Origin of the sequence: Methylocystis sp. H62, from assembly GCF_015709515.1 — a bacterium.
GTDB lineage: Bacteria > Pseudomonadota > Alphaproteobacteria > Rhizobiales > Beijerinckiaceae > Methylocystis.
The window spans coordinates 114,555-171,211 of the sequence record NZ_JADNQZ010000053.1 but is presented as its reverse complement, the minus strand read 5'-3'; the positions used below and the strand labels follow the sequence as shown (position 1 = coordinate 171,211).

General features: G+C 62.4%; 52 protein-coding genes, 3 tRNA genes and 2 pseudogenes (2 of these 57 cut by a window edge). 34 read left to right on the top strand and 23 right to left on the bottom strand.

Annotation, left to right across the window (positions count from 1 at the left end):
• Both chrA and IYY11_RS11665 read left to right on the top strand, forming a co-directional pair.
• Positions 1-1,087: pseudogene (gene chrA, locus IYY11_RS11670) on the top strand (chromate efflux transporter) (its annotated part extends 284 nt beyond the left edge of the window); the annotation flags it as partial.
• A gap of 653 nt (positions 1,088-1,740) precedes the next feature.
• Positions 1,741-2,448, top strand: coding sequence for a superoxide dismutase (locus IYY11_RS11665; protein WP_196404005.1), 708 nt, complete (start codon positions 1,741-1,743; stop codon positions 2,446-2,448).
• A gap of 73 nt (positions 2,449-2,521) precedes the next feature.
• Here the strand turns inward: IYY11_RS11665 and IYY11_RS11660 are convergent, their stop codons facing one another.
• From IYY11_RS11660 to IYY11_RS11635, 6 genes are all read right to left on the bottom strand, one after another.
• On the bottom strand, positions 2,522-3,460 hold the full coding sequence (locus tag IYY11_RS11660) for a DUF2493 domain-containing protein (RefSeq protein ID WP_196404004.1): 939 nt from the start codon (positions 3,458-3,460) through the stop codon (positions 2,522-2,524).
• 331 nt (positions 3,461-3,791) lie between these two features.
• Positions 3,792-4,832 (bottom strand): toprim domain-containing protein, encoded by a 1,041-nt coding sequence (locus IYY11_RS11655; RefSeq protein WP_246719876.1) that lies wholly within the window; start codon positions 4,830-4,832, stop codon positions 3,792-3,794.
• Positions 4,833-4,902: 70 nt separating this feature from the next.
• Positions 4,903-7,032: a ParB/RepB/Spo0J family partition protein gene (locus IYY11_RS11650; protein ID WP_196404003.1), complete on the bottom strand. Its 2,130-nt coding sequence runs from the start codon at positions 7,030-7,032 to the stop codon at positions 4,903-4,905.
• A 162-nt stretch (positions 7,033-7,194) separates the two neighbouring features.
• Positions 7,195-8,412, bottom strand: a complete 1,218-nt coding sequence (locus tag IYY11_RS11645; protein ID WP_246719875.1) for a DUF932 domain-containing protein — start codon at positions 8,410-8,412, stop codon at positions 7,195-7,197.
• Positions 8,413-8,892: 480 nt separating this feature from the next.
• Entirely contained in the window at positions 8,893-9,816 is a 924-nt protein-coding gene (locus IYY11_RS11640) for a CBASS cGAMP-activated phospholipase (RefSeq protein ID WP_312029726.1), read from the bottom strand.
• A gap of 30 nt (positions 9,817-9,846) precedes the next feature.
• Positions 9,847-10,137 carry a LysR family transcriptional regulator gene (locus tag IYY11_RS11635; protein WP_246719874.1) on the bottom strand — a complete coding sequence of 97 codons (291 nt, stop codon included), beginning with the start codon at positions 10,135-10,137 and terminating at the stop codon, positions 9,847-9,849.
• A 299-nt stretch (positions 10,138-10,436) separates the two neighbouring features.
• Between IYY11_RS11635 and IYY11_RS11630 the strand changes: the two genes are divergently transcribed.
• From IYY11_RS11630 to IYY11_RS11620, 3 genes are all read left to right on the top strand, one after another.
• Positions 10,437-11,426 carry a hypothetical protein gene (locus IYY11_RS11630; RefSeq protein WP_196404001.1) on the top strand — a complete coding sequence of 330 codons (990 nt, stop codon included), beginning with the start codon at positions 10,437-10,439 and terminating at the stop codon, positions 11,424-11,426.
• Between the two features lie 185 nt (positions 11,427-11,611).
• On the top strand, positions 11,612-13,111 hold the full coding sequence (locus tag IYY11_RS11625; RefSeq protein WP_196404000.1) for an adenylate/guanylate cyclase domain-containing protein: 1,500 nt from the start codon (positions 11,612-11,614) through the stop codon (positions 13,109-13,111).
• Positions 13,112-13,705: 594 nt separating this feature from the next.
• A complete protein-coding gene (locus tag IYY11_RS11620; protein WP_196404051.1) occupies positions 13,706-15,328 on the top strand; it encodes a recombinase family protein in 1,623 nt (540 codons plus the stop codon).
• On the opposite strand, the gene IYY11_RS11615 is transcribed toward IYY11_RS11620, so the two are convergent.
• Positions 15,285-15,361 (bottom strand) — tRNA-Met (locus IYY11_RS11615). The two genes, IYY11_RS11620 and IYY11_RS11615, sit on opposite strands and share 44 nt — an antisense overlap.
• A 338-nt stretch (positions 15,362-15,699) precedes the next feature.
• Here IYY11_RS11615 and IYY11_RS11610 point away from each other — a divergent pair.
• Positions 15,700-15,930 (top strand): hypothetical protein, encoded by a 231-nt coding sequence (locus tag IYY11_RS11610; RefSeq protein ID WP_196403999.1) that lies wholly within the window; start codon positions 15,700-15,702, stop codon positions 15,928-15,930.
• Between the two features lie 257 nt (positions 15,931-16,187).
• On the opposite strand, the pseudogene IYY11_RS23830 reads toward IYY11_RS11610, so the two are convergent.
• Positions 16,188-16,295: pseudogene (locus tag IYY11_RS23830) on the bottom strand (IS5/IS1182 family transposase); the annotation flags it as partial.
• An 852-nt stretch (positions 16,296-17,147) separates the two neighbouring features.
• Between IYY11_RS23830 and IYY11_RS11605 the strand changes: the two are divergent.
• Positions 17,148-18,023 (top strand): phosphoribulokinase, encoded by an 876-nt coding sequence (locus IYY11_RS11605; protein WP_124737180.1) that lies wholly within the window; start codon positions 17,148-17,150, stop codon positions 18,021-18,023.
• Positions 18,020-20,053 (top strand): transketolase, encoded by a 2,034-nt coding sequence (tkt, locus tag IYY11_RS11600; RefSeq protein WP_312029722.1) that lies wholly within the window; start codon positions 18,020-18,022, stop codon positions 20,051-20,053. Before IYY11_RS11605 ends, tkt begins: the two co-directional genes overlap by 4 nt.
• 79 nt (positions 20,054-20,132) lie before the next feature.
• Here tkt and IYY11_RS11595 read toward each other — a convergent pair whose 3' ends face one another.
• Positions 20,133-20,987, bottom strand: a complete 855-nt coding sequence (locus IYY11_RS11595) for an outer membrane protein (protein ID WP_196403998.1) — start codon at positions 20,985-20,987, stop codon at positions 20,133-20,135.
• Between IYY11_RS11595 and IYY11_RS11590 the strand changes: the two genes are divergently transcribed.
• The 4 genes from IYY11_RS11590 (at position 20,986) to IYY11_RS11575 (ending at position 23,333) form a co-directional block, all read left to right on the top strand.
• Entirely contained in the window at positions 20,986-21,213 is a 228-nt protein-coding gene (locus tag IYY11_RS11590; protein ID WP_196403997.1) for a hypothetical protein, read from the top strand. The genes IYY11_RS11595 and IYY11_RS11590 overlap by 2 nt on opposite strands.
• A 66-nt stretch (positions 21,214-21,279) precedes the next feature.
• Complete coding sequence (fba, locus tag IYY11_RS11585; protein WP_196403996.1) at positions 21,280-22,362, top strand: class II fructose-bisphosphate aldolase; 1,083 nt, start codon at positions 21,280-21,282, stop codon at positions 22,360-22,362.
• Between the two features lie 4 nt (positions 22,363-22,366).
• A complete protein-coding gene (gene rpe / locus IYY11_RS11580) occupies positions 22,367-23,047 on the top strand; it encodes a ribulose-phosphate 3-epimerase (RefSeq protein ID WP_196403995.1) in 681 nt (226 codons plus the stop codon).
• A 211-nt stretch (positions 23,048-23,258) separates the two neighbouring features.
• Positions 23,259-23,333, top strand: a tRNA-Gln gene (locus IYY11_RS11575).
• 3 nt (positions 23,334-23,336) lie between these two features.
• Here IYY11_RS11575 and IYY11_RS11570 read toward each other — a convergent pair.
• Positions 23,337-23,987 (bottom strand): heme-binding beta-barrel domain-containing protein, encoded by a 651-nt coding sequence (locus IYY11_RS11570; RefSeq protein ID WP_196403994.1) that lies wholly within the window; start codon positions 23,985-23,987, stop codon positions 23,337-23,339.
• Between the two features lie 451 nt (positions 23,988-24,438).
• Between IYY11_RS11570 and IYY11_RS11565 the strand changes: the two genes are divergently transcribed.
• Together IYY11_RS11565 and IYY11_RS11560 are read left to right on the top strand one after the other, a co-directional pair.
• Positions 24,439-25,149, top strand: coding sequence for an ABC transporter substrate-binding protein (locus tag IYY11_RS11565; protein WP_196403993.1), 711 nt, complete (start codon positions 24,439-24,441; stop codon positions 25,147-25,149).
• Positions 25,134-25,508, top strand: coding sequence for a cupin domain-containing protein (locus IYY11_RS11560; RefSeq protein ID WP_196403992.1), 375 nt, complete (start codon positions 25,134-25,136; stop codon positions 25,506-25,508). Before IYY11_RS11565 ends, IYY11_RS11560 begins: the two co-directional genes overlap by 16 nt.
• A gap of 60 nt (positions 25,509-25,568) precedes the next feature.
• Here the strand turns inward: IYY11_RS11560 and IYY11_RS11555 are convergent, their stop codons facing one another.
• Positions 25,569-26,168 carry an SGNH/GDSL hydrolase family protein gene (locus tag IYY11_RS11555; protein WP_196403991.1) on the bottom strand — a complete coding sequence of 200 codons (600 nt, stop codon included), beginning with the start codon at positions 26,166-26,168 and terminating at the stop codon, positions 25,569-25,571.
• 497 nt (positions 26,169-26,665) lie between these two features.
• On the opposite strand from IYY11_RS11555, the gene IYY11_RS11550 reads away from it, so the two are divergent.
• Positions 26,666-27,775 (top strand): glycerol dehydrogenase, encoded by a 1,110-nt coding sequence (locus tag IYY11_RS11550; RefSeq protein ID WP_196403990.1) that lies wholly within the window; start codon positions 26,666-26,668, stop codon positions 27,773-27,775.
• 21 nt (positions 27,776-27,796) lie between these two features.
• On the opposite strand, the gene IYY11_RS11545 is transcribed toward IYY11_RS11550, so the two are convergent.
• The 4 genes from IYY11_RS11545 to IYY11_RS11530 are packed head-to-tail and all read right to left on the bottom strand — an operon-like array spanning position 27,797 to position 31,343.
• Complete coding sequence (locus IYY11_RS11545; protein WP_196403989.1) at positions 27,797-29,410, bottom strand: GMC oxidoreductase; 1,614 nt, start codon at positions 29,408-29,410, stop codon at positions 27,797-27,799.
• Positions 29,411-29,420: 10 nt separating this feature from the next.
• Positions 29,421-29,855, bottom strand: coding sequence for a hypothetical protein (locus tag IYY11_RS11540; RefSeq protein ID WP_196403988.1), 435 nt, complete (start codon positions 29,853-29,855; stop codon positions 29,421-29,423).
• Positions 29,856-29,892: 37 nt separating this feature from the next.
• Positions 29,893-30,570, bottom strand: coding sequence for a transaldolase family protein (locus IYY11_RS11535; protein ID WP_196403987.1), 678 nt, complete (start codon positions 30,568-30,570; stop codon positions 29,893-29,895).
• Between the two features lie 32 nt (positions 30,571-30,602).
• Positions 30,603-31,343 (bottom strand): bifunctional 2-polyprenyl-6-hydroxyphenol methylase/3-demethylubiquinol 3-O-methyltransferase UbiG, encoded by a 741-nt coding sequence (locus IYY11_RS11530; RefSeq protein ID WP_246719873.1) that lies wholly within the window; start codon positions 31,341-31,343, stop codon positions 30,603-30,605.
• 384 nt (positions 31,344-31,727) lie between these two features.
• Here IYY11_RS11530 and IYY11_RS11525 point away from each other — a divergent pair, with 384 nt between their 5' ends.
• A complete protein-coding gene (locus IYY11_RS11525) occupies positions 31,728-32,885 on the top strand; it encodes a c-type cytochrome (RefSeq protein WP_196403986.1) in 1,158 nt (385 codons plus the stop codon).
• Entirely contained in the window at positions 32,863-33,870 is a 1,008-nt protein-coding gene (locus IYY11_RS11520) for a c-type cytochrome (protein ID WP_409455246.1), read from the top strand. The genes IYY11_RS11525 and IYY11_RS11520 overlap by 23 nt, the downstream gene beginning before the upstream one ends.
• Before the next feature lie 27 nt (positions 33,871-33,897).
• Here the strand turns inward: IYY11_RS11520 and IYY11_RS11515 are convergent, their stop codons facing one another.
• Complete coding sequence (locus IYY11_RS11515) at positions 33,898-34,236, bottom strand: rhodanese-like domain-containing protein (RefSeq protein WP_196403985.1); 339 nt, start codon at positions 34,234-34,236, stop codon at positions 33,898-33,900.
• A 298-nt stretch (positions 34,237-34,534) separates the two neighbouring features.
• On the opposite strand from IYY11_RS11515, the gene IYY11_RS11510 reads away from it, so the two are divergent.
• Entirely contained in the window at positions 34,535-35,500 is a 966-nt protein-coding gene (locus tag IYY11_RS11510; RefSeq protein ID WP_196403984.1) for an alpha/beta fold hydrolase, read from the top strand.
• Positions 35,501-35,550: 50 nt separating this feature from the next.
• Here the strand turns inward: IYY11_RS11510 and ppc are convergent, their stop codons facing one another.
• Both ppc and IYY11_RS11500 read right to left on the bottom strand, forming a co-directional pair.
• A complete protein-coding gene (gene ppc / locus IYY11_RS11505) occupies positions 35,551-38,358 on the bottom strand; it encodes a phosphoenolpyruvate carboxylase (RefSeq protein ID WP_196403983.1) in 2,808 nt (935 codons plus the stop codon).
• Between the two features lie 122 nt (positions 38,359-38,480).
• A complete protein-coding gene (locus tag IYY11_RS11500) occupies positions 38,481-38,768 on the bottom strand; it encodes a hypothetical protein (protein WP_196403982.1) in 288 nt (95 codons plus the stop codon).
• A gap of 185 nt (positions 38,769-38,953) precedes the next feature.
• On the opposite strand from IYY11_RS11500, the gene IYY11_RS11495 reads away from it, so the two are divergent.
• From IYY11_RS11495 to IYY11_RS11485, 3 genes are all read left to right on the top strand, one after another.
• Entirely contained in the window at positions 38,954-39,490 is a 537-nt protein-coding gene (locus IYY11_RS11495; protein WP_196403981.1) for a PTS sugar transporter subunit IIA, read from the top strand.
• Positions 39,487-40,446, top strand: coding sequence for a biotin synthase BioB (gene bioB / locus IYY11_RS11490; protein ID WP_196403980.1), 960 nt, complete (start codon positions 39,487-39,489; stop codon positions 40,444-40,446). Before IYY11_RS11495 ends, bioB begins: the two co-directional genes overlap by 4 nt.
• 89 nt (positions 40,447-40,535) lie before the next feature.
• Positions 40,536-40,826 (top strand): hypothetical protein, encoded by a 291-nt coding sequence (locus IYY11_RS11485; protein WP_196403979.1) that lies wholly within the window; start codon positions 40,536-40,538, stop codon positions 40,824-40,826.
• A gap of 68 nt (positions 40,827-40,894) precedes the next feature.
• Here IYY11_RS11485 and lipB read toward each other — a convergent pair whose 3' ends face one another.
• Entirely contained in the window at positions 40,895-41,629 is a 735-nt protein-coding gene (lipB, locus tag IYY11_RS11480) for a lipoyl(octanoyl) transferase LipB (RefSeq protein WP_196403978.1), read from the bottom strand.
• Positions 41,630-41,695: 66 nt separating this feature from the next.
• Here lipB and IYY11_RS11475 point away from each other — a divergent pair, with 66 nt between their 5' ends.
• The 4 genes from IYY11_RS11475 (at position 41,696) to IYY11_RS11460 (ending at position 43,596) form a co-directional block, all read left to right on the top strand.
• Entirely contained in the window at positions 41,696-41,950 is a 255-nt protein-coding gene (locus IYY11_RS11475) for a type II toxin-antitoxin system VapB family antitoxin (RefSeq protein ID WP_196403977.1), read from the top strand.
• Positions 41,947-42,339: a type II toxin-antitoxin system VapC family toxin gene (locus IYY11_RS11470; protein ID WP_196403976.1), complete on the top strand. Its 393-nt coding sequence runs from the start codon at positions 41,947-41,949 to the stop codon at positions 42,337-42,339. Before IYY11_RS11475 ends, IYY11_RS11470 begins: the two co-directional genes overlap by 4 nt.
• Positions 42,340-42,419: 80 nt before the next feature.
• Positions 42,420-42,504, top strand: a tRNA-Leu gene (locus tag IYY11_RS11465).
• Positions 42,505-42,723: 219 nt separating this feature from the next.
• A complete protein-coding gene (locus IYY11_RS11460) occupies positions 42,724-43,596 on the top strand; it encodes a hypothetical protein (RefSeq protein WP_196403975.1) in 873 nt (290 codons plus the stop codon).
• A gap of 73 nt (positions 43,597-43,669) precedes the next feature.
• On the opposite strand, the gene IYY11_RS11455 is transcribed toward IYY11_RS11460, so the two are convergent.
• A complete protein-coding gene (locus tag IYY11_RS11455) occupies positions 43,670-44,641 on the bottom strand; it encodes a polysaccharide deacetylase family protein (RefSeq protein WP_409455245.1) in 972 nt (323 codons plus the stop codon).
• Positions 44,642-44,712: 71 nt separating this feature from the next.
• On the opposite strand from IYY11_RS11455, the gene mgtE reads away from it, so the two are divergent.
• The 4 genes from mgtE (at position 44,713) to IYY11_RS11435 (ending at position 48,435) form a co-directional block, all read left to right on the top strand.
• Entirely contained in the window at positions 44,713-46,125 is a 1,413-nt protein-coding gene (mgtE, locus tag IYY11_RS11450) for a magnesium transporter (protein WP_196403973.1), read from the top strand.
• Positions 46,126-46,176: 51 nt separating this feature from the next.
• A complete protein-coding gene (locus IYY11_RS11445) occupies positions 46,177-47,181 on the top strand; it encodes a GH25 family lysozyme (RefSeq protein WP_196403972.1) in 1,005 nt (334 codons plus the stop codon).
• Positions 47,182-47,320: 139 nt separating this feature from the next.
• Complete coding sequence (gene rpmF, locus IYY11_RS11440; RefSeq protein WP_196401297.1) at positions 47,321-47,509, top strand: 50S ribosomal protein L32; 189 nt, start codon at positions 47,321-47,323, stop codon at positions 47,507-47,509.
• A 164-nt stretch (positions 47,510-47,673) separates the two neighbouring features.
• The gene (locus IYY11_RS11435) at positions 47,674-48,435 is read left to right on the top strand and encodes a hypothetical protein (RefSeq protein ID WP_312029721.1); all 762 of its coding nucleotides are present in this window, start codon (positions 47,674-47,676) and stop codon (positions 48,433-48,435) included.
• Between the two features lie 95 nt (positions 48,436-48,530).
• Here IYY11_RS11435 and IYY11_RS11430 read toward each other — a convergent pair whose 3' ends face one another.
• Both IYY11_RS11430 and IYY11_RS11425 read right to left on the bottom strand, forming a co-directional pair.
• The gene (locus IYY11_RS11430; RefSeq protein WP_196403971.1) at positions 48,531-49,316 is read right to left on the bottom strand and encodes an SDR family NAD(P)-dependent oxidoreductase; all 786 of its coding nucleotides are present in this window, start codon (positions 49,314-49,316) and stop codon (positions 48,531-48,533) included.
• Positions 49,313-49,810: a TerB family tellurite resistance protein gene (locus IYY11_RS11425; RefSeq protein ID WP_196403970.1), complete on the bottom strand. Its 498-nt coding sequence runs from the start codon at positions 49,808-49,810 to the stop codon at positions 49,313-49,315. Before IYY11_RS11425 ends, IYY11_RS11430 begins: the two co-directional genes overlap by 4 nt.
• A gap of 489 nt (positions 49,811-50,299) precedes the next feature.
• Between IYY11_RS11425 and IYY11_RS11420 the strand changes: the two genes are divergently transcribed.
• Entirely contained in the window at positions 50,300-51,673 is a 1,374-nt protein-coding gene (locus IYY11_RS11420; protein ID WP_196403969.1) for a restriction endonuclease, read from the top strand.
• Positions 51,674-52,151: 478 nt separating this feature from the next.
• Positions 52,152-52,862 (top strand): L,D-transpeptidase, encoded by a 711-nt coding sequence (locus tag IYY11_RS11415; protein ID WP_196403968.1) that lies wholly within the window; start codon positions 52,152-52,154, stop codon positions 52,860-52,862.
• A 36-nt stretch (positions 52,863-52,898) separates the two neighbouring features.
• On the opposite strand, the gene IYY11_RS11410 is transcribed toward IYY11_RS11415, so the two are convergent.
• Positions 52,899-53,696 (bottom strand): N-formylglutamate amidohydrolase, encoded by a 798-nt coding sequence (locus IYY11_RS11410; protein WP_196403967.1) that lies wholly within the window; start codon positions 53,694-53,696, stop codon positions 52,899-52,901.
• A gap of 120 nt (positions 53,697-53,816) precedes the next feature.
• On the opposite strand from IYY11_RS11410, the gene IYY11_RS11405 reads away from it, so the two are divergent.
• The 3 genes from IYY11_RS11405 to ahcY all read left to right on the top strand — a co-directional run.
• Positions 53,817-54,716, top strand: a complete 900-nt coding sequence (locus IYY11_RS11405) for a transglutaminase family protein (protein ID WP_196403966.1) — start codon at positions 53,817-53,819, stop codon at positions 54,714-54,716.
• 51 nt (positions 54,717-54,767) lie between these two features.
• Positions 54,768-55,592: a transglutaminase-like domain-containing protein gene (locus IYY11_RS11400; RefSeq protein WP_196403965.1), complete on the top strand. Its 825-nt coding sequence runs from the start codon at positions 54,768-54,770 to the stop codon at positions 55,590-55,592.
• Between the two features lie 254 nt (positions 55,593-55,846).
• A protein-coding gene (gene ahcY, locus IYY11_RS11395; RefSeq protein WP_196403964.1) for an adenosylhomocysteinase crosses the window boundary here: on the top strand, positions 55,847-56,657 show its 5' portion. It continues 599 nt past the right edge of the window; only the first 811 of its 1,410 coding nucleotides appear in the window; it begins with the start codon at positions 55,847-55,849; its stop codon lies off the right edge, out of view.

The following is a 56,657-nucleotide window of genomic DNA, read 5'->3' as shown; positions in this document are numbered from 1 at the left end:
GTTTGTGCTGCCGGGAGCGGCGGCGATCATGACGCTCTCTGTCGTCTATGCGCTGTTTGGCAAGGTGGGGTTTGTCGTCGCGGCGTTTTTCGGTCTCAAGGCCGCCGTGCTGGCGATTGTCGTCCAGGCGGTGACCCGGATCGGAAAGCGGGCGCTGAAGAACCGCCTGCTGCAAGGGCTGGCGGCCGCCGCCTTCGTCGCGATCTTCTTTTTCGACGCGCCCTTTCCGCTCATCATTCTCGCGGCGGGATTCATCGGCTATTTCAGTGGGCGGGCGCATTTGACGCAATTTTCCAGCGGCGACCGCGGAGCGGCGAAGGATACGGACGGCGACAGCCTGCTCGGCGATACGCTCCCCCGCCATGCGAGGCCATCAACCCCGTATCCATTGAAAATCGCGAGCGTTTGGCTGTTGCTATGGCTCGTCCCCGTCGCGGCCCTCTTGCTGGCGTTCGGTCCCGACAATGTCTTTAGCCAGATCGCCGTCTTTTTCAGCAAGATGGCCATGGTGACCTTCGGCGGCGCCTATGCGGTGCTTGCCTATGTCGCGCAGCAAGCGGTGGACAATTTCCACTGGCTGCGTTCCGGCGAGATGCTCGATGGCCTCGGCATGGCCGAAACCACGCCCGGCCCCTTGGTGATGGTGCTGCAATTCGTAGGGTTTCTTGCCGCCTATCGGCAACCTGGCGTCCTGCCGCCGCTCCTCGCCGGCGCGCTCGGCGGCCTGCTGACGACATGGGTGACATTCGCTCCCTGCTTTTTATGGATTTTTCTCGGCGCGCCCTATGTCGAAAAGCTGCGCGGCGACAAGGCGCTCGCCGGAGCGCTGACGACGATCACGGCGGCCGTCGTCGGCGTCATTCTCAATCTCGCGCTCTGGTTTTCGATCCACGCGCTGTTTCGCGAGGTCGCTCTGGTTCAAGGCCTCGGCTTCTCCTTCGAAGTTCCCACGCCTTCGAGCGTCGATCCTCTGGCGCTTTTGCTGGCGATCGGCGCGGCGCTCGCGCTGTTTCGTTTCGATCTTGGCGTCCCACGCACATTGGCCCTCTGCATGGCGGCAGGCGTGCTGTTGTTCCTGATCGGCGCATCTCCGGCGGCGGCGCAGACGCTGACGGTCGTGAAAGAAAGCACGGCGTCGCAAGTCGCCGTCGATGATTCGCTCGCGCCGAAAATCCTGCTGTCCTTCGCCGCGCTTTGGCACGCTTTCGCCTTCGCCGGCGGCGGCGTTCACGTCGTCGACGCCTATCGGTCCTTGTTCTTCGGCGGCTACGAATCTCGTTGGGCGCGGATCATCCGGTCGGCCGACTGGCAATTGTGGGCGTCTGGCTTCGCGATCATCGGACTTGGAATCGCGCTTTCCGGCCTCAATTATCTCACAAACCCCAAACTGTGGGCCAAAGGGACGCTGATTTGCGTCTGGCTCGCTGCGACGCAAACCATGCGTCGTTTCGCCTTGCCGAAATTCCAGCGAGGCGAAAGAGGACCGATGTTGCTCGCATCCTCAATCAGCGCCGCCTGTTGGAGTTACGGCGCCTGGCTCGGCGTGGCGAAGCCCTTGGCCAATGGCGTCGCGCCCTTTTGGGCGCTGCTCGCGGGATTCGTCGTGACGATCGTCGGGTTCATCTTTCTGACGCTCCTCTTCGAGAAGCGTCGCGACGACTTCGATCGCAAGGCGAGAGAAGGCGCGCGCTCCGTAAAGGCAGGTGCGCGGAATTGATCGACAACTCAAGGAGGCTGAACATGACGCAAGACATCGACCGCAGACATTTCATCGGCGCCGCCGCAACGGCTGGCGCGGCGTTCGCGGCAAACACGGCGAGGGCGGAAGACAAGGCCGCGCCGACGCGCAAGAGCGCGGTTCACGTCGCCGCGCCGATGCCTTTCGATCCTCAGAAAATCAAAGGTCTGTCCGAGAAAATTCTCGTCTCGCATTACGAGAATAACTACGTCGGCGCCGTCAAGCGATTGAACGCCATCGCCGAACAGTTGGCGGGGCTCGATTTCGACAAGGCGCCGGGCTTCCAGATCAACGGCCTCAAGCGCGAGGAACTGATCGCGACCAATTCCATGATCTTGCATGAAGTCTATTTCGCTGGCCTCGGCGAGGCGAACAAGCCGGGCGCGGCGCTCAACGACGCCATCGAACGCGACTTTGGCTCGTTCGATCGCTGGCGCTCCGAATTCGTCGGCATGGGCAAGGCGCTGGGCGGCGGTTCGGGATGGGTCATTCTCGCCTATGACAAGCATGGCAAGCGGCTCGTTAATTCCTGGGCGAACGATCACACGCAAATTATCGCTGGCGGCGATCCGGTGCTCGTCCTCGACATGTTCGAACACGCCTATCAGATGGATTTCGGCGCAAAGGCCGCGGATTACGTTAAGTCCGTCATGGCGGCGATCAACTGGTCCAACGCCGACCGTCTATATGTGCGCTACAGTAAGGCATGACGTGGAAATTCGAATAGAATAAGCGTTCACGTCACGCATCACATCTCTCCACCAGCGATGCAGTTGGCGGCGTTTACGCGCCGCCGTCGGCAAAATTCCACACGGGGATGCCGAGCTTGCGCGCTTTGTCGGCGAGGTTCGCCGAGATCCCGGAGCCCGGGAAAACGATGACGCCGATCGGCAAGGTTTCGAGCATTTGGTCGTTGCGCTTGAACGGCGCCGCCTTGGCGTGACGCGCCCAGTCCGGTTTGAAGGCGATCTGAGCGATCTTGCGATTGTCGGCCCAGCAGGCGGCGATGATCTCGGCGCCTCGGGGGCTGCCGCCATGCAGCAGCACCATGTCGGGGTGCTTGGCCAGCGCTTTGTCGAGCCGATCCCAGATTGCGCGATGATCGTTGAAGTCGAGCCCGCCGGTGAAGGCGACCTTGGGTCCGACAGGGAGCAAAACATCGTTTTCGGACTTTCGTTTGGCGGCGAGAAAATCCCGGCTGTCGATCATCGCCGCGGTCAGCGCGCGATGGTTGACCTTTGACCCCGAGCGCGGACGCCAGTTTGAGCCGGCGTGGCGCTCGAATTGGTCGGCGGCGTGATCGCGGAACAGCTCCATGCTGTCACGCCGCTCGATGAGCGTCTGTCCTTCGGCGATGAGGCGCTCCAGTTCCACCGAGCGGATTTCGGAGCCGTCCTGTTCCTTCTGACCGCGCCGCTGCGCCTGCTCGTTGTCGTCCAGTTCGCGCTCGATGCGAGCAATGGCGCGGTGAAAAAGATTGACGGTAGACCAGAGCAACTCTTCGAGATCGGGTTCGACGCGGGTGTCGCCCAAGGTGGCGACGAGGGCGTCGAAAATATCGGAGACAGCGCCCGCGATTGTTTGGGCTTGCGGCAGCGGCCTCGGGTCTGGTTCGTCCTGTAAGGGGCGATAGCCGTAAAGCTGGAGTTCGGCGAGAACGCGATCGGTCGGGGATGAAGACTGCGGCGGCTCGAAGCTTGGGTTGTCGCGTTCGGTCGTCATTTGCGCTTTCCTTCGTCGGATCGACCGCGACCCTCGCGGCCTTCGTGGCGACGAAAGGTGGCGGGCGGGCCGGGCTTGCACCCGAAGCGCAGCGAAGGGCCGAAACGAAGTGGAGGATGGCGGAGGGCTGGCTATTTTGTTCGCGCTGTAAAGCGCCCCTAGGGCGCGACGGAAAATAGTCAGCCCGCAGCCATTGCGGGCCGGACCGCTTGCCGCAAGGTCGCCCTCTATGAAGGCCTGAGCCGCGGTCCTCTCCGAAGCTTTTGGAAAGCGCGCCGAGCCGGCGCGACAAGTCCGACATGAGTTCGCGCGCTACCTTCCCCGTATCGGCTCACGCCGGAAATCTCATGAAGCGGGCGACGTCTTCCGGAGCAATCTGGCCTCTGATCGCCGCTCGCAGATCGTCGACGCCGAGGCGGCGAAGATCGTCGTTGAAGTCGTCAAAAGCCGGCGACAGGATAATCGCCTCGATCCCGGCTGCCGTTGCACGCTCGACCAGGATCGCCGCCGCATTATCGCCCGCCGCATCGTTTTCGCGAAGAATGTAGAGGCGATGCAGCGATGCAGGAAACAGGATGGCGGCGAGATGCGCGGACGACAGCGCCGCCATCATCGGCATGGCGGGCATGACGCAGCGAAGCGACAGCACGGTTTCGATGCCTTCGCCAGCCGCGATGACGTCGCGCGCCACGCCGAATCTGACGCCGTGGCCAAGGAGAGAGCCCATCGCTCGCCTCGGCGTCTCGATTGGCGCCTTGTCGTGGCCGGACGGGTCGAGCCAGGTGCGATGCGCGCCGGTGAGTTTGCCGTCGAAATCGGTGACGGCGGCGATCATTGCGGGCCAGATCTGAACCGGCGAGTGGTGGCCCGGCCGATAGTAGCAGCGTGGGTGGAAGCGCAGATTTGCGGTTTCGTGCAACGCCGTAATTCCACGATGGCGCAAATACGTCTCTACGATTGTGGCTTCTATTGAGCGCGACATAGCAAACAAGCGTCGCGCCGATTCAGGCGAACCGATGGGCGTGATTGCCTGAATTCGGGGGTGGACCGAACCCGGTGTCGTTTGCGGCAGGCTGAGAAAGCGCCGCGCCTCAATGACCACATCCCGGAAGTCGTCGAGGCGACACGCCTCGCGGATAATATCGAGCAGATCGCCATGTTCGCCCAAGGCGGCGTCAACCCAATTTCCAGCGGCGCCCTTGCCGCTTTCAGGCCCGCTCAAGCGAACGAACAGGCTGCGGCCGGGCGTGTTTCGCGCATCGCCGACAAGCCAATAGTTGCCGTGGCGGCGGCCGTTGGAGAGATAATGGCGGCACACCGCCTCGGCCTCGCGCGCGAGACGGCGCGCCAGTTCTGATGCTGGGCTGGACAAATGTACGCCCTCCAAAGCGAAAGGGACCCGCCATTGCTGGCGAGTCCCTCGTGGTCGGCCTCGGGGAGGTCTATTCGGCGGCAACGTCCTGGGGTTCGTCCACCGACGCATCGCCAGCATCGCTTTCATCGACGATTTCGTCGATAGCCGTTTCGCGCTCTATCGCCGCCGTGTCTTCGACGGTGCTTTCGACATGGTCTGAGACACTCGCCGTCTCCGATCGATGCAGCGCGCGACCCGGCGTGCGCAGCGGTTCGGGCAGCCAGCCAGAACCGGCGAGCATCTGTTCGGCCTCCCGCGCCAGGTCTCCTTTCTTCAACTGCTCGATGCGCTTCGCCTGTTCGGCGCCCTTGGCCTCGCGCACGGCTTCAATGATTCGCGCTTTGGTGACGCGGCCGAAGAAATTATCGACGGTCGGCGTCCAGCCGGTCGCGGCGATGTCGAGCGACAGGACATGTGCGAGACGATCCGCGTGGGCGATGGTCCTTGGCCGGCGGCTCCAGGCTTCATGCACGGCGTTGACGGTAAGCGAGACGCAATGGGCGAAGAGGCATTGCTGCGTCTTGGCGTCGAAGGTCGTCAAAGCGTCCCACAGATCGCCGGGATCGGCGGGAAGCAGCTGCGACCAGTCGTGATGACGCGCGTCGACTTTGGTTGCGAGCGGCATATCGCCAAGTCCCGGAGCTTGAGCGCCGAAGGCAACCGATTTCGGTTCGATCTCCAGACAGGAGTCGGAGCCGTAATGGTAGAACAGTTTCAGGCAGAAAACATGCAGCGCCGCCAGAAAGGCGACGCTGGGATCATTGCCCACCGCTTCGCGCAGCGCCAGCGTGCGATAGGCGGTAAGTTCGGTGAGCAATTTATCGGGCAGAGGCCGCAGACCTTCGTCCTCGTCTTCCGCCGGCTCGGATTGAACCGCGCCACCGTTCGGCGCGACAGCCTTGGAAGCGGCTAATGCTGATGAGGGCGAGGCGCTGGTCTCCTTCTCATTCTCCTGATCGGGAACGTCCGGTTCAATGAGCGACGCTTCGTCCTCGGGGCGGCCATAGCCGCGCTCGACGCGCAGCCGGCCCGAACCATCGATGCTGACGAACGCGCCCGCCCGGGCGATCTCGACGGGATCGTAGCTGACCGGCCTTTCCTCGATCGCGGCGATCGCGGTCTCGATCTCGCCGAGGCGCCGATCGACTTCCTCGGGAATCTCGTCCGCATCGGCGTGGGCTTCTTCAAGCTGTTCGGCCTCGGTGCGCAAAGCGTCGAGCGTCGCGGTTTCTTCGTCCGTCAGAGGTTGGCGCTCTCCCGAGATGTGCCGCAGGCCGTATGTATGGCCGTAAGGAAAATCGGTCGCGACCTCGACCCATTTCCAGCCCTCGGCGCGGATGGCTTGCGCGTCGCGTTCGAGTTTTTCCGCGACCAGCCGGTCCAGCAGCCCAACGTCCTGCAGCCAGCCGCCGTCGTCGTTCTGGAACAAATCGCGCATGACGGCGCCGCCGGCCGCGATGTAATCTTCGCCGACATATTGCGCCCGCTTGTCGCTGGCGCGCACGGCGCCCTCGGTCAGAAGCCGGCGGATTTGATAGGCTTCCTTGTTGTAGGAGCGCTGGATCGCCTCCCAGACCTGCTCCTGGCGTTCGTGGTCCGAACTGACGGTGAAACCCATGAGTTGGTCGAGCGTCATGCCATCTTCGGCGTAAATGTCGAGCAGTTTTGGCGAGACAGACGCGAGCCGGAGACGCTGCTTGACGACGGCAACGCTGACGAAAAACGCCGCCGCGATCTCTTCTTCGCTTTGGCCTTTTTCGCGCAGCGCCAGAAAGGCCCGGAACTGGTCCAGCGGATGCAAAGGTGCGCGCTGGATATTCTCGGCGAGACTGTCCTCCTCCGGCGTTCCCTCGGTGCGCACGACGCAGGGGATCGGCGCATTGCGAGCCAGGCGCTTTTGCTTCACGAGCAGTTCGAGCGCGCGGTAGCGGCGGCCGCCGGCGGGGATTTCGAACATGCCGGTCTCGGCGCCGTTCTCATCGAGCACCGGCCGCACGGTGATGCTCTGCAACAACGTGCGGCGGGCGATGTCCTCCGCGAGTTCCTCGATCGAAACGCCGGCCTTGATGCGCCGCACATTGGATTGCGACAGCACCAGCTTGTTGAAGGGGATATCGCGCGAGGCGCTCAACTGGATTTTCTGAGCCGTCTTGGCCATGGAAGTAAACTCCGCGACAGGCGGCCGAAAGCCTTTCTCTCGACCTGAAACCCGTCACGAAGCGCAGCGCCGCCCTCTTACTCTGAGGGCGACGCCGAAAAATAAAAGGAGGAAGGCACAGCGCCAGAGAACCGTGGTCTCGGCGTCATTGCGTCACGATGATCAGGCGGCGCGCTCCAACAACGCTTTGGCCTTGCCCTCGATCTCGAGGCGCGCATCCTGATGCGGCTTGGCGCGGGCGATCGCGGTGATGCCCTGCACGAAGTCGAAGATGCTCTCCGGCGGGTGGCCTTCTTCATTCAGAACCGTCGCGATCACTTTGGCCGTTTCGGCTTTGCTGAACCCGCGCTTACGCAGAAACGCCTCCCGTTCCTCGTCCTTGCGGGCGACGATGCGTTCGCGCGCCGCTCTGATGCCTGCGATGAAAGGCGCCGGCGAGGACCGCGCGAAATTCTCGAGAGCCGGCGCCGCCTCATGGGCGAAGCGCTGCGCCGCGAATTTGCTGTGCCGGATGCTGATTTCCTCGAAACCTTCGACACCCCAGAGGTTGCGGTTCATGCACACGGCGCGAAGATAGAAGGAGGCGATGCCGAGCGTTTTCGAGCCGACCTCGCTGTTCCAGCAATAAAAGCCGCGAAAGAACACATCTGGATCGCCGTTCGGTAGACGGCCGGCCTCGATCGGGTGCGTATCGTCGACGAGAAAAAGAAAGACGTCGCGATCGCTGGCGTAAAGCGTTGTCGTCTCCTTGGAGACGTCGACATAGGGATTGTGGGTCATGTTCGCCCAGTCGAGGACGCCAGGAACTTTCCAACGCGTGTCGCCTGTTCCGTTTCCCGCGATCTTCATCACGGCGGCGACGAGTTCATGGTCCCAGATACGACCATAATCGGGACCGGTGACGGCGCGCAGCTCCGCCCTGTCGTCCTCGGCTTCGAGCGTTTTGATCAACTCGGCGCGATGCGACAGCAGGCCATGCTGGAGGTTGACGGCGGCGAGAGGGGCTGGCAGGTCGCGCAAGTAACTCGCCGGCGCGCCGACGAGGCTACAGAGCTGACCGAAGCTCCAGTGCGTCGGCGCGACCGGAACGTCCGAACCCGGCAAGGCCAGCGTCAGGTGCTCGGCGTTGGCGCCGCGCGCCTCCACCTGGATCTCGGCGCTCTCCACCGTCCGCGTGCGGCTGCGCTCCGAGCGGCCGCGAACGGCGACGAACAGTTCCGACAGGGACAAAAACCGCTCGTCATCGGGACGGGAAAACCATTCCGACGACACGCGGCCGATACGCTGACCGCGTGACAGATCCACCTTGAAACCGCTCTCGTCGGCAAACCCGGCCGAACCCGCGCCCGCAGCCGCGGCGCTCGCAACATCGATGTTCATAACCAAAACTCCACGACGGGCAACGCGAGCCTCTCTCGCACCTGCATCCCGTCACGGAAAACCGGCCGAACTCTCACTCTATCGATGAAGAACAAACGCACGCGGATATCACGCCACTACCGTACGATCGAAGACACGAGAAGTTGTTTCTCGTTTAGTTTCCGCGGACGCGCCGTGAGCACCTTAACATTCGCAGCCGTCGCCTTGGCGGAAGCGACGCCTATTGGGAGCTTCCGAAATCGTGGTGCAACGACTTCGTCGATCGCGCACTGCTGCGATACGGTAGGGTCTATATCATCCGGCCCAATCGCGAGCAGGAAGTCTGCGTGAGGGAGTGCCAGGAAGCGCGGGGCCACGAATGCCAGTGTTCCTGCATGGGGGCCAATCATGGCATGGGCAATGATGGCAATTGGTTCGAGGTCTCTGACACCTTCTCGTCGTCTGCTGACGGCCCTGTAGGGACAAATACCCGATCAGAAGCTATGTCATCGGGCAACGGATGAATTTTTCGACCGCGCCATCGAGAAAGACCCGCTCGATGTGATGCCCGGCGCCTTCGATGAGACTGCGCGCCACCATGGGCAATTCACGCACCGAGCGCTGCACGTCGTCCATTGCGATCGGCGCGTCGCTTTCCGGTACGTCGATACGGACGACGTTGTTCTTGCCAACCAGTAAATAGGACTGGCCGAGGGCATTGCGCGACTGCGCGCGTGCGGCCGCATTGAAGGAGCGCATGAACGCCCAGTCTTTGATGCCGCCGTTGCGCGCCCGCTCATCGACAGTGAAGGTGGCTTCGCCCGTGCCCAAGCTCAGGATGCGCACATTCTCGCGCGCAAGGTCGAAGCAGGCGAGGCCATAGACCAGGGCGTTCATCACCGGATTGTTGGCCCAGACGCCGCCATCGATCATGACGTAACCGTCATCCTCGACACCGGGGTAATAGGACGGGGCCGCCGTTGTGTGGAGCGCTACATGCGCAAACTTCTTGTGCCGGTCCTTCTGATAGTCCGGGTGGTGCGGCGTCTTGTAGAGGAAGGGCTCACCGTGGCGCCCTTCGAAGCTCGGGATAACAAGCCGGGTGACGGCGTCGTCGAGCACTTTGTCGCCGAAGATTCGCAGCAGTTCTTCCTTGAGGGCAGCTTGGTCGTGCTTCGGCTTGAACACCCAGCGCAGCATCCTCGACACCTTGCTGAGCGCGGCCGCTGGCGGAAAGATGCGCTCGCCGCGCTCGAGGTAGATGTTCAAAGCCTGTCGGGCCGTCATTCCGTGGGCAAGGGCAAGCGCGATGATGCCGCCCGTTGAGGTGCCCGCGATCATGTCGAAGTGATTCGCGATGGATGCGCCACCCAGGAAGCGGCTTTCGAGTTCGGCCAGGAAGGCTGCAGGAAAGACGCCGCGAATGCCGCCGCCGTGTCCGCGAGGCGGTCAACGTCAATGGCCCGAGATCACGCCACCCTCGCCTATCGCTTCCTTCTCCGCGTCTTCGAGATCCAAGAGCAGCGCACGCACCCTCCTGATCAAGCGCAGCCCGGGTTCGGTCAGATCAACGATGCGGGTCGTGCGATTGAAAAGTTGCACGCCAAGCCGCGCTTCGAGCGACGCAATCAAACGCGTCACCGCCGGCGGTGAACTGCCGAGCTGCACGGCAGCCTTGGCGAAGCCGCCGTTTTCGGCGCCCGCCACGAAGGTCTTGAGTTCCTCAAAGCGGTTGCACCTACACAATGGCGCTGCGCACGACGACCGTCTCGGTCCGCCGCGCCGTGAAGCAAAGAGCGCTCAATTCAATCTTCGTTCCATCACACGGTGCTGGAGTTTGAACGACGCAATGGATGCCGATTATTGGAGAAGACGTCGCACGGCTGGAGGTTCAATTCATCGTGTCGCCCAAAGCACGCTTCCGCGAGGGCGCTGTCACGAAAGCTACCGTCTACACCCCTGGCGAAATCGTCAAAGCTGCTTCACAATGCTAGGTTGTCATCTGAGGTACGTCGAAAAAGCGATCTGAGCAAAGGAAGTGGGCGATGACAACGTCGGATGACTGGATTCCTCCCCTGATCGATTATGCGACGCCGAAGCAGATCACTGGAATTCTCGGCGCGATGCGCGCCGTTGCGGACACCAAGGCGCCAGCCAGCAACAATGATCGCCGGGCGATCGCCAGCGCCCGCCGCTACATATTCGGCGATAAAGACGTATTCAAATTCGACACTCTGAAGCCAATTACCCCCGAAGAACTTGCCGCCGCTTTGGAGGGAACGAACTTGAATGAGAACGCTGTCAAGTTCATTACCGTGATGGCGTTCGTAGACGGCGAACTGGATCGCGCCAAGATCGCGAGCGTGCTGGACTATGCCGGCGCGCTCGGGATGCATCAGCATTATATCGATCAGATCAATGAAGCCGCCCACGGCCGCCTCGGGGAAGTGCTGGCTGACATGACCCGTTGCAACATGGAAAGCATCACCGGAAAGGCGTGGAAGAGCGAGGACGTCAATCGGTGGCTTCTACCCTATGCCGGAGATCATGCCGATCCGAGCGAGGTCAGGCGTTTTAAAATGCTTGCAGACCTCCCGCAGGGCACGTTCGGTCGAGCGTTCTACGATCACTTTCACCGCAATAACTACGGTTTTCCAGGCGACCCGCAGGCGCTCAATGCCAAATTTTCGCTCCCGCACGATTCTGTCCACGTGCTGACAGGATACGATACTACGCCCCGCGGCGAGATTCTGGTGTCAACCTTCACCGCCGCGATGCATCCATATTTTCCCATGGGCGGGCATATTCTGCCGGTGATTTTTTCATGGCACCTTATGGTTCAAATCAATGAGGTTGCGCATAGCGCCAAGGATGCTCTCGATCCGGTCGAATTTTGGCGCGCTTGGGCCGCTGGCGCGACGGCGACAATCGATACATTTGCGCCGGAGTACGACTTTTGGAGTCGCGTTGAGGAGCAGCTAGCCGACTTTCGAAGAGGTAGCGCGATATTGCCACAAGGACTCGTTGATGTATGAGGGATTGTGTCACACAATCGATATTGGCGACACTCGGCGTGAGCCATGCGTCCACAGCCACTGCCTTGGCTGGCCGATCATTCCGAGTCAGACTCCAAAAAGAATTTCTCGGCGCTGATTGTCTTGCCGCATCCATCAACAACTGATTATGAAGCAAGAGCCTGGCACAGCGCGAGTCCGTATACATGACCCACAGACTTGTCGTTTTCCTCGTCGTCTTTGTCGCTATGAGCCTCGCGTTCGTACCGCTGCTTTCGCTTTATGGATTGCGAGTCTGTCCGGTACTTACGATCCCTGGATTCGGCTTCGGCTGCTACTATACGTCCGCCTTCATCCTTCTGACGAATTTGACGAACGTCGGCGTGATTCTCGCGGCGCGCCACGGCGAAAGGCGCTATCTGCCCCGATTTTTTCGTCGAAGAAGAAACCGATCCTGGATCTATGCCGGATCATACCTTCTAGCAACGATCGTCGCTCTGCTTCTACTTCAGGTTTTATTGCGCGCAAACCACCTGAGCACGCATTCCCGCGGCCCAGAGATTCTGGTCCTGGCGAGCTTCCTTTTGGGCATCACTCAGGTCTACGGACTAAACTGGGCGTTTGAAGACGCCGATGACGAACAAGACGCAAACGAGCAGGTTGGGTTTCGAAAACGCTGGCTCTCGCACGTCGCGAGAACGATGCTCCCCGTAGCAGTCGTCGGGACAGTTCTTCTACACTTTCTTGTGCGCCAGGCTGAAAGTTTTAACAATGGCAAGATCGCTCCTCTTGTCTCTCATGACACATTGATTGAACAGACGTCCTACCTCATTTCCTTTTTGGCGGCGTGGCTGATTCTCACGTTCATCTTCCACTTCTTGTCGGAGCGCGATCATGTCGGGCGAATTCAGGATCATTTGGATCATTTGCGCGACATGAATTTCAATTTCCGGTCGAGACCTGGGGAAGCCTGGGGTCTTTGGGCGGCAATTCTCGACCAGCTCAATGCCTTCTCGAAAGCGCTAGGAGAGCGCACCCGACTACTCAAGAATTTCTCCCGATTTGTCACAGCGAGAGTAGCGGAACGGGCCCTTCATCAAGAGCTAACAGAGACGACAGGGATCAACCGAGAGCTGACCGTCATCATGACGGACATTCGCAATTTTACGGGCATCTCGGAAAGCCTTTCGCCGAATGAAGTGGTAACTCTCTTGAACCAATATTTTAGTGCGATGTTGGACGTGATTACCCACTTCCAGATCAGCGTGGATAAGTTCATCGGCGATGGCATGTTAGCCTACGTTGAATGCGAGACGAACGGCGATGAAGGCTCCGATATCACGGAAAACAGGCTGGGAGTGGACGCCGCGCTCGCCATGATCGAGCGGGTGGAACAACTCAACGGGAAGCTAAGGGGGATGAACTTACCTGCCGTAAGAATTGGCGTTGGGATTTTTCGTGGACCGCTTGTGATCGGGCTCATAGGGTCAGAGGCCAAACTTGAGCACACGATCATCGGCGATACGGTCAATCGCGCGGCTAGGCTTGAAAGCCTGTGCAAGGAACTCAGGGTGTCCATAGTAATTTCCGACCGGGTCTGGCGCTCGCTAGAAGATGAAGTGCGCGGGCGCTTCAAGTCTTTCGGAAAACAGGCGATGAAAGGCATTGCTGAACCGATCGAAGTTTTTGGGGGGCCTAGCAAGTAGCGCCGCCGTTGACACGTTCCATTAGTTGGAGCGGCTCGCGCCGTGGAGACGACGGATGGGCCATCGCGCTGCAGAAATCGCCTTTACGCCCGGCGAGGTTAAGCGAACGAGTAGATACAATAGCGAATATTCGTCTGATGTGGGGAAAGGCGGTAGCGCTGGTGACTCATCCACCTTCCACAATCACGAATTTTACGCGTACGCCAATTCTGCCTTTTGTTGCGCTGGCGCATCCAATTCTACGACTGCTGATATCGAGTCCTTTCCTGGTACGGCGAGGCTCGAGACCGTTTGACAAACCCGTCCGATTTGCGCGCCATTGCTGCTGATTCTGCTACTCCGATTGCCGGACACTTCCTCAAACAGGAGTTCGTTGCGATGGTCGTATTGATATGCCGCGGACGAAGAAAACTCTCACCGCAGAATCGAATGTTCGACGACGCTCCATACTAATAGTTGGAAGCGACGGAAAAGACTCGGACATTCAATTTTCTCTCGTTGAAATCGTTCGAGCGCTTGCGCGTAGCGCCGCACGGGAGGATCATCGCGAAATCCAAAAGTTCGAAGCGATGTCGCTACCGAGGCGGACCGAAGATGAAACGCGCAGCGATCTACGCCCGTTTTTCGACGGAACTACAGCACGAGCGTTCAATCGACGACCAAGTGGCGGTCTGCAAAAATTACGCCGAACGCAATGAACTGGAGATCGTCGGCGTCTACGACGATCGAGCTCGCTCCGGCGCCTCGATGTATGGTCGTGAGGGGTTGTTACGACTTCTCGACGCCGCGCGCGATGGATCATTCGAAGTCATCCTGATCGAAGCGCTGGATCGCTTGTCCCGCGATCAGGAAGACCTTGCGGGTATTTGGAAGCGCCTCAATTTTTTGGGCGTGGAATTGCGAGCCGTGCATGAGGGAACGGCAGATCAAATTCAGATTGGCGTACGAGGCCTTCTTGGCTCGCTTTTTCTGACCGATCTCGCTCACAAGGTTCGGCGCGGGATGCAGGGTGTCGTCCGAGACGGGCGCCACGCTGGCGGGCGGGCCTATGGCTACCGACCAGTGGCGGGTAAACCCGGCGAACTTGAGATTGTTGAAAACGAAGCTGCGGTCGTTCGTCGTATTTTTTATGACTATGTCGGCGGCAAGACGCCGCGGGAAATCGCTCATGCCTTGAACAAAGAAGGCGTGCGGCCGCCTCGAGGCGTCAACTGGACGCCTTCGACCATCAACGGCAACAAGAAACGTCATCACGGCATCATTCTCAATGAGATCTATGCGGGCGTCGTCGTTTGGAACCGGGTTCGGATGATCAAAGACCCGGACACCGGCCGGCGAGTTTCACGTCCGAATCCGCCGGAGGACTGGAAGCGGACCGAAGCGCCGAATTTAGCGGTCGTCGACAAGGACTTGTTCGAGGCGGCGCAGCAGCGAAAGGCGGAACGCACGCATGACGCGCCCCAGAAACAGCGCAAGGCGAAATTTCTAATGTCCGGCTTGCTGAAATGCGGCTGCTGTGGGGGTGGCCTTTCGATGAAGGATCGTGACCATGGAAGGGTTCGGGTCCATTGCTCCACGATGAAGGAAGCGGGAACCTGCTCCAATCGCAAAGTTTTCTATCTCGACGAGATCGAAAAAGCGGTCTTGGCGGGCCTGCAGCAACACCTCAAGGCGCCAAAGCTGCTGAAAGAGTTTGTGAGAACATATCAGGAAGAGCGCGAGCGGTTGGCGGCGGAGAAGGTCAGGCGGCGCGGCAAGCTAGACAGCAAGCTGGCTGAAATTCAGCGTTCTCTCGACCGTATGTGGTCGGACTATGAATCGGAACGTGTTCCGGTCGAGGTCCTGGGACCTAGGATGAAGGAGGCTCAGGCGCAAAAGGTGGCATTGTTGGCGGAGATGAAAGCGCAACCGGAACAGGAAAAAATCGTCGGCCTGCACCCGGCCGCGCTTCGGCATTACGAGAGGCTGATTGGACAGTTAAACGATGTTTTCGGCCGAGGGGTCACCCCCGACAACGCGGAGGCGGCGGAGAAAATCCGTGAACTGGTCGCGAAAGCAGTCGTCGTGCCCTCAGGCGACGGCTTTGCCATCCAGCTTCAGGGACGCCTTGCTTTGCTTATGGATGCGCCGAACGTCTACCCGAATATGCGGATCGCCGCGTCGGGGGGATCGGTGGTAGCGGAGGAGGGACTCGAACCCCCGACACAAGGATTATGATTCCTCTGCTCTAGCCGACTGAGCTACTCCGCCCCGAGCCGCTTAAGCGGTCTGGAAGAATTTGCGATATAGGTCGGCGTCCCCGCGCAAGTCAAGGCTGCGAATCTGTAGCGCGACAAACCAAAGGGCCTCTCGCGACAAACCAAATGGCCGCCCCTGAAACGCCGGCCATAGGCTCAGGCTCCGCCAACAGCTAGCGGACGAATGGCGGCCCCTGACCCACAGTGAGTGATGCGCACGAGCTTTTGGCCCCAGAAGAACGGTTCGGCCAACTCAGACTCGCCGATCGGCAGATCGAGGTCATAGCGCTTCTGGGTCCGCGCGAGCCGGCTAGGGAGCCAGGGCGGTGAGAACGGAGACGGGACGATCGCGTGGACGAGCTGTTTGAGCTCGACGGGCATTGTCACGCCCGCTGGCCGATCCTTCACCGACCGGCGGCGGAAGACAGCCCGCACTTTGGCTTCGTGGCTCAGCGACTTGCGCTTGGTGAAGATCCGCTCCTAGGGGCCCGCGAAGCCTGTCTTGAAGTCGAGATACTGCACATGGGCAATCTCGACATCAACGTCCGGTCCGAGGCTCGCTTCGAGGGCTTCGGCCTCTGAAACATCATGCCGGAATGCGGGGGCGGACAGCAGAGCCGCCACAAGGCTTCGGACTCCACGCTGTTCGCGTGCCCGCAATTCGCGAAGGTGCAGCGCCTCTCGTTCTCCATCGCCTGCCACATCTCACCCAGAAGCTTGAGGGCGTCCTTTTCGAGCTGATCTTCCGAAGGCGGTATCGTTGACCAGGGACCGAAATCATCGCTTGCCGAAAGTAGGCCTCAATAACGCTCATCCCCAGACACTAATGCTGTTGGCTGTCAGGTCCTTGCGATGCGTCGCGTGAGAGTGCGGACATGTGCGACGAGGGCCCAAGCCACCGTGCTGGCGATTGTGGCCTCGAAATCGAAAATCCTGCCTATGACCCAGAATTCCTGCACAAACAGGACTTCAAGGCGATCGGTCGAGCGATATGGTGGGATAATCGATTGTCAGTCGTTTCGAAGAAAGGTAATTTACGGCGCTCGCCCTTGTCGCCGAGCGCATTGCGTTATTTGAATTATTAGGAGGCTTGCCTCATGCAGTTTCAGGTCACAATCGACTGTAGCAGCGCGGCGCTTAGCGGGGATTCAATCTTGCGCAGCCAGGAACTCGCCAACATTCTAATCGCCGTGGCCGCGGATTTGTTGGACCAAGGCTTGGCGCTTGGCGACAAACTGCCGTTGCGTGACCACAAAGGTCACTCCGTCGGAACAGCCCAACTGACCAAACAACCCCACGTGCTTTCGCTTCGAGCGTGCTCCTAACGCACGCGGGAGGCGGCGCTGATCGTCGACGCGAAACAGGCGGCGGCGTGACTGATACGCTGCACGGCTTAGCCAAACTCGACCGCATCCACTTCCTATTACTCTAGACTATTGCGCTTCAATCGCGCATCATAGAACTCTCTGGCGTTCTTCCGTTTTGATGCTCGCTCGGCCTTTCCCCGCTTACTTCCGAGTTCGGGGGCCAGCGCCGACCAGAACTCCCGCATTTTCCCATCGAAGCCCGGACAATCCCGGTTAAGCCCGCCACTCTCATCTGATCTGTCGCGTTACACCACGGGGCTTGCGTCACCACGGTCGTAGCTCCGCAGCGGCGGCCTCATCCGCGCAGGTCGCGGAGCGGGAGCCTTTCCTTTGCCCGCGCGCCGTGCGACAAGCCGGCGGAGCCCCCGCGGTCGGCCGGCCCGCCGCAGGCCGTCCAGTTCGCCTTGCTCGTAGGGTCCGGGTCGCGCGCCCATGTCGGTCAGACATCCGATCATCTCCATCACCGGCTCGTCCGGCGCCGGCACCAGTTCGGTCAAGGCGACGTTCGAGCAGATTTTCCGCCGCGAGCGCATCGAGGTCGCCTATGTGGAGGGCGACAGCTTCCATCGCTACGATCGCGGGGAGATGAAGGCCAAGCTCACCGAGGCGCATGCGGTGGGCAATCAAAATTTCAGCCATTTCGGCCCTCACGCCAATCTACTGCCGGAGCTCGAGACGCTCTTTCGCGAGTATGGCGAGACAGGCTCCGGCCGCTACCGCCATTACGCGCATGATGAAAACGAGGCGGCGCGGCTCGGCGTGCCGCCTGGAACGTTCACCGACTGGGAAGAACTGCCGGCCGATACCGACGTGCTGTTCTATGAAGGGCTGCACGGCGCGGTCGTCACCGATGACGTCAATGTCGCGCGCTACGCGGATCTCAAGATCGGCGTCGTGCCGGTCATCAATCTGGAATGGACGCAGAAGCTGCATCGCGATCGGCATTCGCGCGGCTATACGACCGAGGCCGTCACCGAGACGATTCTGCGGCGCATGCATGACTACGTGCATTATATTTGTCCCCAGTTCTCGGAAACCGATATAAATTTTCAGCGCGCGCCGACGGTCGACACCTCCAATCCCTTCGTGGCGCGCTCGATTCCGACGCCCGATGAGTCGATCGTCGTCATTCGCTTTCGCGATCCGCGAGGGGTGGACTTCCCCTATCTTGTGTCGATGATCGCGGGGAGCTGGATGTCGCGCGCCAATTCCATCGTCATTCCAGGCAATAAGCTTGATCTCGCAATGCAGCTGATCCTTACTCCAAGGATCCTCGAACTGGTCAGACGCAGGAAAGGCGTGACGTGAACGACACTCTATTGACGGCGGCCAAGGAGACCTCCGCGGCGGCGGCGGGCGCAAAATCCGATCCGGCGCGCGACGCTAACGCCATCCGCGCCTTGGCGATGGATGCGGTCGAAAAGGCGAAATCCGGGCATCCCGGCATGCCGATGGGCATGGCCGACGTCGCGACCGTGCTTTTCCAGCGCTTCATGACGTTCGACGCCGCTCGGCCGGACTGGCCGGACCGCGACCGTTTCGTGCTGTCCGCCGGCCACGGGTCAATGCTGCTTTACGCGCTGCTTTATCTGCTCGGCTATCCGGGCATGGGCCGCAAGGAACTGGAAAACTTCCGCCAGCTCGGTTCTCCGACCGCGGGCCATCCCGAATATGGCCACGCCGCCGGCATCGAGACGACCACCGGTCCGCTGGGCCAGGGACTCGCGACCGCGGTCGGCATGGCGATCGCCGAGCGCCTCTCGGCGACGCGCTTCGGCGACGATCTCGTCGATCATTTCACCTATGTGATCGCCGGCGACGGCTGCCTGATGGAAGGCGTCAGCCATGAGGCGATCGACCTTGCCGGGCATCTGAAGCTCTCGAAGCTCATCCTCTTCTGGGACGACAATTCGATCTCCATCGACGGGCCGACGAGCCTCGCGACCTCGACGGACCAGATCGCGCGTTTCAAAGCCGCCGGCTGGCATGTGGCCCATGTCGACGGCCACGATCCCGAAGCGGTGGCGCAGGCGATCGCCGCGGCGCAGGCCGATCCCCGGCCTTCGCTCATCGGCTGCCGCACGCTGATCGGCTATGGCGCGCCGACCAAGCAGGGCAAGGAAAGCTGCCACGGATCGCCGCTCGGCGCGGCGGAGATCGACGGGGCGCGAGAGGCGCTCTCCTGGCCGCATGCGCCCTTCGAATTGCCCGACGACGTGCTGGAGGCCTGGCGCGCGGCCGGACGGCGCGGCGCAAAGGCGCGCGAAGCCTGGGAGGCGCGATGCGCCGCGTCGCCCAAAGGCGCCGCCTTCGACGCCTTTATGAAAGCCGACGTCGCCGCCGAGGTCGCTGGGCCGCTCGCCGAGTTCCGCGCCACGCTCGCCGCCGAAAAGCCGAAACTCGCCACGCGCAAATCCTCGGAATTGGCGCTCGGCGTCATCAACGCCGCGACGCAGGCGACGATCGGCGGCTCGGCGGATCTCACCCATTCGAACTTCACCATCACCAAGGGCATGGGCGAGGTCGCCCCGGACGATTTTTCCGGCCGCTACATCCATTACGGCGTGCGCGAATTCGGCATGGCGGCGGCGATGAATGGAATCGCCTTACATGGCGGCTTCGCGCCCTACGGCGGCACCTTTCTGGTGTTCTCCGACTATGCGCGGGGCGCGATCCGCCTCTCGGCGCTCATGGGCCTGCGCGTCATCTATGTGCTCACCCATGATTCGATCGGTCTTGGCGAGGACGGGCCGACGCATCAGCCGGTCGAACATCTGGCGGCGTTGCGCGCCATGCCGAACCTCAATGTGTTTCGCCCGGCCGACGCGATCGAGACCGCCGAATGCTGGGAGCTGGCGCTCGCCAGCCGTCACACGCCGTCGGTCTTGAGCCTGTCGCGACAGAACCTGCCGACGCTCGAGCGGCCCATCGCTGAAAACCTGTCCGCCAAGGGCGCCTATGTGCTGCGTGAAGCTGCCGGAAAGCGCGACGTCACGCTGCTCGCCACGGGCTCCGAGGTTGAAATCGCCCTCGCCGCCGCCGACATTCTGGACACGCAAGGCCTGAAGGCCGCCGTGGTCTCCATGCCTTGTTGGGAGCTGTTCGAGGCGCAGTCCGAGGCCTATCGCGCCGAAGTCCTGGGCGTCGCCCCGCGCGTTGCGGTCGAGGCGGCGGTTCGGCTCGGCTGGGACCGCTGGATCGGCGAGCGCGGCGCCTTCATCGGCATGAGCGGCTTTGGCGCCAGCGGGCCGGCCGGCGAGCTGTACAAGCATTTCGGGATAACGCCCGAGGCCGTTGCGGCGGCCGCCAAAGCGAATCTAGAAACCGCGCCGAAATAGAAGGGCGAAGGCGCCCGCGGCAAAGAGCCCCGCCAACTGGCGAGGCTCCGCCCGTCGAAGGCAGATCGCCTGCGGTCGGTCAGTATGACGCGAGGATCGGCGCCGGGCCCCAGTTGAAGTGGTAGTTTATCCCCGCGCGCACGATATTGCCGTTGAACCGGTCGGCCGACTGCGTCGCGGCGTAAAGGCCGATTCCCGGCGGGACGCGGATGAGCGCGAACGCATTCGTCACGCGGCCGAGATCGTAATAGAGATACTCGACTTTCGCGCTCCAGTTCGGCCAGAACATCCACTCGACGCCGCCGCCCGCGGTCCAGCCGACGCGCGTGTCGCTGGAGCTGCTCGCGCCGACGCCGAAGGGGGCGATCGTTGAAAACTGGAAGAGGCCGAGGTCGTTCCGAATCCCGCCATAGGCGAGACCGCCAGTGCCGTAGATCAACAGCGTGGGCGTGAAGAGAAAGCCGACTCTGCCGCGAACAGTTCCCAGATAATCAAGATTCCGACGCGCATCATAGGTGGTGAAGAATACCGTGGCTGCGAAGGGCACAGCCGTCAAAGCCGTCTGAGAGCCGCCGCTGGCGGCGACGCCTTGAATGTCGGCCTCCACGCCGACGAGAAAATTGCGCGCGAATTGCCAGTTGTAGCCCGCCTGCCCCCCGCCGATGAATCCATTGTTTTGCGCGGGCAGACCGGCGTTCGCGCTCAACGCCCAGGTGAAGATGCCGGCGCCAGGCAGCAGCGGAGCTGACGTCACCAAATTAGTGTTGTTGTTTGAGAAATTATAGCCGGCGTTGAGGCCGACATAGAAGCCGGTCCAGATGACGGGCGGCGGAACATAAACGGGCGGCGGCGCCTTCAGGGAGGGGAGGTCGGCGGCAAGCGCCGTTGCGGCCGACGCTGCGAGCGCGGCCGTTGCTAAAATGGATTTATTCATGACGTGGCCTCTCTATGCAGCAAACCTTTCCTTGAGTGTCGCCGCAGATTATGAAATCAGCTCCCCATACAAACGGATCACAAACAGCAGCGAAAAAAGACTTTTTGAGCGCCGCGCCCATATAGGAACCATCGACCATCATAAAGTTGCGCGGATTTTGACTGGACGTGATAAATCCGCAACAGCGCCGGCTCATCCAGAATCCGGTAACTGGGTAAAGCGATAGGCCATCCAACCGCGAAGCGACGGCGCGGGCGCGGAGGCGGCCAAAGCGGGAATAGAGGACGCGACAATGGCTCTGATCACCCTGCGGCAACTGCTCGATCACGCCGCCGAGCACGACTACGGCGTTCCGGCGTTCAATATCAACAATATGGAGCAGGGCCTCGCCGTGATGGAGGCGGCGGCGTCGGTCGACGCGCCGGTCATCATCCAGGCCTCGCGCGGCGCGCGCAGCTACGCCAACGACATCATGCTCGCCAAGATGATCGAGGCGCTCGCGGCGATCTGGCCGGACACGCCGCTCGTCATGCATCTCGACCACGGCAACGCCGAAGCGACCTGCGCCAGCGCCATCCGCTTCGGCTTCACCTCGGTGATGATGGACGGTTCGCTGAAGGCCGACGGCAAGACGCCCGCCGATTACGACTACAATGTGCGCGTCACCCGCAGCGTCGTCGACATGGCGCATTGGGTTGGGGCCTCAGTCGAAGGCGAACTCGGCGTGCTCGGTTCGCTCGAGAGCGGCACGGGCGAAAAGGAAGACGGGCACGGCGCCGAGGGCAAGCTCTCGCACGACCAGCTTCTGACCGATCCGGCGCAGGCCGAGGATTTCGTCGCCCGCACCAAGGTCGACGCGCTCGCGATCGCCATGGGCACCTCGCACGGCGCCTATAAATTCTCGCGCAAGCCCGACGGCGCCATCCTGGCGATGAAGGTCGTCGAGGAAATTCATCGCCGCCTGCCGAGCACGCATCTCGTGATGCATGGCTCGTCGTCGGTGCCGCAGGACTTGCAGGACGCCTTCAACGCCGCCGGCGGCGAGATGCCGCAGACCTGGGGCGTGCCGGTCGCCGAGATTCAGCGCGGCATCAAATATGGCGTGCGCAAGATCAACATCGACACCGACAACCGCATCGCCATGACCGCGGCGATCCGCGACGTTCTCGGCAAGAACAAGGGCGAGTTCGATCCGCGCAAATATTTGAAGCCGGCGATGGAGGCGATGCGCGCCGTCTGCAAGCAGCGCTACGAGGAGTTCGGCACGGCCGGCCAGGCCTCGAAGATCAAGCCGATCCCGCTCTCCGAAATGGCCAAGCGCTACGCCAGCGGCGCGCTCGATCCGCAGTTCGCCGGCAAGAAGGCGGCGGAGTAGCGTCATGACCGGCGTCGTCATCGCGCCCTCGATTCTCTCCGCCGACTTCGCGCGGCTGGGAGAGGAGACGCGGGCGATGGCCGACGCCGGCGCCGACTGGATTCATCTCGACGTGATGGACGGGCATTTCGTGCCCAACATCACCTTCGGGCCTGGCGTCATCGCCGCGCTGCGGCCGGTGACGAACCTGACGCTCGACGTGCATCTGATGATTTCGCCGGTCGACCCCTATATCGCCGCTTTCGCCGAAGCGGGCGCCGACGTCATCACCGTCCACGCCGAGAACGGTCCGCATCTGCATCGCTCGCTGCAGGCGATCCGGGCGCTCGGCAAGAAGGCCGGCGTGTCGCTCAATCCGGCGACGCATGAGAGCGCGCTGCAATATGTGCTCGACGATATCGATCTCATCCTGGTGATGAGCGTCAATCCTGGCTTCGGCGGCCAGAGCTTCATCCCCTCGCAGCTCGATAAAATCCGCGCCATCCGCGAGATGATCGGACGGCGCGCGATCCGCCTCGAGGTCGACGGCGGCGTGACGCCGCTGACGGCGCCGCAGATCGTCGAAGCCGGCGGCGACGTCCTCGTCGCGGGCTCGGCCGCTTTCCATGGCGGACAGGTCTGCTATGCCGACAATATTGCGGCGCTGCGGCGCGCTGCGGCGAGCGCCGGCGCGATCGTCGTGTGAGCGGCTTCGCCGTCCAGACCACGCCCCGACGCGCGAAGCGCGATCGGGAAACCAGAGCAAAACCAGCGCTCATGAATCGGCTCCGGATTCCCGGCCGGCCGGGCATGACTGGCCCAACGAACGGGTCGAGTCGAACGCGTGTGAGCGGCTTCGCCGCGCCGCGCGGCAGTTGATTGTCGCGGCCGGGCGCGCTATCGCCTCACCTGCGCATTGGGGCGTCGCCAAGTGGTAAGGCAGCGGATTTTGATTCCGCCATACGGAGGTTCGAATCCTCCCGCCCCAGCCAGCGCTAACTCACCTCGCTGTCCTTCAGCAGGCCGACGAGCGGATTTGCCGCCGGGGGCGCGATCCGCCGCAGCGTATTTGTGTCGTGGTGGTTGAACGGCGGCGTCTTACCGCGCAGGGCGAGATCCGTTCGCGTCACATAGGTCCAGCTGCCATCGTCGTTGAAGGCGATGTCGATGCGGTAATAGTCGGTGCGAAACGCCTCTTCCAGGAAGGTCGTCGAGCAAATGCCGAAGCGGGTATCGCCGCGCCGCGCTTCGACGGAAATGCGCGCGTCATCGGGTTTGGCCGTTCCGCCCGCCAGCACGACTTGTCCGCGCGGGATCGCGATGGTCTGCATGATCAGGCCCGTGGCCGGCTCCCAGAGCCAATACCCGACCTGGTCGTGAAAGGTGATCGCCTCCTCCGCGGTGTTGATATGGATGTGATAGCGCAAACCATAGAGGAGTTGCGGTCCGTTCGTCTGCGGGTCGATCGGATCCATCCTTATATGCTCGCGATACGCGCGTCTTTCCGGCCCTTCGGCCTTGGGATTGACGTCCACGCCCTGATCGGACTGCCACACGCCGGCCAAGCGGCGTAGCGGACCTAGATTGGCGAGCGTATCGGCGGAGAACTCAGGCTCGGTAAAAATATCTTCCGGAATGCTGCACACTTTTGTGTCCCTTCTCGCTCATCTGAGCGCTTGTGATTGAGGAACGTGCGCGGCCTGATTTCAAGCGTCAAATTTGCCCAATCTGCCGCCGACATCGTCGCAGCGGCTTTTTACTGAGACAGATCATCGATGCGGATCGACGCCGGCTTCGCGGACGCTCGGGCATGAATCGCGCCGCACGCACCGTGCGGGGGCGCACTGCGCCTTTCAATGAGACGCGCAATGATCCGAATGTTGCAAAGAACGCTTAGCTTTTCGAAGTGATCGGGGCCGGCCGGTGGGGCCGGCCCTTTTTTGCGCCGCTTGCTCCGCTTTTTCTGGGGTCTTGGCGGACGTAAACACGTATATTTCCGTCAGATATTTGCCTCGTGGCGGGGTGGCTGCTTGCTCCGTGAGAGCTGGTTTGCTAGGCGGAGCCGAACGTGCCTCTCGATTCTGTGCAGCGTGTCCCATGGACGTCAGCACCCTCACATCAGGCGTCTTATGCATCGGCGCCGCATTGCCCGATCCGCCGTTCGAATTCATGGAGGACGGGGAAGCTCGCGGCTTCGACATCGAGCTGATGCAGGCGGTCGCCGCCGAGCTCGGTCTCGCTTGGCGGCTCGCTCCTTATACGGGCGCGGATTTCAACGGCATCTTCGAGGGGCTCGCGCGCGGGACGTGGGATTGCGTCGCGTCCGGGGCGACGATCACGCCCGACCGGCTACGGCAGGCGTCGTTCTGCACGCCCTACGTCCGATCCGGCCAGAGTCTCGTTTGCAATGTCGAGGCGACGCCGAGCGTCAGGTCGATCGACGATTTGCGCGGCATGATCCTTGGCGTGCAGCAGGGCAATACCTCCGAGCCAGTGGCGCATCGCCTCAAGGATGAAGGCCGGATCGCCGAAATGCGCACCTATGCATATCACGACATCGGCGCGATGTTGGATGACCTGTCCGCCGGAAAGATCGGCGCGGTGATGAAGCTCGCCCCCGTGATGCGCTGGATGATCAGGAATCGTCCGCAATTGCGCATCGTGCAGGACGGGATCACCGATGAGAGGCTCGGCGTCGCAGTTCGCCTCGGCGACGACGCCTTGCGCACGGCGATAAACGACGCCCAAGCACGATTGCGCAAAAGCGGCGCGCTCCCCCAGTTGGTGAAGAAATGGCTCCAGACGTAATCCGCTGCATTCACCTGTATACGGGGAACGACGGCCGCTCCCACGTCGACCATATCGCGCTTCCGTTGGGAACCGTAACGCCAACGAAATTGGCGCATTTTGAGGAGACCGCGCCCGGCGCCTCGCGCGACTGGCACACCGCGCCATGCGAGCAATTCGTCGTCACGCTCTCCGGAACTTTGGAGTTCACCACACGCGATGGCGAGACGTTTGTGCTGCGCCCAGGCGACATACTGCTGGCGTCCGACACGGCGGGAAGCGGACATCGCTGGCGGCTCATCGACGATCAGTCGTGGCGACGCCTTTACGTCGAGCTGGCCGCTCCCTTATTTTCCGCGGGCGCCGGTCTCGAGACCTGATTTTGCGCGCACGCCAGCGGCCGCGCTGCGCCAACGTCGCTCCGCTCGCCGACCGCGGCGTCAAGGATCGAGACGGCTCACAAGGTCCTGGATCTGGCCCGCGAGGCGTTCGGCGACGCAGGCATAGCCGGCGTCGTTCATATGGAGACCGTCAGGCGCGAGCAGAGGCTCGACGCCGCCCCCCGGCGCCGCATCGAGCGTCTTCATCAAATGGTAGCGCGAAAAAAGGCAGATGTGCTCCTTCTCCGCGACGCGCTCCAACGTCTCGACGAAACGCTCGTAACGGGCGGGATCTTGGACCTTTTTGATGAATTGCGGATCGACGAGCAGCACGTCGCTCTTATGCCGCTCGATCGACAGGATGCCGCGTTCGACCACCGCTTCGAACTTCGGCTCGGAGACCGATGCGGTCAGCGCGTCATTGGTCCCGACCTGCCACAGCACGAGATCCGGCTTGATGCGGTCGAGTTCAGCGTTCAGGCGTTCAAGCGTACGGTCCGCCGTTTCGCCGGCTTTCCCGGCGTTGATGACCTCAACATTCGCGCCAGGAAATCTTTGCTCGAGCGCGAGCTCGAGTCGCGCGGGATAGGCGGCCGCCGGCGAAGAAGCGCCGACGCCTTGCGTCGATGACGAGCCGATCGCAAGCACATGGACGGGCATTTTCGCCCGCAATCGCGCGGCTGTGCGTCTCAGAGCGCCTCTCGCCGGCATGCGAACTGGAGTTGCCGCGCAACGACTGCGCGGAATCAGTTCGATCGCGAGGCCGGGCCAGGACGCGATGCAAGCGAAGCCGGTCAGCGCGTGAAGGAAAGCTCTTCGGCCTGGACGAAGTCCGCTGGCGCAGCGGTCGCCGCCAGAGGCGGTGTGCGATATCTGCATTCCAAGAAGCTCGCGAGTTTGTGGAGAGTCCAGAGTTCAGAAAGCGCAGAGAGGATATCGATCAAGGACCTGTTTCAAAGCGGTCGCTGACGACACGAGCAATCTTGCGAATAAAGCCCATGAGCTCGATCGGGACAAGCGCGGCCTGAGAGGAACCTCAGCCAAGGCGGGTGATTCCGGCATCTCGACAGGCGAAGACGATCTCAAGCCGATGCGTTGCGTTGCGACGTCATTTGCTCTCAAATCGCCGCCTGCACGCATAACGACGGATGGCCCGCATGTTGAAGGTTTTCTGCGCTCCCGCGAGATATGTTCAGGGTCGCGACGCCACGATGGCGCTCGCCTCCGAACTGGCGCGGCTCGGCATTGCGGGAAAGGCGCTGATCATCGCGAGTCCGACCGCGCGCAAGGCGTTGGAGCCGGTGTGGCGCGAGACGTTTCCAGCCGCCGGACTCGACTATGCGATTCTCGACTTCGGCGGGGAGTGCTCCTTTGCGGAGATTTCCCGCGGGAGGGAAGAGGCGCGCCGCGTCTCGGCCACGTCGATCGTCGGCGCCGGCGGCGGCAAGACGTTGGACGCCGCCCGCGCCGTCGCCGCGGAACTTGAGCTTCCCGTCGCCTGCTGTCCAACGACGGCGTCGAGCGACGCGCCCTGCAGCGCGCTTTCGGTCGTCTACAGCGAGGACGGGGTGTTCGAGAAATGCCTCTTTTACCGGCGCAACCCCGATCTTGTTCTTGTCGACAGCACGGTCATCGCGCGCGCGCCGGTGCGCCTGCTGATCTCGGGCATGGGCGATGCGCTCGCCACTTTTTTCGAAGCGGACGCCACGATCCGCGCGAATCGCAACAACGTCGCTGGCGGACTGAGCACAATCGCCGCGGCCACGATCGCCGAACTCTGTTACAAAACGCTGCTCAACGACGGGATAGCCGCCGTCGCCGCGGCGCGGGCAGGGGCGATCACGCCGGCGCTGGAACGCATCATCGAGGCGAACACGCTGCTCTCCGGCCTCGGGTTCGAGTCGGGCGGCCTTGCGGTGGCGCATTCGGTCCACAATGGGCTGACGGCCGCGCCGGAAACGCATGATCGGCTGCATGGCGAAAAGGTCGCCTTCGGCACGCTGGTGCAGCTCGCACTCGAAGGACGGACGCGTTCGACGGTCGACGAAGCGATGGGATTTTGTCTCTCGGTCGGCTTGCCTGTGACGCTTGCCGAACTCGGGCTCGCAAATCTGTCGCGCGAGACGGCGCGGGCGATCGCCGAGCGCGCCGTCGCCGTCGGCGAGAGCGCGCATAATGAACCCTTCGAGGTGACCGCCGCGACTCTCATGGACGCGATTTATGCCGCCGACTCCATGGCCGCCGCCTTCAAGGCGCGCGCTTCCTAGCAGGCAGGCTCCAGCGCGCGACTATTCCTTCACGGAAGATAGAATGGCGTCCGCGGCGCGCAGGGCGAGCGCGGCGATGGTGAGCGTCGGGTTGGCGGTTCCGCCGGTCGGGAAGACGGCCGCGCCGACCAGAAAAAGATTGCGGTGCGCGTGGGCGCGCAGGTTTTTGTCGACCACCGATGTCGCCGCGTCGTCGCCCATGCGCGCCGTGCCCATGATATGGCCGGCGCCTTGGGCGTCGTCCTTGTGCCAAAACGCCTCCACGCCGATCTTCGCAAACATGTCTTCATGCAGATGTTTGGCGTTGCCGAGCGCGCGTTCGGTGTAGCGGTCGAGTTGAAAGAAGATCGCTGGGCGCGGCAGACCGGTCTTTTCGATTTGCGCCCGATCGAGCGTCACCCGGTTGCTCGCCAGAGGGAGTTGCTCCGTCAATGCGGCCACGCGAATGTGACGCGACGTCTGCTCCCTGAGCGCGGCATCGAGCGCCTTTCCGCGCAGGCCGCTCAGCGCCAGTTCGCGCGCGGTCGATTCAGGCGCTCCCGTCGGCCAATTCCACCCTTCATTGCCAAATTCGAATCGCAAAGCCGAATTTGCGCCGCGGTCCTTCAGATCTCGATAATTCTCGATCCCCGATGTCGCCCCAGGTCCGCGATAAGGCCAGACAGGTTGGCGTGCGAGCGCCCAGCTGAGCTGGATCGGATGGTCCATCAGATTTCGGCCGAGCTGATCCGAGCGATTGGCGAGGCCGTCAGGAAAGGACTCGGAGGCCGAGGCCAGCAGGAGACGCGGCGTCTCGACGCCGTTGCCGGCGACGCAGACGACGCGCGCGAACACGCGTCCGGTCGCGCCATCCGATCGTATGAACCTGACCGCTTCGACGCGCCCGTCCGGGCGGCATTCGATGAAATTGGCGCAGGTCTCCGTCAGCAGCCTCGCGCCGAGAGATTGCGCGCGCGCGACGTGAATGGTCGCGTCATATTTCGCTTGGATCGGACAGATGGGAATGCAGCTGGCGCTGCCGTGACAGGCCGGTCGATCGCCGGACGCCTTCGAGAGGCGCGCCTGCGGTGTCGGACGGACCTTATAGTCGGACGCCTGCAACGCGTTGCGCCATGCGCGATCGAGGAAGCTCTGTGCGATCGGTGGAAAGGGGTAGGGCGAGGAGCGTGGCGAGCCAAGATCGTCGTCATTGTCTCCGGCGACTTCGAGCTCCTGTTCCGCCTGGCAATACCATGGCTCGAGATCGGCGTATGAGATCGGCCAATCAACGCCGAGCCCGAAGCGCGATTTCATTTCGAAATCGTCGGGAACCAGTCGAATGGCTGTGCCCAGCCAGTGCCACGTCGTGCCGCCGACCTGGCGCAAATAGGTCGAGTTGAATGGGCGAGGCCCTTTCTGCGCGTAGAACGCATAGGGCTTGTCGGTTTCGGGATGCGGCGCGAACGCGGCCTGCGCATAGGCTGACTCGGGAGTCTTTGCAGAAGCGCTCTGGTATCGCCTCACTGAGGCGGCGCGGTCCACGCGAGGGCCGGCCTCCATAATGATGACGTTCGCGCCTTTGCGCGCGACGCGAGAGGCGACCAACGCGCCGGCGACGCCAGAGCCTATGACCAATACGTCGGCATGAAGATCCATATGGAACGCCTCACTCCTTGGTCGGTGCAAGCGCCCAACTCGCGGCTTCGCCGGGAACGCCGCCTGGCCGCGCAAATCCCATCGCGTCCCACATCAGCGCGCCCGTGTAATCGACGCAAATCATGCGTCCAGAGTCGACGGTTTGACCGGAATACCAGTCCGCCACAATTCTTCGCGCAAGACCCTCCGAGTCTTTATCTTGTCGAGGGTCCATGCTGCTCAATGCGCCGCGATCGAGTCCAAGACTCTGCAGATAAATCCGAGCCGAATCGACCGAAAGACGCGAGCGTCCCGTCAGCTCGGCGCTGAGGCGAAGAAAATCGCCGAGATCGGAGGTCTCGGCCAAACCGGGCCGATCTGCAATGCAGGGCGTGAGCGCGCCGAGCGCGCAGCCGATCAGAAGCTTCCGACGCGAGACGTCACGATCCTTTGCGCGCACTTGCATTCTTGCATCCTGAAAAGTTCCGGGCCTGGCCAGCTTTTCAGCGCGCCGATGCGACCGTCTCGTCGAACGCCTTGATCGCTTCCTGCGACAGTGAAGACGTTAGCAAGTCTTCGAGCACGGACGGCGGCGCCGTGATGTCGTGACTATATCGAAGTCCAACTTCTACGGTCTGTCGATCGGGAAAACTCGCAAGCAGCAAAGTCCGTTCGGCGCTCTTGACGATCGCGGCGACGCTTTCGAGCTGCTTCTCCCAATCTCTTTCACGCCGCATGAGCCTTCCGAGATATACCGCGACGCCGTCCGCGCCCGCCTCCATCGCGACATAGGCCTGCGCCGCCGTGAACACCGCTGTCGCCAGAGACGCGCAGCCTGTGTCTTTCAGCGCCCGGCAGCACGCGAGGCTCGGCGCCGTCGGCGCAAGTTTGATCCAAAGTTTTTTTTCGCGGGCAGTCTTCAGGTCGTCGAGATAGCATGTCGCTTGCCTCAGCGCGTCGTCTGCGCTTCCGACCGCCTGAATCATCAGCTGCCGAATGGAGCCGACGTCGGCGGACATTCCGCAGAGCTTGCGCGCCGCGGCGACGTACTCATCCAACGACAACGCTTCCGCGCCGGCGGCGCGGGCGATCAACGCCGGATTGGTGGTGAATCCCTGCACGCCCGGAAATTTCAGCGCGTCCCGGATCGCGTCTTGATCCGCCGTATCGACGAGAAGCATCGCGTCTCACTTTGTTGTGGTCGAGGCCGGGTTCACGCTGGCTTTTTCCTTGCGCTCAACACGACGCTTTTCGGATTGGCGAGAATGGCGTCCCAGAAGTTCTGTCCGTAACGCTCAATTCCTTCCTTAGACACGGCGAACGGCGTCCATTGCGCGTCAGCAAACCCTGCCTGCGCCAGCGCGTCTTCGTAGGCGCGACGGCTCCATTGGGTGAATTCGATCCAGAATTTGTCTTCGCCGACAAACGTCATCCGAACGCGCAGGCGCATGGGACCTTCCCCGATTTCTTCGAGAAAGAATCCATACGGGAGCGTATCATCTCGACCGTTGACGAAGTCCGGATTGGGCACGACGGCGACCAATCTGCCGTCGGGAATCACATTCGCCGCTACAGATCTGAACATTCGCGCAAGCGTCTGCTCGTCCTCGGCATAATTGAACAGAAAGGCGGCGGTCGCGACGTCGAACGCCCCCAAGACCGCCGTCGCTGCGGCGTCGCCGACCTCGTAGGCGACGCCAAGTGGATTTTGGCTCTCTTCATGTCGGGCGACGTCAATCATCGCGGGCGACAGATCCACGCCGAGCACATTCTTTGCGCCAAGTCTTTTGAGAAGCCGGGAATAATGGCCAGTGCCGCATGCGTAGTCGATGGCGCTCGCGCCTGAAAGATCGCCGAGAACCGATTGGACGGTTGGCGTTTCAAGGAAATTCGTATGGTCATCCTTCCGCGCCGCCGAATATTGCCGGCTGATTGTTCGATATTGGTCGCTCATGCGCATGTCCCGGAAAGTCGCTGCTAGATCACGCTGCATTTGGGCGGCATCGCCCAAACGCAGATCACGTGATCGATTCCCAAAGTTTAGAGCGCGCTCTACGCGAAAAACCGGTTCCCACTTTTTCGCAGCGCGCTCTAGGCTTCAAGATTTGGAACTTATTCCTTCAGCTCGACAGTGACCATGGGTTCGCCAAGGAACGCTGCCGCGACGGCCTCTTGAGGCGATCTGGCGAGGCCTGCGCTTGCGAGCTGATCACTTCGTGTTCCAACCCTATCTTTCTTAGGACGCTACCGCGTCAGCGACGCTGTTAGGCTCGCGCCAAGTGGGGAGATCGGTATGGAGAGAACCGGACGCGCCGGCGCAGCGTGGTGGTGACGCCAGGTGGCGGTCGCCCGAAAAGCTCTGCTCGCCGGCGTCGGGGGCGCCCTCGTTCTCGCTTTGGCCGTCCTGTTTTTCGCGTGGTCGGGTCTCTACAACGTCGCGGCTAGCCAGCCTCATTGGGCGCTCACGCGCTGGTTCCTGGACTTTGGTTTGCGGCGTTCCGTTGCGACGCACAGCGCCTCCATCACGCCGCCGAAGCTCGATGATAAAAATCTGGTGATCCTCGGCGCCGGCCATTTCGACGCAGGCTGCGCGCCTTGCCATGGCGCCCCTGGAGGCCACAGTGATCCGATCGTCGATCGCATGCTCCCAGCGCCGCCCGAACTCAACCGCGCCGCATCCAACTGGTCGACAGAGCAGCTGTTCTGGATCGTCAAGCATGGCCTGAAGTTTACTGGAATGCCGGCGTGGGTCGCGCAGCAGCGCGACGACGAAGTGTGGGCCGTTGTCGCTTTTCTGCGCGCCCTTCCGCAGATGAGCGCGAGCCAATATCGGCTGTTCGCCATCGGCGACCCTGAGCCCCGGCCGAATGATGGCGCTGAGATCGCCCGGAACGGCATGACGATGGAGGCGCTGACCCGATGCGTGCGCTGCCATCGTGGCGATGCGCGGCCCAGAAGCGCGCTCGTGCCCCGCCTCGCCGGACAGTCGCAGGCCTATGTTGAACGTGCGCTACGCGATTTCGCCAGCGGGTCGAGGCTGAGCGGAATCATGGAGCCGATCGCCGTGGCGCTGGACGCCGCCGCGATCACGGCGCTGAGCGCCTATTACGCGGGCGCGCCGAACCCGGCGCCGAGCGCGCCGCCGATAGAGTCCAACGCCGATCAGATTGCGCGCGGCAAAGACATCGCGACAAAGGGCGTCGCGGAGTCGGGCGTCCCGCCCTGTCTGGTTTGCCATGGCGACGCACGCGCGCCGTCCTTTCCCAAGCTCGACGGCCAATACGCGCCCTATATCGTCGGCCAGATCGACCTGTGGAAACGCGGGCTGCGCACGAAGTCGGGATATGGAGCGATCATGGGGACGATCGCTTCGCGTCTGACCGACGAGCAGGCGCGAGACGTCGCCGCCTATTTCGCGAGCGTCGCGGCGCCAACCGCGCAAAAGCTGAAGCCGCCCATCCCGCCGTCTCGCCATGGAGGCCGCCGTGCGCGATAGACAGCGATTCTTGCGCATCGCGCGCGCCGCTTCAGCGTGCCTGGTGCTTGCGGGATGCGAGGGCGTTCAATCCACGCTCGCGCCGACCGGACCACAGGCGCAACATATTGCGCAGCTCTTCTGGGTCATGGTCGCGGGAAGCGGCGCGATCATGCTCATGGTCGCTCTCCTGACGGCGATCGCACTATTTGCGCCGGCGCGCCGCCGGGCGTTCCTGGCCGGCGATACGGTCGTGCTTGCCGGCGGGCTGATCTTCCCCGTCGTCACGCTCTCCGCGCTCCTCGTTTACGGACTGGTTATGCTCGGCGCGGGGCCGGGAAGGATGGCCGCGAGCCCGGTTGGAATAGAAGTGGCGGGCGAACGCTGGTGGTGGCGCGTCGTCTATCGGGACGCCGGCGCCGCGGTGGAGAGCGCCAATGAGTTGCGCATTCCGCTCGGCCGCGCGGTCGAGATCGAACTCTCCAGCGATAACGTCATTCATAGTTTCTGGGCGCCGAGATTGGCCGGCAAGCTCGATATGATTCCCGGCCGCAAGACCGTGCTGACGCTGAGCGCCGAGACAGCTGGCGTGAGCAGGGGCCAATGCGCGGAATATTGCGGTGGGGCGCATGCGCTGATGGCGTTCAACGTCGTGGCGATGCCGCCGAATGAATATGACGAATGGCGATTGCGGGAGTTTCAGCCTGCGCAGGAGCCCACAACGCAGCAGACGCGAGCGGGCAAGGCGCTGTTTCTTTCGCACGGCTGCGGCGCGTGCCACACAATCCGTGGGACGCCTGCGGCAGGCCGGCTCGGACCCGATCTTACGCATCTGGGCGGCAGGATCTCGATCGGCGCCGCGATCCTTGCGACGAACGAAGCCTCCATCGCGCAATGGATCAAGCACAATCAAGACATCAAGCCCGGCAATCTGATGCCGGCCTTTGACATCTTCAGCGAAAGCGAACTGCTCGCCCTGTCGCGCTATCTCGCGAGCCTGCGTTGAAGCTGCGCCGCCGACCGGGCGCGCTGTTCACATGCCCTGGACGACGGGTTCGCCGGCGCTGAGCCAGGCGAGGATGCCGCCGCCAAAATGCGTGTTGGCGTCGCGACGTCCCAGGAGCCGCGCCTGTTCCATCGCCGACACCGAGCGCTTGCCGGAGCGGCAATAGATGATCACTTGCTGGCCCTCGCCGGCGACCGGCAGCTGGCTCGGATCGAATTTCGACAGCGGATTGAAGATCGCGCCGGCGATGTGGCCCGCCGCATATTCGTCAGCCTCTCGCACGTCGACAAGCAAGACCCGTCCTGTTGCAAGTCCTGACTTCAATTCCTCCAGACTGATGTCATTGAACTGATTGCCTGCGCTCATGACGTTTAACCCCCTCCGATATGGCCGGCGTAAGATGCCTAGGCGCGGCCCAACCGAAATCCTTGTGGCCAACTTGTTAGTTTGCGGTCTGACGACGCGCAATATCTATACCATGTTTAGGGAGCCATTTGTTTCCTCGACTCTTCAGCGCAGAAACGATCCGGTTGGGCGGCGCGCCGCTCCGCCGGGCCAGACGCCACACGAAAAAGCCTGACGTTGAAATGTTGCGCATGGCGGGCATTTTAGGTCGCCGAGACTCAATCGTCTCCATTGCCCCTATGCACGGGAAACACGGATCATGAGCATGCAACGCCGCGCCTTTCTTCTTGGAGCGTCGACTCTCGCGGCCGGCGCAGCCGCGACCGCTTCGCCGACGGCGAGCGAGACGAGTTCGCCGGCCGCGGCGGACGACGGCAGCGCGCTGCTGCTGCCTGAGGGCGGCCAGAGCCTCTTTGCGCGCGTCAATGGCGTCAAGCTGCATCACGTGCGCGTCGGCGCCGGCCCGAGCGTGATCTTGCTTCATGGCTGGCCGCAGACCTGGTTCGCCTGGCGCAACACGATGGCGCGCCTCTGCTCGCGCTTCACGCTGATCGCACCCGATCTGCGCGGCCTCGGCTTGTCCGAACGGACCGTCGGGGGATATGACAAGCAGACCATCGCGGGCGACGTCCGAGCGCTCATTGACCAGGCGGCCGGGGGGCGCGCCCATGTCGTCGGCCACGATATGGGCGGCAAAGCCGCCTTCATGCTCGCCCATCTTCACCCTGATCACGTCGAAAAGCTCGTTCTGGCGGATTGTCTGATTCCGGGCACGGAGAACATGGACGCGTTGCGCGGCGGCGCCTGGCATTACGGATTTCACATGGCGCCAGATTTTCCGGAAATGCTGACCAAGGGGCGTGAGCGCGATTATATCGCGGCGCAGATCCGCGCCTGGTCCCACAAGAAGGACGCGGTCCCAGACGCCGCGATCGCGGAGTTCGCCAAACATTACGTCTCAGAGGGCGGCATGACGGCTGGATTCAACTATTACCGGGCGCTCAAAGAGGACGCCGCCGCAGCCGCATCCTTGAAGGGCCGCAAGCTCGACATGCCGGTGTTGGCGATCGCAGGGCGACACGGCGTTGGCGAAAGACTCGCGGACGCGCTCCGACCGCAGGCGATGAATTTAAGGTCGGTGATCGTGGACGACAGCGGCCACTTCGTCGCCGACGAAGCGCCAGAGCAATTTTGCGCGCAGATTGAGGGATTCCTGTCCGCTTAACGCCATTGCGGGATATCCCGAACGGCTCCGTAGCGCTCTGCGCGACTGGGTTAACCCGTGTTCCGCAAGCCCGCCGCAATGCCGTTGATCGACATCAAGATCCCTTCGCGAATGTCGTCGCCGCGCTCGCCTGCGCGATGGCGGCGGATCAATTCGACCTGAAGATAGTTGAGCGGTGCGATATAGGGGAAGCGGTGCCTCAGCGAGCGTGCGAGCGTCGGATTGTCGGCAAGCCGCTCCTTGGAGCCGAGAAGTTTTTCGAGCGCGTCATTCGCGCGCGCATGCTCCGCCTCGATCATGCCGAATATGCGCGTGGCAAGCGCCTTGTCCTCGACGAGTCCGGCGTAATGATGCGCGATCGACATGTCGGTCTTGGAGAGGATCATGTCGATGTTTGACAGCAGCGCGCGAAAGAACGGCCACTCTTCGCTCATTCGGCGCAGAAGCGCGAGCCGCGCTTTCTCGTCCTCTTCGATGAAATGCGCGATCGCCGAACCAAAGCCGTACCAGCCCGGCAGCGCGACGCGCGCCTGCGCCCAGGAAAAGCTCCACGGGATAGCGCGCAGATCCTCGATGCGGCGCGACGGTTTGCGCGAGGCCGGACGCGAGCCGATGTTGAGCGAGGCTATTTCCGAAATCGGCGTCGAGGAAAAGAAGAAATCGACGAAGCCTTCGGTCCCGTAGACAAGGCCGCGATAGGCGGCCATGCCGGCCTGCGACAGTTGTTCAGCTGCTTCCAAGAACTCCGGCGCCGGAGTCTTGTGCGCGGAGAGCAGCGTCGCTTCGAGCGTCGCCGCGACGAGCAGTTCGAGATTGACGTGGCCGATCTGCGGATTGGCGTATTTCGCCGCGATGACTTCGCCCTGCTCGGTGAGGCGGATCTGCCCGTTCACCGTGCCGGGCGGCTGCGCGAGAATGGCGTCGTAGCTCGGCCCGCCGCCGCGTCCGACGGTTCCGCCGCGTCCGTGGAAAAGCCGCAGGGCGACGTTCGGCAGTGGGCCGAAAAATTCCGCAAGCGCGGTCGAGGCGCGGTAGAGCTCCCAGATGCTGGTTAGGATGCCGCCGTCCTTATTGGAGTCGGAGTAGCCGAGCATGACGTCCTGCTGCCCGCCGGAATTGACGACGAGCTTGAGGATGCCGGGCAGAGCGTAAAAATCCTGCATGATCGGCGCGGCGTTGCGCAAATCCTCGATCGTCTCAAAAAGCGGCGCGATGATGAGATCGGCGACGACGCGCTGAGCGTCGCGCGGATCGAGCGTGCCGCGCATCAAGCCGCATTCCTTCTGCAGCAGCAGCGCTTCGAGAAGGTCGCTGACCGTTTCAGTGTGGCTGATGATGTAATGGCGTATCGCTTCATCGCCATAGAGCCGTCGCATCTCGAGCGCGCGTTCCATGATCGTCAATTCGCTCGTGGCGCGGTCGCTGTATGTCGCGCCCGGCAGGCGCACCGGCCGCGGATCGTTGAGCAGCCTCAGCAGCAGCTGCTGTTTTTCGTCTTCCGGGAGCGCGGCGTAATCGTCGACGACGCGGGCGACTTTGAGGAGCTCGGCGATCGTCTCCTCGTGCCGGTCGGAGCTTTGCCGCAAATCGAGCGTCGCAAGGTGAAAGCCGAAGACTTCGACGGCGCGGATTAGCGGCTCGAGCCGCTGCGTGGCGATGACCTCGCTGTGATGCACGCGCAGCGATTCATCGACCGTGACGAGATCGGCGAGCAGCGCCCATGAATTGGCGTAGGGCTCGCCCGGCGCCACCGCGTGGCGCGCCGCCTGGCCGCCGGTCAGCTTCTCCAGCGTGCCGGCGAGGCGGGAATAGACGCCGATGAGGGCGCGACGATAGGGCTCGTCGTCACGATGCGGATTGTCGTCGCCCGAGCGCGCCGCAAGCGCTTCGAGCGCCTTGCTGCAGCCGGCGTAACGCCGCGAAATTGAGAGCTCGGCGCCGAGCTCATGCACTTCGACGAGATAGAAGCGCAGCGCCGTTTCGCATTGCATGCGCATGGCGGTCGAGAGCGACTCCGCCGTGACGTTCGGATTGCCGTCGCGGTCGCCGCCGACCCAGGCGCCCATGCGCAGGAACGGCGGCACCCGCAGTCCGTCGAGACGCTGTTCGATGTCGGCGTAAAGGCGCGGGATCTCGCGCAAAAAGGTGCTGCGATAATAGCTCAGCGTATTCTCGATTTCGTCGCGCACGGTCAAGCGCGAATGACGCAACAGCTCGGTCTGCCAGAGCTGGGAGACGCGGGCGCGAAGCTGCATCTCGTTTTGCGCGCGCTCGGCCTTGCCGCGCATATGGTCGCGCGCGGCGAGCAGTTTGAAGATCGCGTGTTCGGCGTCGAGCAGGCTCTTGCGGCGCACTTCCGTCGGATGCGCGGTCAGCACCGGCGAAATCCAGCCGCGCGCCAGCGCCTGGGCGATCTTGCCGGCGCCGACGGCGGCCTTGCGCAGACGCGCGAAGGTCGTGGCGAGGCTCGGCGCGCCGGTGAAAGCGCCGCTCGCCTGGGCGCGGGCGCGCTGCTGCAGCGGATGCAAATCTTCGGCGATATTCGCAAGATGCGAGAAATAGCTGAAGGCGCGGATGACGGTGCGCGCCTCTTCGGCCGTCAGCGCGCGCAGCAGCGCGTCGAGATTCCTGTCGGCCTCGGCGTCCCCGTTGCGGCTGGCGGCGACGGAGAGCCGCCGGATCGTCTCGATGCGCTCGAAGGCCGTGGCGCCCTCATGTTCGCGAACGGCGTCGCCGAGCAGGCGCCCGAGAAGGCGGATGTCGTCGATGAGGGATTCGTCGCCCTTCAGGGCTTCGGGATCGGCGCCCGCCGCAGCGGTCGTAACGAGCTTTTCCTGCGCCTGCGCTTCAAGCTGCATACTATCGCGCCCTTTGAAACTTTCCGCGCCTCATGGCGCCTCTAAGGCAGCTATAGCAGGCTTCGGACGCCTTTTCGACGCGTCCGCCATTCGGCGCGTTTTTCGACCCTCGCGCGCGGCTTCTAAAAGCCGAAGAAATCCGGCTCTTCGCCGTGATATTTACGAAAATCGGTGGGAGAGAGCTGCTTTCGGCACGGTCGAGACAGGTACGGCATATACCGCTTGAGGCAATTTTCCATCTCGAAAATGAAGACGGTGTTGCCGCCGCAGAAGCGGTAAGCGTCGGAGGCGCAGGCGTCCTGCTCGTCCGCCATATCGTCGGCCGTGCTACCTGCCCAGGTGTTCACGGCGAGCGCAGGCGTAGCGCCGCTGATCGCGCATAGCAGCGCAATTAATATGATTTTTTGCACGGGAGCCTCGCCGTCAACGGTGACCGCAATTTCCAGCGCCGAAACTGCGTCAAGCGGGACAGTTTGACAAGAGCGGATGCGCTTGCCGTAGCGCCCGAGACCGCGGCACTTGTTCGAGGCGGCTCTGCCGCTTATAGACGTCGGCGACGATGCGATCCGCCTAATCTCCGCAATTTGCGGCGCGAATGGTCAAAGCCATGCTCGATACAACCGAAATTCTTATCTTCGCCGGGGTCGGCCTGGTCTTTGCGTTGGGCCTTCTCGCATTCTGCAGATGGTCGGGCGCGGCCGTCCAGCGGATCGCCGCCTATGCGCTGATCGCGCTGTGCTTCCTCTACGTCGGCTTCGCCTTTCGCGCTGAAGAGTCCGGCCCCTGGGTCGGCGTCGAAATGACCGGCGTCGCCGTTTTCGGCACGCTCGCCGGCATGTCGATCATCGGCTCGCCGTGGTGGGTCGTCGCGGGCTTCGCGCTGCATCCGCTCTATGCGATTTACTTTCACTATATCGGCGCCGCCTCGCAGTTCGCCCCCGCGCCCTTCGTCGTCGCCAATGCAGCCTTCGACGTCGCGATGGCGCTTTTCGTCGCTTATGCGGCTCTGCGCGGCAGGCGCAAGAGCGTGACGCGCGCCGAAGACACGTCCGAGAAGGAGGCGCCGCAGCGCAGACTCGCCGCGCGCTCCCAGCATCGTTCGCAAAGCCGCGACGCCGGAGGTCCGGCGTGAACGCTTCCGCGGACTTCTCCTTACGCTACGACTGGGGCGTCGAAGAGATCGTCGCCATTCATGATCAGCCGCTGCTCGATCTCGTCGCGCAGGCGAACGCCGTTCATCGCCGCTTTCACGACGTCAATGACGTGCAGAAGGCGGCGCTGCTGTCGATCAAGACCGGCGGCTGTCCGGAAGACTGCTCCTATTGCCCGCAATCGGCGCATCATCGTGAAGTGAAGCTCGACCGCGTCGATCTCCTGGAGACGGCGGAGGTCCTCGGCGCCGCAAAGACCGCCAGAGAGGCCGGCGCCGATCGCTTCTGCATGGGCGCCGCCTGGCGTTCAGCGCCCGAGGGCAAGCGCTTCGACGCCGTGCTGGACATGGTGCGCGGCGTGCGCGCGCTCGGCATGGAGGCCTGCGTCACGCTCGGCATGATCAACGAGTCGCAAGCGAAGCGCCTCGTCGACGCCGGACTCACCGCCTACAACCATAATCTCGACACCGGCCCGGAATTCTACAACGAGATCATCACCACCCGCACCTATCAGGACCGACTCGACACGCTCAAGGCCGTGCGCGGCGCGGGGCTGGAGATGTGCTGCGGCGGCATTATCGGCATGGGCGAAAGCGTGAAAGACCGCGCCGGCATGTTGCAGACGCTGGCGTCTTTCGATCCGCATCCGGAAAGCGTGCCGATCAACGCGCTGGTCGCCGTCGAGGGCACGCCGCTCGCCGGGCGCGCGCAGATCGACCCGCTCGATCTCGTGCGCATGATCGCGACGACGCGCATCGTGATGCCGAAGGCGCGGGTGCGGCTATCGGCCGGCCGCTCGTCGCTGTCGCGCGAAGCGCAAATTCTCTGCCTCGTCGCCGGCGCCAATTCGATCTTCTACGGCGAGAAGCTGCTGACGACGGGCAACGCCGGCGTCAATGAAGACGATGCGCTCTTCGCCGCGCTTGCCTCAAGATAAAAGATCCTCGGACCTTGGCCCGCCCAGCGCCCGCAACTTCAGCGTGTGGTATATTGCTCTCATAAATGATTCTTTGATGGAGCGGCACCATGACTTGCGTTGAATCTCGCACTGGTCGCTGGTCACCAGAAGTGGTCCGTCACGTTCTAACGTTGTTTGTGTTCATCGGGGCGTTAACGCTGGTATTGCCCTCGGTCGCCACGTTCGGCCAGTCGTTCAAATACGGATTTGTTCAAGGCGGCTTTGGAACCGGCCCGTATGGCGTTGGCGGCTATTCGGTTTCGGTGGACCGCCATGAATTCCGATTTGCTTGGAATAAGAGTTCCCCAAAGCTTGTTATCTATTGGGCTGACCGGCTCGTTGGCATTGGACTAGAATAAGCAACGTAATCGCATTTGAACCAGGAAATCTCCTCCTGCAGAGGCAGAATTAATTTCGTTGCAACTTCTTACGCGTTGTTGGTCGGGCCGAAGATCGCCTCGAAATTCCTGCGCAGCGCGGCGTCGACGGCAGGCATGTCCGCCGCCACGCCGAGGTCCGCGACGCTCGTAACGCCAAGATGGGCGTCGCGCACGCCGCAGGGCGCGATGCCGGAAAAATGCGTCAGATCCGGCGCGACATTGAGCGCGATCCCGTGGAAGCTCACCCATTGCCGCAGCCGCACGCCGATGGCGGCGATCTTGTCTTCCGCCATTTCGCCGCCCCGTCCTTTGGCCTTCTCGGGCCGCGCGACCCAGACGCCGACGCGCCCGGCGCGCCGCTCCCCCGTGACGCCGAAATCGGCGAGCGTCGCGATGATCCATGATTCAAGCGCGCAGACGAAGGCGCGCACGTCGCGTTGGCGTCGCGAAAGATCGAGCATGACGTAAGCGACGCGCTGCTTGGGCCCATGGTAGGTGAACTGCCCGCCGCGTCCGGTGCGATGGACGGGAAAGCGCGCCTCGAGCAGATCCTGTTCTTTCGCCGAGGAGCCGCCGGTATAGATCGGCGGATGCTGCAGCAGCCACACGCATTCGCGCGCCTCGCCGGAAGCGATCGCCGCGGCGCGCGCCTCCATAAAAGCCACCGCCGCCTCATAGGGGACGAGATCGTCGCTGAGGCGCCATTCGACCGGCGGCGCGCCTGTGGGCGCGCGCATCGACGTCTCAGCGGCGGGCGCAGGAGGGCAGGCGGCTAGGTTCATCGCTCACTCGATCTCGCTTTGGCCGAGTGGTAGATATATATAACATGTTGGTAGAAAGGTTCAGGCATGGCCCTCAACATCAAAAACGCCGAAACCGAGCGACTGATCGATGAATTGGCGCGCGTGTCAGGCGAAAGCAAGACTGCAGCGGTGATGATCGCGGTGCGCGAGCGCCTCGCCCAGTTGCGCGCGAAGGAAACCGCGCCGCTCGCAGAGAGGCTGGTCGCCATCGGCAAAGAGTGCGCGGCGCGTCTCGATCAAAAGACACGATCTCTCGATCACGATGCGCTGCTCTACGATCGGCGCGGCCTGCCCAAGTGATTCTCGACACCTCCGCGCTGATTGCGATTTTGCGCGCCGAGCCGGAGGCGCTGGCTTTCGCGCAAGCCATCGCAGCCGCAAAGATTCGCCGCGTCTCCGCCGCCAGCTATGTCGAAACCGCCGCCGTCATCGACTCGGCCGGCGACGCCGTGGCGAGCCGCCGGCTGGATGAGCTTCTCGAAGAAGCCGGCGTCGTCATAGAGCCGGTGACGGCGGAACAGGCGCGACTCGCCCGCGCCGCCTATCGCGATTTCGGCAAGGGCCGCGGCCACAGGGCGAAATTGAATATGGGCGATTGCTTTTCCTATGCGCTGGCGAAGGCCTGTCGCGAGCCGTTGCTCTACAAAGGCGACGACTTCACCCATACGGATGTGCGAAGCGCCTTGTGACGGACAGCAGCCGCTTGTCATCTGGGAGCCGATTTGTTAGACGCAGCGCGCCGGCGCTTCGCGTTAAGCGGAGCGTCCTTGCGGCCGTGGCGGAATTGGTAGACGCGCTAGCTTGAGGTGCTAGTTGGGCAACCAGTGGAGGTTCGAGTCCTCTCGGCCGCACCAAGGTTAGCGCCATAAAAGCGCCCCGCGCCCCCCGGCCGATTGCGGCGCCGCAGCGGGCAAACATCAGCCACATTCCCCATTGCAATATGGTTGCGCTGGCGCTTGGTCAGTGCAAGCCGCCTGCTCGATCTTCGCAAATGAGCGCGCCGCGCGCCTTGTGCGCAGACGCGAGGCGTTCGACGCCGCTCTTTTGGTTCGACGGCGCCCGGAGAGGGAAGCATGGCTGTGTCGTTAAGAGACCGCAGGCCGCCGCCAAAGGCCGACACTATCGAGACGCGCGCCCGCTACGCCTGGCGGGATATCGAAGGCGATAGGCGCGCGGCGTCGCCGCGGCCGGCGGGTTCGCGCCAGTCCTACGCAACGGCGTCCGATCGCAACTTCGAAAGGGTCGAGCGCTTCTTCTACATTGGCGCCGCCGCGCTTGTCGTCGTCGGCACCGCGATCGTCGTCGGCTCCGCGTTTTGGGGAGAGCTTCCACAGAATGTCGATCCCGCGGATTCGATGACGCCTCAAAAAATAGCGCCTCCCGCGCCGCGCGGGGGGCCGAGCCAAGCGGGTTCGGGGGCGCCGGCCGCCAATCTGCGATCGCAGGAACCGCCGCCCTCGATCATCGCCGGACCGGTAGGGCCGACAGCGACGCCAGAACGCGCCGCGTCGGCGCAGGACGGCGCGGAACCGGCGCCGGGCGCCCAAGCGTCGAACACTCTCGCGTCATCCATCGCCAACCTCGAACTCGAGCCGGAATTTCTCAGCGACGGCATCGCGGGAAAGCGCAGATCGGCGCGCCGCACGGCGGACGATGAGGCGTCGGCGACGGCGAACGTCGCGGCTGAACAGGAGCCGCCAGCGTCCGAAGCGCGAACCGGCAAATGCTACGTCAGAATTTCGGGGCGCGTGGTCAATAGCGGCGTCTGTCAGATCTCGCGAAAAGGCGGCGCGGTGATCTTCCAATATTCCGGTCAGACGCTGACGCTTTCCCCGGCCAGGGGAAAAAGCTGGTCTGCGGCGCTTGGCGGCAAAAATCTCGGAAATGTTTACAAGAGCGGCTCCTGCTGGGGTTCAAAGAGCACGTATATCTGCGATCGCGGCTAAGCGGCGCGGACGTCATAAGACACGCAGCGCGTCCGATCACATAATCGCTCTGTGAACTTTTTCGGAACTTGCGCTAAGGCTCGCCGGATTTCGGCGCCTCCGGCGCGCCATGCTCATGTTCATGCTCATGCGCCTGCGGCGCCTGCCTGGTCTTTGGTCCAAGCGTTTTGGCGATGATCGGCTCCGTCGTCGATGTCCAATCCGAACCGGCGGCGACGATCGGGGTCGGCGCGTCGCCCGGAACCATGTGGACGAGCGAATAGCCGCGCTTTTTGAGTTCGCGCAGAAATTCCGGCAGCATCTGCGCGGTGATCCCTTGCGAATCGTGGAAGAGCACGATGCCTTTGCGGTTCTTTTCAAGCCGCGACAGCACGAGATCGAGTTCGGCCTTGGGCGTCATATGCGACCAGTCCGAGGCCCACAGATCCGAGCCGAAGATCGTATAGCCGCGCGCTGTGAGGTCGGCGACGAGCGCGGGCGTGTCGGCGAAGCCGGGAAAGCGGAAGAAAGGCGCGGCCGTCGCGCCGAGCGCCTTGTTCACGGCGGCGATCCCCTTGTCGATGTCGGCCTTGGCGGCGTCCTCGCTCATCAGCCTCAGGGTCTTGTCGGGATGGCTGTAGGAATGGTGAGCGATGGTGTGGCCGTCCGCGGCGGCGCGCTTCACCAGAGCGGGCAGGCTTTCCGCATTCCGGCCGATCAGAAAGAAGGTCACGCGCGCGCATTCCTTGGCGAGCGCGTCGAGCACTTGCGGCGTGGGAGACGCCGGTCCGTCATCGAACGTCAGCACCACCTCATGGTCGCGCAAATCGAGCGTGCGCGGATAGCTTTGCAGGCCGACCGCCGTTCCCTTGGCGCGGTCGATTTCGATGATTCGCGACACGCCGAGCGCGTCGGGTCCGCAATTCCGTTCCACGGCGGCGGCGTCGCGGGGCGCATAACAGACGCCGGCGGCCGATAAAGTCGCCAGCAGCATGAGGGCGGACCGCTGGAGGGGAGCGGCGACTGTCGCTTTAGATCTTTTCAGCAATAGAAAAATGGCGGTCATGACGGCTTGCCGGTTTGATTTCTCGCGCCCTCGGGTTAAGAGCGCGACCATAATATAGCGCGGGACCGCCTATGCCGCTCGATCATGAAGATACGGCGACCCCCGCCGAGGACTTCCGCGACGGCCGAGAGGCGTCTCTCAGCCGGGAATTCGTTCTCGACGTCGAAGGCGCGATCGCGCTCGGCGACTCGGAGCGCGTTCACGAGCTCGTCGGCGACCTGCACGAGGCGGACCTTGGCGCCTTGCTGGAGCTGCTGAGCCACGAAGCGCGGCCCCGCCTTGTCGAGCTGATGGGCGCGGACTTCGACTTTACGGCCCTGATGGAGGTCGGCGAAGCGACCCGCGAGGACATCCTCGAGGAACTCCAAGTCGAGACCCTCATCGAGGGCGTGCGCGACCTCGAAAGCGACGACGCCGTCGCCATTCTCGAAGGTCTGGAGCCAAAAGAACAGGCGGAGGTCCTCGACGCGCTCCCGGCGCAAGAGCGGATCGTCCTGCGCCGCTCGCTGGACTATCCGGAGGATTCCGCCGGGCGCCTGATGCAGACGACGTTTGTCGCGGCGCCCCCCTTCTGGACGGCGGGGCGCGTGCTCGATTTTTTTCGAGAATGCGGTGAAGAGAATCTGCCCGAGAACTTCTTCGAGGTCTTCGTCGTCGATCCCGGCTACCGTTTGCTGGGGACCGTTTTCCTCGACGCTCTGGTGCGGGCCAGGCCGAGCGTGCGGCTCGACGAAATCATGCAGGAGGATCGGCGGCGGGTGAATGCGACCGAGGACGGCGCCGAGGCGGCGCGGCTCTTCGAGCGCTACAATCTCGTCTCCGTGCCGGTTGTCGATGAATCCGAACGGCTCGTCGGCGTTCTCACCATCGACGACATCGTCGACGTCATCCAGGAGCAGGCGTCGGACGAGATCCTGGCGCTCGGCGGCGTCAACCCCGAAGAAGAGCTGACCGACAATTTCTGGTGGATCGCGCGGAGCCGCTTCACTTGGCTCTCAGTGAATATGCTGACCGCCTTCATCACCTCCAGCGTGCTCAAGCATTTTCAGTTGCAGCTGGAGCAAATGGTGGCGCTGGCGGTGCTGGGGCCGATCGTCGCGGGCCAGGGCGGCAATTCCGCGACCCAGACCATGACCGTCGCCGTTCGGGCGCTCGCCACCCGCGAGCTGACCCGCGCCAACGCCATGCGGATTATTTTCCGGGAGCTGGCCATCGGCGCGGTCAATGGCGCGGCCTTTGGCCTCGTGACCGGCGTCGTCGCCGCCAACTGGTTCCATAATGTTGGGCTTGGGCCTGTCATCGCCATGGCGATGTTCACGAATCTGGTGGCGGGAGCACTTGGCGGCATCGTCGTGCCGCTTGCGTTCGACAAGCTGAAGTTCGATCCTGCCGTCGCGTCGGGGCCTTTCGTGACGACCATCACCGACGTGGTCGGCTACGGGGCGTTCCTTACAATCGCCAGTATGTGGTTCCATTTGGGCTGAGGCGCGTCGGCGTTTACGCTCCGTTACCGCCTGCGGAGATAATTTGGAGAAATGCGCTCGTTGAAATGTTTTTCCCCGCTTTCCTCGGCCCTCGTGTGCGCTGCATTGGCGGCGACGCTCGCGGGCTGCGGCAGCTCTTATGATCCGGGCTTTTCGCGCCGGCCGCGGTTCCAGACCAGCGCGCCGCTAATCAATCCCAAGCGCGACCCGAGCTTTCTCGCCTACGCCGTGCCGGAGAACGATCTCCATAAATTCCCGGCGACGCGCAGCGCCGAATTCGCCGTCCACGGCATCGACGTGTCGAAATATCAGGGGAATATCGACTGGGAGCAGGTGAAGGAATCCGGCGTCTCCTTCGCCTTCATCAAGGCCACGGAAGGCGGCGACCGGGTCGACTCGAAGTTCGCCCAAAATTGGGCGGCGGCGAAGGCGGCCGGCGTGCCGCGCGGCGCCTATCACTTCGTATACTGGTGTCGCCGGCCGCATGAAGAGATTGGCAATTTCGCCAGCATCGTGCCGAATGAGCCCGACGCGCTGCCGCCGGTGCTCGATGTCGAGGCGACGCCGACGTCGGGAACCTGCAAACGCACGCTCTATCGCGAGGAAGTGCTGCGCGACATGAAGGACATGCTCACGCAGATGGAGCGCCATTACGGCAAGAAGCCGATCATCTATTCATCGGTCGACTTCTATCAGGCGATCCTGCATTCCGACGCTCTGTCCGAATATCCGATCTGGGTCCGCTCGACGAAATATCACCCACAGGTGCGTTACGGCGACCGCAAATGGACTTTTTGGCAGTATCGCTCGGACGGGCGCGTGCCCGGCATCACCGGCGCGGTGGACCAGAACACGTTCAACGGCTCAGCCGATCACTGGCGAAGCTGGCTCGCGCATCAGACCGGCCTGGCGGCGGCGCCGGTCGCGGCGCGGCCGACCGACGATCGCGGCGGCAAGCAGCTCATCGAGGAAGATCCGGCGATGCTGTCGGGCGGCGAAAAGAACGCCTATGACAAGGCGGCGAGCGCTCCCGTCCCGCCGGCCGCCGTCCAATAGGCGGAAAGCTGCAGCGACCGATCGCCCTGGTAACAGCCCTCGACGGGGTAGCCATGGGGCGAGATTTCGCGTATAGGCCCAACGCCAGTTTCCGCCGCGCGGCGCTCCCGCCCGCAGCCTTCCGTCAGAGAGAGAATAAATGGCCGTTCCGAAGAGAAAAACCTCGCCGATGAAGCGGGGATTCCGTCGCTCCGCCGACGCCCTCAAGGCGCCGACCTATATCGAAGACAAGGATTCCGGCGAGCTTCGCCGGCCGCATCACGTCGACCTCAAGTCCGGCATGTATCGTGGCCGTCAGGTGCTGAAGCCGAAAGCCGTCGAGGAATAATCGCTCCGACGTGCGATGAAGTGAAAGCGGGCCGCGAGGCTCGCTTTTTTGTTTTCGAACAGTCATGCGGGCCTTATTCATGCCAGGCGGTCGGGGATCGCTCAGGCTACGCGAAGGTTTGCAAGGGCGTCCTTGCCGGGTAGGATCCTGCGGAGGAAATACTCGTGAATAGCATAGATATAGCTATAGTTACTTTTTTTGCGACATTGCTAGCAGGCATATTTGGATTTGCCGTTACGCTAAGGCTGAAAGAGAGCTGGCTTGATGGAGTATCAAGGGATCAGTTCAAAGCAGTGAGAAACATGATTGCTTCACTACTTGCGGTATGTCTCGGATTTTTATTGGTAACAGCAAAAAACAATTTTGATAAGAAGGTTGACGAGGTCAGGACGCAAGCGTCCAAGGTTGTTTTGTTGCATCGCGTGTTAGATTTGTTTGGCGACGAAGCTAACGAAGCGAGAACAAAGATCATGCGCACTCTGCAGGGTCAGATTGATCTATTGCAGGTCGCGAGCGGCGATAACATCGATCAAAAAGAGGCTTTTAAAAAAGCCAAGATCGATTCATTTCGAGAGGCCGTGCTCAGTTTAGAAGCAAAAGATGAGAAAAAATCATGGGCGAAAACGGCCGCGCTTAATTTAACGCAAGAAATTTCCGGCATAAGATGGAAAATATATAACGACTTGAACGCCAATATACCGCTAGAGGTGGTCATATTCCTGATCGCGCTCCTCGTGACGGTTTTCTTTAATTTCGGCGTCATTTCGCACCATCATTGGACAGCGGCGCTTGGGCTTGTCACGGCGTCCATATGCGTCTCCGGGGCGATCTTTCTGCTGGTGGAGCTCGATCGGCCATTCCAGGGGTTTTTCACTGTTCCAACCGAACCTCTGAAATCTGCAGTCGACATTATCAAAATGGGGTAAGTTGAACTTCGAATTAGTCGCTGAGTTATTTGTTTTCACGCAAGAGGCGGCCGGCAGCGCCTTTGCCGTGGCAGGAAAGGCTTCGCCGGCGTTGATCAGCGCCGCTGCTGGGCCGTCGCGAGCAGCGGCAGCAAAAGCGCCCGCGGCGCCGCCGCCGCACCCCAAACGAATATCCGGTTGACGAGGCCCGGCACGATGACGCGCTTGCCGGCCATCAGACCCGCGTAGCCCTGGCGCGCGACTTCCGCCGCCGGCAGCATCGCCGGCTTGATCGCCGTCATGAAGCCGGAGAGATCCATCCCGGCGCGCGCCTGGAAGCCGGTCTGCACCGGACCGGGACACAGGCACGCGACCTTCACCCCCAGCGGCTTCAATTCCTGCGACAGCGCTTCGCTGAACGAGCGCACATAGGCCTTGGTGGCGTAATAGACCGCAAAGCCCGGTCCCGGCATGAAGGCGGCCACCGAGGCGACGTTGAGGACGCCGCCCTTCGCCGCGACGATCGCCGGCAGAAAGCGCAAGGTCAGCGCGGTGAGCGCGCGCATGTTGAGATCGACAATCGCGAGCTGCTCGGCGGCGTCGAGTTCGATGGCGCGGCCCATGATGCCGAAGCCCGCGTTGTTGACGAGGAAGTTTGGAGCGACGCCGGCTTCCGCCAGCCGCTCCGACAGCGTATCCGCGGCGCCCTCGGTGGTGAGATCGAGTTCGATCGCGAGCGGGCGGACGGCGCCATCGGCGGCGATTTCATCGGCCAGCGCCTCCAGCCGGTCGCCGCGACGGGCGACGAGCGCAAGTTCATGGCCGTGGGCGGCGAAGATGCGGGCAAGCGCCGCGCCGATGCCGTCGGACGCGCCGGTGATCACCGCGACAGGGCGCATCACAGTTCGTCCTTATCGCGCGACCAGGGACCGCTCGGCGCCGGCGCCGCGTCGCGGAACTCGCGGCGCAGCTCGACGCGTTCGCGCGTCGAGACGCCGAGCAATTCGGCGACGCGCCAGACGACGTTCTCCTCGAACTCATGCACCGCGCCGTCGGCATGCGCCATGTCCCAGAGCATGCCGATGATCTGGCGGCGCCCGTCCTCGTCGAGCCGGCGCTTCAGAACGCTGGTGAAGCGATAGAGGTCGACGGCGTCGCGCTCGCTCGCCTGCGCGGCGTCGATCAATTCGGCCGCCTCGTCCCCCTGGAGGTTGAAGCGCGCCTCGACGAGCTGCCGGATGCGGGCCTTCTCCGTGTCGTCGAATTGCCCGTCGACCGAGGCGATATGGACGAGAAGCGCGGCGGCGGCGAGCTGATAGTCCGCGGCCTCAAAGGCCTTGGGCCGCTCGGCCTCGCCGGTGAGTTCATTGATGAAGTTTTTGAGCGCTGAGAACATGGCGGCGAAGCTAGCGGGGCGGGAGCTGCGTTGCAAATCCGTATAGAGCGGGGGCGGGGAAGGATAGCTTGACGCGGAACACGCCGTCGCTCTCCAGAACTGGGGAAAGTTTGCAGATATTTCGGCATGGGGCCCACCGTCACGCTGAGGCTTGGCCATGTATTTTTGCGCGGAGACGATTAAGATATCTCGCGACGCTGCGGTTAAGTCCGCCTACGAACAAATTTATCGGCGATGGCGAAAAAAAAGAAAAATAATGGCTCTGGTCTGGTCCTCCTACCATTCGCAGGACTTCTGGCTTGGGCGGGTTGGCCAAGCGAGCTCAGTAAAATCTTAGCGGGTCTTCTAGCGATAGCCGGACTGGGGACTATCGCCGTTTGGACTACGAGTTACGTGAAGTATTCGCGCGCCGCGAGACGCGTGGATAGTACGCTAAAAGAAGTCGTTGACGCCAACATTGAGGTTCTAGCGCGGAGGAGATCTCAATTATTGCAGCTCGATCCCTACGGCAATTTGAAGCCGGAAAAATGGTTAAAGGAGATAGATTACTTTATTTCGAATAACCTGTTCTTGGGACTGGACAGCGATTATGACCGCTTTGTTGCGGCTGAGCGAGCGCCCGAGCTAACTGATTATGTTGAGAGCACGGTTGCTTCGAAAACAGAGCTCGAACCACGTCATCAGGCGTTTCGAGATGAGATGACGCCCATAGATTATGAGCATTACTGTGCCGAAGAACTTAATCGCAGCGGTTGGGACGCGCGGGTGACGATGGCCAGCCGCGATCAAGGCGTGGACGTAATTGCTCAAAAATCGGGAATTCGGCTTGCGGTTCAATGCAAACTCTACCGATCTCCCGTCGGCAACAAAGCAGTGCAAGAGGTCGTTGCAGCCCGAGCTCATGAAATGGCGGATTACGCAATTGTCGTAAGCAATAACAGTTATACTCCCGCTGCCCAGGAACTCGCACGAACGAACAACGTTATTTTGCTACACCATCGCGACCTCGCAAAAATCGATAAAATTCTAAGCTTTCCCAAAGAAGCTTCTGAACGGTTTTTTCCGTATCCAGCAATCTCGTCCGTGGAGGTTCCTCGGGAAGCGGCTTTCGCAGAAGCCACCCGTCCGCAGCAGAGCATGCCTATTCTATTTTATACGATGGCGGCAGTCGTATCTGCCATTATCATTTCAATCTTTCTTAACCGTGCGCCTCCGAATGTGATGAACTCCCGGTCTATCCAGGACCCAAAACATCAGGTGCAAAAAACTCTCGCGTCCGGAACGTCGGCGCCGAGCGCATCAAGTCGTGGGACGTCATCGATCTCGGACGTGACCGCAAAGGATCCGTCGTCGCCTTCCGAAGCAACCGCCCAACCAGTTTCAAGGTCGAGCCCCGATCCAAGGGCGCCGCCATCTGCAAGGGGTAATGTCGAGGCTGCCGTTGAAGGCGGGGATAAGGTGAGTCGTATTCCTCGGACAAGCGCGGGTGACAATCCTCTACCTCATTTCGCGCTAGCTCTGCGTTGTTTGCCGGCATCCGCCGGAGAGACGACATCGATTGATATTTCGATCACAGGTGATAAATGGACGGTGCGACACCGCCAGAAAAAGGGCGCCGCCATTGAGCGCCGCGCACAATATGACATCTTGGATACAAGCAGAGCGCGCGAACTCTCCTGGCAAGGCGTGCATCGGCGGAATCGCGAATTAAAAATGGTCGCTAGCTTGAGCCATCGAAGCCCAAATGGCGCTCGCATTTACAAAGAAGAGCTGATCGACGCCAACGTGGGCAGGGTCATGGAGACGACTGCAGTGTGCGAAGAGCTGCGCACCAGGCCCACTCGCCCTCGTCGGGGTCATTAAGAGCAGAACTGATTGTTCTGGGCATTCAACAACGAGCCGTTGAGTAAGCGGGGGACTTTTGGATTTTGAGTTTGCTCGGGACTGCCGAGAGGCTCGCTTTTCTCCCGCGAGAAGTTTCGACAGGCAGCGGCTCGTCGCAAACTTGTGTCGATTCGCGGCGCGGGCGCGCCGGCGACAGCACAATGCCGCCGGCCTTCGATCGCACGTCGGATTGCTCGGAAAGGGCGAGCGCGTTATCGCCGATTCAGCCCGAGCAGGCTAACCCAGTGACAATCCAACTGTATTGGTGAGCGCTCATACGACGGCCTATCGCCATTGGCGAACACCGCCACAGAATGACCGAAATTGCCGGTCAAAGGCGACAGTCTTTACATTCCGAAAAGCAAGTGATGGCAAGGTCTCGGCTCAGCAAAGACGTTCGGCGGGTTTAGGCCGGAGCATTCTCTGGTCGGCAACAGGACATGGGAACTCCAAAATCATGATCATGGACGATGGGATCGCCGATGCCGGCGAAAGAAACGAGGAAGCTCCGCTTGGGCTTGCGTCGGGGCGTCTCAACCGCCGGTCGTTTCTGGTCGGCTCCGCCGCCGGTCTCGGCGCGGCGGGACTCGCCGGTTGCGTGTCGTCCGACGATTTGATGCGCGCCGAAGCGGCGAAGCTTTACGGGCCGGTTGCCAACGACAAATTCGCGATCCCGGCTGTCGACATCAGCAGGGTCGATCCGAGATATTTTCGCCAGAAAGTGCGCTACGACAGCAAGGAAGCGCCCGGCACGATCATCGTCGATCCTGGCAAATTCCATCTTTACCGCATCGAAGGCGACGGAATGGCCACCCGCTATGGCGCCAATGTCAGCCGCCCCGGATTCCTGTGGAGCGGTGATGTCTATGTCGGGCGCAAGGCCGAGTGGCCCACCTGGACGCCGCCCAAGGAGATGATCGCGCGCCAGCCAGAGGCGCGCAAATATGCCGGCGGCATGCCGGGAGGTCTGGAGAATCCGCTCGGCGCCCGCGTGCTGTATCTCTATAAAAACGGCGTCTACACGGTCTATACGATCTACAGCACCAGCGACCCCGATACGCTCGGGCAGGGCATCACGAGCGGCTGTACAGGCCTCCTCAGTCAGGACATGCTCGACCTCTATTCGCGAACGCCGGTCAAGACGAAGGTGGTCATGCTGCCGGCGTAGCCAGCGGGGTCAATTCCTTTTCAGGCGCCGCCAATCCTAGGGCCGCAGCGACGACGCCGTCGTCAGCTCTCGATACGCCTGCGGCAGCAAACGCGCGAGCAGCGAACCCCACGCGCGCTGTCCGCTGTCGCCGGCGATCAGGTCCTGGCGGATCTCGACCTCGACGTGAAGCAGCCCGCGACGCTCGCCATGCACCGGAATGGTGTAATCCGTCTCATCGGTCACGCTATAAGGCTCGTTATCGCCGACGACGAGTCCGTCTTCGCGCTTGAGCGAAGCGATCAGCAGATCGGCGAAACGCGCGTCGCGATTGTACAGCACGCCGGCATGCCAGGGCCGCGCCGCGCCCATGTAGACCGGCGTAAAACTATGCATTGCGATCAACGCCGCCGGCCGGCCCTCCCGCCATCGCCGATCAAGCTCGGCTTTGATCCGATCATGATAGGGCTGGAAAATCTCGCGCAGCCGCGCGTCCTTCTGGCCTTCGCTCAAGCCGACGTTTCCGGGGATCTGGGTAAACTCGCTGATTTCGGGGATTGACGTTTCCGACCCCGGCGCGCGGTTGCAGTCGATGACCAGGCGCGAATAGTTCTGCTGCACCAAAGTGGCGTCGAGCGCATCCGCCACGAAGCGCGAAACCGCAGCGACGCCAATGTCCCAGGCGATGTGGCGCGCCAATTCGCTTTCCGGAACGCCGAGCCGGCCGAGCGCGCGCGGGAGGGCATTGCCCGCGTGATCGACCACGATCAGCAGCGGCGAGAGGCCGTTTTCATTGTGCACCGTGATCGGCGCCGGGTCATCGGCCGCCAACAGTCTGTATGGCGATCCAGTCATGGGCGTTCTCTTCGTTGGAGCGGCGACGGCGCAAAGCGATAAACGAGTCCTGTTCCTGGCGTGGAAATTGCCTGCTATCGGAACTTGCATTATCCGCAACTTGATCACCGCGGGACCGCAATGCCGATTCTCACCGTCCGACACGTCACGACTTACCATTATGCGCAGCCTGTCGCGTTCGGCGAGCACCGGATGATGCTGCGTCCGCGCGACGACGACGACCAGATCGTGCTCGAGTCCGAACTCGAAATTACGCCCGCGCCGAGCCAAATCTCCTGGACGCGGGATATTTTCGGCAATCATGTCGCGACGGCCCGTTTCGCGGAACGCGCCTCGGAGCTTCGCGTCGAAAGCACCATGCGTCTCCGCCACGCGCCGACCGACTTCAAAGAAGCCGATATTGAGGACTTTGCGCGGAGCCATCCGTTTGCTTACGGCGAAGCAGAGAGGCGCGATCTCGCGCGCTTCCTCACGCCACAGTCGCAGCATCCCCGGCTCGATCGCTGGGCCGCCGCGTTCCTGCGGGAGGATGGATCGGCCGACACCCACAAGCTTCTCGTCGAGATGACGCAGACCATCAACCGGACCTTCAAGCATGTATCGCGACATGAGAAGGGCGTGCAGGATCCGGTGCAGACGTTGGAGCTCGCGAGTGGAAGTTGTCGCGACCTTGCGACGCTGATGATCGCGGCGCTGCGGTCGCTTGGAATCGCCGCGCGATTCGTCTCCGGATATCTGCATCTTGACGATGATGACGACGACGACGTCGGGGGCAACACCCACGCCTGGGTCCAGGCCTATATCGCCGGCCCTGGCTGGGTTGACTTCGATCCATCGAGCGGCATGTTCGGGAATCGGAATTTGGTGCGCATCGCGGTCGTGGATGAGCCAAGGGAAGCGATTCCGCTGCAAGGAACATGGATCGGGACGGCGTCCGACCATCTCGCCATGAAGGTCGCCGTCAAAGTCGCCGCCGCTGCGGACGCCGAATGCGGCGCTCTCATGTGCGCGGGAGGATAACGCCCGACCGTTGCGACGGCTCCGCTTGTTCGAGCAGAGGAGGCTTTCCGGATGAAGATTCGCGCCGGCTATGAAATCACCTATGACTGCCCGCAGCCGACGCCGATGATTCTGACGCTGAGCGTCCATCCGTCACGCCTCGCTGATGTGCTGACCGCGGATCGCATGCGCCTCGATCCGCCCATCCCCGCCAACACCTATCACGACAGTTTCGGCAATTTCTGCCACGTCATCCGCGCACCTGTGGGCCGGCTGACAATGTCCTCGGACTTTCTGGTGCAGGACAATGGCGAACCCGACCCAATCGCCGCGCAGGCCGAGCAGCATGCGCTCGAAGACCTGCCGGTGGAGGTTCTGATCTATCTGCTCGGCAGCCGCTATTGCGAGACCGATCGCCTGTCGGATTTGGCGTGGTCGCTTTTCGGTCAGGTTCCGAAGGGTTGGCCGCTGGCGCAGGCGATCTGTGACTATGTCCATGACCGCCTCGCCTTCGATTACCAGCATGCGAGCCCGACAAGAACAGCGTGGGACGCGAATGCAGAGCAACGCGGCGTGTGCCGCGACTTCGCTCATCTCGCCGTCGCCTTGTGCCGCTGCATGAATATTCCTGCGCGTTACTGCACCGGCTATCTTGGAGACATCGGCGTGCCGCCGGACGACGCCGCGATGGATTTCAGCGCCTGGTTCGAAGTCTATCTCGGCGGCCGCTGGCACACCTTCGACGCCCGCCACAACACCCCGCGAATCGGGCGCATCCTGATTGCGCGCGGACGAGATGCGACCGACGTCGCGATGGTGACCTCATTTGGCCCGTGCACGCTCGCGAGCTTCAGGGTCATCGCCGAGGAGGTCACGGCGCCGGCGTACGGGAATTGACATAAACGCATCTTTATATCTTTATTGCCTTCCTCGCCCACCCCTGCTATAGGCTCGCTCCGAGCCGCTGGCGTAAACCAGCGGCGCGTATTCGGTTGAGCCATTCGCTTGGCGTGTCGTCCCCGGCCAGCCGCAGGCCTGACCGGGAATCCAGAGCCGAGAGACGCCGGCTTTGCTCGGATACTCCCTCGCTTCGCGATGCGAAGCGTCGGGAATGACAGCCGACGAGCCGCACGAGAAACAGAGGATTTCGCATGACCGCACATCACTTTAACGATTTCGCCGTCACCGACCTTTCGCTGGCGGAATGGGGCCGCAAGGAAATCGCCATCGCCGAGACGGAAATGCCCGGCCTGATGGCGACCCGCGCCGAATATGGCCCGTCGCAGCCGCTGAAAGGCGCGCGCGTCGCCGGCTCGCTGCACATGACCATCCAGACGGCCGTGCTGATTGAGACTTTGAAGGCGCTCGGCGCCGACGTGCGCTGGGCCTCCTGCAACATCTATTCGACGCAGGACCACGCCGCCGCCGCCATCGCCGCGACCGGCACGCCGGTCTTCGCCAAGAAGGGCGAGAGCCTCGAAGATTATTGGGATTACACCCACAAGATCTTCGAATGGAGCGACGGCGGCTGCCCCAACATGATCCTCGACGACGGTGGCGACGCCACGCTGCTCATTCATCTGGGCCTGCGCGCCGAGCAGGGCGACGTCGCCTTCCTCGAAACCGCTTCGAATGAAGAAGAAGAAGTTCTCTACGCCTCGATCAAGAAGCGCCTGAAGGCCAATCCGGGCTTCTACAAGCGCAACGCCGAGGCGATCAAAGGCGTCACCGAAGAGACGACGACGGGCGTGCATCGCCTCTATGTCATGCACAAGGAGGGCAAGCTCCTCTGGCCGGCGATCAACGTCAACGACTCGGTCACCAAGTCGAAATTCGACAATCTCTATGGCTGCCGCGAGTCGCTGGTCGATGGCGTGCGCCGCGCCACCGACGTGATGATGGCCGGCAAGGTCGCCGTCATCGCCGGCTATGGCGACGTGGGCAAAGGCTCGGCGGCGTCGC

Bases quoted from the DNA above. Each gene is read 5' to 3' on its own strand.
- IYY11_RS11665 (WP_196404005.1), top strand. From the start codon at position 1,741: ATGACGCAAGACATCGACCGCAGACATTTCATCGGCGCCGCCGCAACG.
- IYY11_RS11660 (WP_196404004.1), bottom strand. From the start codon at position 3,460: ATGACGACCGAACGCGACAACCCAAGCTTCGAGCCGCCGCAGTCTTCA.
- IYY11_RS11650 (WP_196404003.1), bottom strand. From the start codon at position 7,032: ATGGCCAAGACGGCTCAGAAAATCCAGTTGAGCGCCTCGCGCGATATC.
- IYY11_RS11645 (WP_246719875.1), bottom strand. From the start codon at position 8,412: ATGAACATCGATGTTGCGAGCGCCGCGGCTGCGGGCGCGGGTTCGGCC.
- IYY11_RS11630 (WP_196404001.1), top strand. From the start codon at position 10,437: ATGACAACGTCGGATGACTGGATTCCTCCCCTGATCGATTATGCGACG.
- IYY11_RS11625 (WP_196404000.1), top strand. From the start codon at position 11,612: ATGACCCACAGACTTGTCGTTTTCCTCGTCGTCTTTGTCGCTATGAGC.
- IYY11_RS11620 (WP_196404051.1), top strand. From the start codon at position 13,706: ATGAAACGCGCAGCGATCTACGCCCGTTTTTCGACGGAACTACAGCAC.
- IYY11_RS11605 (WP_124737180.1), top strand. From the start codon at position 17,148: ATGTCGGTCAGACATCCGATCATCTCCATCACCGGCTCGTCCGGCGCC.
- IYY11_RS11590 (WP_196403997.1), top strand. From the start codon at position 20,986: ATGACGTGGCCTCTCTATGCAGCAAACCTTTCCTTGAGTGTCGCCGCA.
- IYY11_RS11595 (WP_196403998.1), bottom strand. From the start codon at position 20,987: ATGAATAAATCCATTTTAGCAACGGCCGCGCTCGCAGCGTCGGCCGCA.
- fba (WP_196403996.1), top strand. From the start codon at position 21,280: ATGGCTCTGATCACCCTGCGGCAACTGCTCGATCACGCCGCCGAGCAC.
- rpe (WP_196403995.1), top strand. From the start codon at position 22,367: ATGACCGGCGTCGTCATCGCGCCCTCGATTCTCTCCGCCGACTTCGCG.
- IYY11_RS11565 (WP_196403993.1), top strand. From the start codon at position 24,439: ATGGACGTCAGCACCCTCACATCAGGCGTCTTATGCATCGGCGCCGCA.
- IYY11_RS11560 (WP_196403992.1), top strand. From the start codon at position 25,134: ATGGCTCCAGACGTAATCCGCTGCATTCACCTGTATACGGGGAACGAC.
- IYY11_RS11555 (WP_196403991.1), bottom strand. From the start codon at position 26,168: ATGCCCGTCCATGTGCTTGCGATCGGCTCGTCATCGACGCAAGGCGTC.
- IYY11_RS11550 (WP_196403990.1), top strand. From the start codon at position 26,666: ATGTTGAAGGTTTTCTGCGCTCCCGCGAGATATGTTCAGGGTCGCGAC.
- IYY11_RS11545 (WP_196403989.1), bottom strand. From the start codon at position 29,410: ATGGATCTTCATGCCGACGTATTGGTCATAGGCTCTGGCGTCGCCGGC.
- IYY11_RS11540 (WP_196403988.1), bottom strand. From the start codon at position 29,855: ATGCAAGTGCGCGCAAAGGATCGTGACGTCTCGCGTCGGAAGCTTCTG.
- IYY11_RS11535 (WP_196403987.1), bottom strand. From the start codon at position 30,570: ATGCTTCTCGTCGATACGGCGGATCAAGACGCGATCCGGGACGCGCTG.
- IYY11_RS11530 (WP_246719873.1), bottom strand. From the start codon at position 31,343: ATGAGCGACCAATATCGAACAATCAGCCGGCAATATTCGGCGGCGCGG.
- IYY11_RS11520 (WP_409455246.1), top strand. From the start codon at position 32,863: ATGGAGGCCGCCGTGCGCGATAGACAGCGATTCTTGCGCATCGCGCGC.
- IYY11_RS11515 (WP_196403985.1), bottom strand. From the start codon at position 34,236: ATGAGCGCAGGCAATCAGTTCAATGACATCAGTCTGGAGGAATTGAAG.
- IYY11_RS11510 (WP_196403984.1), top strand. From the start codon at position 34,535: ATGAGCATGCAACGCCGCGCCTTTCTTCTTGGAGCGTCGACTCTCGCG.
- ppc (WP_196403983.1), bottom strand. From the start codon at position 38,358: ATGCAGCTTGAAGCGCAGGCGCAGGAAAAGCTCGTTACGACCGCTGCG.
- IYY11_RS11495 (WP_196403981.1), top strand. From the start codon at position 38,954: ATGGTCAAAGCCATGCTCGATACAACCGAAATTCTTATCTTCGCCGGG.
- IYY11_RS11485 (WP_196403979.1), top strand. From the start codon at position 40,536: ATGACTTGCGTTGAATCTCGCACTGGTCGCTGGTCACCAGAAGTGGTC.
- lipB (WP_196403978.1), bottom strand. From the start codon at position 41,629: ATGAACCTAGCCGCCTGCCCTCCTGCGCCCGCCGCTGAGACGTCGATG.
- IYY11_RS11475 (WP_196403977.1), top strand. From the start codon at position 41,696: ATGGCCCTCAACATCAAAAACGCCGAAACCGAGCGACTGATCGATGAA.
- IYY11_RS11460 (WP_196403975.1), top strand. From the start codon at position 42,724: ATGGCTGTGTCGTTAAGAGACCGCAGGCCGCCGCCAAAGGCCGACACT.
- IYY11_RS11455 (WP_409455245.1), bottom strand. From the start codon at position 44,641: ATGACCGCCATTTTTCTATTGCTGAAAAGATCTAAAGCGACAGTCGCC.
- mgtE (WP_196403973.1), top strand. From the start codon at position 44,713: ATGCCGCTCGATCATGAAGATACGGCGACCCCCGCCGAGGACTTCCGC.
- IYY11_RS11445 (WP_196403972.1), top strand. From the start codon at position 46,177: ATGCGCTCGTTGAAATGTTTTTCCCCGCTTTCCTCGGCCCTCGTGTGC.
- rpmF (WP_196401297.1), top strand. From the start codon at position 47,321: ATGGCCGTTCCGAAGAGAAAAACCTCGCCGATGAAGCGGGGATTCCGT.
- IYY11_RS11425 (WP_196403970.1), bottom strand. From the start codon at position 49,810: ATGTTCTCAGCGCTCAAAAACTTCATCAATGAACTCACCGGCGAGGCC.
- IYY11_RS11415 (WP_196403968.1), top strand. From the start codon at position 52,152: ATGATCATGGACGATGGGATCGCCGATGCCGGCGAAAGAAACGAGGAA.
- IYY11_RS11410 (WP_196403967.1), bottom strand. From the start codon at position 53,696: ATGACTGGATCGCCATACAGACTGTTGGCGGCCGATGACCCGGCGCCG.
- IYY11_RS11405 (WP_196403966.1), top strand. From the start codon at position 53,817: ATGCCGATTCTCACCGTCCGACACGTCACGACTTACCATTATGCGCAG.
- IYY11_RS11400 (WP_196403965.1), top strand. From the start codon at position 54,768: ATGAAGATTCGCGCCGGCTATGAAATCACCTATGACTGCCCGCAGCCG.